The organism is Paenibacillus residui, from assembly GCF_042677205.1.
Lineage (GTDB): Bacteria > Bacillota > Bacilli > Paenibacillales > NBRC-103111 > Paenibacillus_L > Paenibacillus_L residui.
Genome location: NZ_JBHTIU010000085.1, coordinates 1 through 56,686, shown reverse-complemented (window position 1 = coordinate 56,686; position 56,686 = coordinate 1). Strand labels below are relative to the sequence as shown.

Sequence of the window (56,686 nt, the reverse complement as noted above, 5' to 3'; positions counted from 1 at the left end):
GTCCGTATATGCCTATACCGATTTGGATCAGGTCGATGCCGATGACCGATTCAGGCTGATGGGGATTCGCGCCAGAAGCAATAATCGGGATGGCATGGCACTCCGAATCATTGCGGAGCGGTTAGCGGTCGCACCGCAGCAGACCAAGCTGTTGATCAGCATAAGTGACGGGCAGCCCAAGGCGATGGAGGATTATACCGGAAACTATGCGGCATTGGACATGCAGCAGACGATAGCCGAATATGAGCGGAAAGGGATTGCCTTCCTCGCCGCCGCCATCGGCCAGGATAAGGATGTCATAAGCCAAATCTATGGGCAGGAGAGGTTTTTGGATATTACAGATCTACAACAGTTTCCTGCGAAATTGGTTCGGATCATCGCCCGGTATTTGTAATTTTACGGAAGTCTGAAGGGTCAGAGGCCGGTGTACAATCCCTTAATACAGCGGTGTTGGCGGGCGGAATTTGAACGCATTAACAGGAAATAATAGGCATTGACAACGGGACAAGGTGTCCTGGCCAAGGGCACATGCAAGGCGAATGCAGGAGCCTGCTTCGACAAACGTTTTGAGAGGTCATAACTTATGTCTAAAACCATACTGATCGTGGAAGACGAACCTATTCTGCGGGAAATCGTGAAGGATTATTTGCTCGAGGATGGCTATGAAGTGCTGGAAGCGGACGATGGAAAACAGGCGCTGGCGTTATTCCAGGAGCATGAAGTGGACTTAATCATATTGGACATCATGCTGCCGGAATTGGACGGGTGGGCGGTATGCCGGCGCATTCGGAAGTCGTCGGACGTTCCGATTATTATGCTGACGGCCCGCTCGGACGAGGACGATACGCTGCTCGGCTTCGAGTTGGGCGCGGACGATTACGTCACCAAACCGTACAGCCCTCCCATTTTGCTGGCACGGGCCAAACGGCTTCTTGAGAGCCGGCGGTTTGGAGCGCAGGAGAGCGATACTTTATCCGGCGGCGGGATTACGATTCATTTACCATCTCGCACCGTTACATTGGACGGGACGAACTGCAGCTTGACGCATACGGAATTTGAAATCCTGGCCTGCCTTATGAAGAACAAGGGGATGATCATCACCAGGGAGCAGTTAATTACCAAAGTGTGGGGATATGATTTCGTTGGCGACGATCGTACAGTCAACAGTCATATCCGCAATTTGCGCTCCAAGCTGGGGGAGCATGCCCGATGCATCGTCACCGTCGTCCGTTCGGGATATAAATTCGAGGATCAGCCATGAGAAGAGGCATCGTATTCAAGCTTTTTCTATTAACGACCGCATTATGCCTGTTCATTCTCGCGATTCTTTTTGTCGGGCAGACCGTATTCTTCAAGCAATTTTATGTGCATCAGAAGGTAGAGAAGGTGCAGGCGGCCCTTCAAGCTTACAAGCAGGACTACTTCAGTAGTGCAGGGGACCCGCAGGCCGTAGCCAAGCTGGAGCAGGACTTTTATCAAAGACATAACACCTGGGTCACGACATTGGACGCCATGGGCAATCTGAATTATTTCGGCGATTTTTATATGGAGGTTCGGGTGGAGCTTTCTGACGATGGCCTTTCCGGCCAAACGATGACCATCCCGCTTTACAGCGTCATGAATGTGGAGGATTTCAGTCAGGACAATCCGTTTCTCACCACATGGATTCAAGAGGGAGAGCGGATCGCTATAGAAGGCTTGCTGATGAACCATCAGCCGGTTCCGCAGCGCATGGCAAGGGAACCAGGCCGTCTGAGGGAGGAAGGCCGTCTGGAAAATCAGCAGATGGTAAACAAGGAATATGAGGTCGTCACCAGGTTTGAGGATCTGAACCGATATCGTGATCTGTATCCGTCGTTTTTTGTCAAAGGAACGATCATAAAAGTCCGGACTCCGGAAGGGACGGAGGTGTCACGCTATACGAACCATCTATTTCTGGACCGGGTCAAAAGCTTTCAAGCGGATCTTCTGTTTGGAGATTATGATGGCGGTACGAATGAGAGCCAGATCATAGATTTTGAAGAAAACCAGGTGAATTACAAATTGTTCGTGGAGCACATCGATGACCGGAACGGGAATCCCGCCTACCTGTTCGCGATGGTGTCGCTGCAGCCGGTGAGTGAAGCCGCGGATGTGATACAGGATTACTATGTATACATCGTCATCGCCACACTTCTGCTCGTACTGCTCGCCTCCTTCTATTATTCCCGGCGGATTGCCCGTCCGCTGCTGCGTATCAACCGTACGGCGCAGAGAATGGCCGGGCTAGACTTCACCGAGAAAATTCCGGTAACGACCAAGGATGAGATCGGGGACTTGTCCCGCAATATTAACGAGCTGTCCGAACGGCTGCATTCCCATATAACCCGGCTGGAGCAGGACATTGAGAAAGAGAAGCAGCTGGAAAATACGCGAAAAGAGTTTATATCCGGAGTGTCGCATGAATTAAAAACTCCGTTAAGCGTCATTCAAAGCTGCCTGTCCGTTCTTAAGGACGGGGTTGCCAGCCATAAGCGGGATCATTATTTTGCGGCGATGGAAGATGAAGTGAGGAGAATGGATCTGCTCATCGGGGATATGTTGGAGCTGGCGAAATACGAATCGGGCACATACAAGATGAAGATGGATTCGTTCCATATCGATACACTTATAGAGCGGGTTTGTGCGAAATTCTCTTCGGACTTGGAGAGCAAGTCATTGCATCTGTATACCCGTCTCGCCCCGGTCGAGGTTGTAGGCAATCAGCATCGGATCGAGCAGGTGCTGGTCAATTTCCTCACCAATGCTATCCGCTATACGCCGGAACAAGAATCGATCATCCTTTCGGCCGTCGAAGAGCAGGAGACCGTCCGGGTGAGTATTGAAAATAAAGGAACCCATATTCCGGCGGAGCAGCTGGAGAAGATATGGGACCGTTTCTATCGCGGCGATAGTTCCCGCCATCGGAAGGCCGGAGGAACCGGACTCGGATTGGCGATTTCCAGGAAGATTTTGGAGCTGCACGGGGTGCGGTACGGCGTCACCAATACAGCGGAAGGCGTAATGTTTTATTTCGATCTGAATAAAAAAGTGTAGGCGGGCTGTCTCCACTCTCCAAAGTAGCCTGTGGTTGATCCCGTCATGCAACGCCAAACACCGCGCGCTGGGAGTCTCGCACGTGGTGCGTAAAGCTCCAAACGACTGAGTAACGGCCTGCACGAAATGCTCCGTCATGAGCATGGGAGTCAGGGACATCAAGGACGTCAAAGGAGAAGTTCGGCCCCTCTGCTCCTGCAAGTTCGACGCAAGGACGAGCAAAAATACATTATTCCGCCATGAACAAGGGAGTCAGGGACATCAAGGACGTCAAAGGAGAAATTCGGCCCCTCTGCTCCTGCACGTTCGACGCAAAGACAAGCAAAAATACATTAAAATTCGGCCGTTTTTCACAAATAGTGCGAAAGACGATCAAATGTGCAGGTCTTTTTGGCAAAATGGGCCGATTTCGCAAAAATCCCTCGAAAGACCTGCATTATTGCTTTAGAATCGGGCGTGTCGCACCATTTCCCGAAAAAGACCTGCATTATTGCTTTAGAATCGGGCATGCCGGCACCTTTTCCGCGAAAGACCTGCATTATTGCTTTAGAATCGGGCATGTCGCACCATTTCCCGGAAAAGACCTGCATTATTGCTTTAGAATCAGGCATGCCGGCCCCTTTTCCTCGAAAGACCTGCATTATTGCTTTAGAATCAGGCATGCCGGCACCTTTTCCCCAAAAGACCTGCAGTATCGCTTTAGAATCAGGTACGTGGCAGCCCTTTTTCTAAAATAACCATACTATCCTCCACGACCGTCTTTTACACTATCCGGGGGGGAATTGGAGCTGTCCCGAAGAATATCGTATAAAACGAGTACCTCCCGATATGTACGAAAGAACGACCTCGCATTCCACTGCAAAGGTGGATGGTGAGGTCCTTTTTATTGCAAAAAATCGGCGCTGAGCGGGGCTGAAAATAGGCAACGACTATTGGGGGGCGGCTTTTTTAGTATTTCTTACAGCTTGAAATCATTTCATGGCCTCTTCTAAATCTCCCTAGAGTACTCGCTATCCGCCGATGGAGTAATCGCTTCAATCTACCTGCATCAAGAAATAGTATGTCCTTGGACAAGGGCAGCGACAGCCGTTTCTTCTTGAATTCTTTAAATTACTTTTATATCTTCTGCATCTTATCTTTATCTCTCTCTATTATTCTATTTTGCGAGGTGGCACGTGACCGTAAAAGCTGTTTTGAGCGAGACCGCGGTACAGAGGACTTACGGACGCCCAACTATCCGCCTGAATTTCGGGAGCAAGTTCATCGCATGTAAGGTTAACGGAAGGGGGGAAACCGATGAAGCGAAGGAGACCGTACTTAAAATGGCTTGCGGCCGCCATTCTTATTTTTGCCGTGTACAAGCTCCAGGCCGGCTACGCCGGCGAAATCCGCGCGAGCGAGAGCGGGGCTGTGAATATCGACGATGCCCCGGTATATAAAGTGGTCATTGACCCGGGACACGGGGGCAAGGACCGGGGGGCTACCGGCGTCAGCGGCAAGGAAGAGAAGGATTTTACGCTGCAGCTATCCCAAAAGGTGAAGGAACTGGCGCAGCAAGAACCGCGAATCGAGGTCTATATGACCCGAACCGATGACTGATTTCTTTCTTCCATAGATCGGGCAAGGCCCGAATTTGCCAATCAGATGGGTGCGGACTTATTTATATCCATTCATGGCAACACGTATACCGATCCCGATGTTTCGGGTACGGAAACTTATTACTACCGCAAAGAATCGCTTAAGCTGGCTAAAATCATGCACAGGCATGTGGCTGGGGCGACCGGATTTCGCGACCGCGGAGTGAAGAAAGAGGACTTTTTCGTTGTGAAAGATACGAAGATGCCGGCGGTGCTGCTGGAAGTCGGTTATGTCACGAATCCGCAGGACGAGGCCCGGATGTTTACGGACGATTTTCAATACCGGATTGCCGCCTCCATTCTGGACGGGATGAAGGAATATTTAAAAATAAACTAGGAACCGGGAGAGGAACATACATGAACATGACCATGAATATGACCAAAAAAAGAATGATCACCCTGCTGATCGGAATAATTGCAATCTCGTTGGCGGCCTGCGGCCCGGAAGGAGGGCAGAAGCCCGGATCTGTGACTCAACAAAAAGGGGCGGACCCCGCAGCTTCAGAACAAGCTTCATACGCGACCCTGTTTCAAACGAGCGTATTTCTGGGGGATTCGATTACGGAAGGGCTGTCGTTCCACGATGTGCTGGAGGAGGCGAATGTGCTTGCGGGCGCGGGGAAAACCGCCCAATTCGCGCTCGAAGATATCGACGATTTGGTCAAGCGCAAGCCGAAACATATCTTTATTCAATTGGGATCGGACGATATCCTGTGGCCTACGGACAATCCGAAGGAATACTCTCTGACGCACTACGCCCAATTGATCGGAATGATCAAGGAAAAGCTGCCGGACGCCGACATCACGATTATAGCGGTTACTCCGGTGACAGCGGAGGCGGAGAAGGAGGAGCCCCGTTATCGCAATATCGCGGATTACAATCAGGGGTTGAAGGAACTGGCCGCCAAGGAACAAGCCGGATTTGTCGATTTGGCACCCAACATTGCAGACCATCCCAACCTGTACGATGCGGACGGCATTCATTTTAAAGCCGAGTTCTATCCGTTGATGCTGGATTTGCTGAAGGATCAAGTGAAGTAACATGCCGAACGGGACTGTAACCGGAGGTGACGGCAATTGGTCTTTAGCAGCCTGATTTTTCTGTTTCTCTTTCTGCCGGTAACCATTCTTGTTTACTACTTATCGCCAAAGAAGCTGAGAAATGCCGTCTTGCTAGTTGCAAGCCTGATCTTCTATGCATGGGGCGAGCCGCTGTATATCTTGATCATGATTTTCTCGACCCTGTTTGACTATGCGAACGGGCTGCTAATCGAAAGATATAGACATCGTCAGCCGGTGGCTAAGGCGGTTCTCATCGGCTCTATCGCCGGCAGTTTGGGCATTCTCGGTTTTTTCAAATATGCCGGGTTTGTTGTAGACAATCTCAATCAGCTATTCCATCTCCAGCTCCAGGCGGCGGAGCTTCCGCTGCCGATCGGCATATCCTTCTATACGTTCCAAACGATGTCCTATGTGGTGGATGTATACCGGAACAAAGTGCCCGTGCAGAGAAATATGATCTCCTTCGGCGCTTACGTGACGATGTTTCCGCAGCTCGTTGCGGGCCCAATCGTTAAATACGGCGATATCGCGGAGCAGTTGGCTTCTCGGACGATGACGCTGGACCGGTTCGGCGAAGGGGCGGAATGGTTCATCCGGGGACTGGCCAAGAAGGTGCTGTTGGCCAATAATATCGGATTGCTGTGGGCGAGCGTGAAGGCGACGCCGGTGGGTGAGCTGAGCGTTCTTTCCGCCTGGCTCGGCATCATCGCTTTTACCCTGCAGATCTATTTCGATTTTAGCGGGTATTCGGATATGGCACGAGGGCTCGGCAAAATGTTCGGATTCAATTTTATGGAAAACTTCAATTATCCCTATATCTCCAAAAGCATTACGGAGTTTTGGCGCAGGTGGCATATTTCGTTGGGCTCCTGGTTCCGGGAGTACGTCTATATCCCGCTCGGCGGCAATCGATCAGGTCTTCCCAAACAGCTTCGCAATCTGTTGGCGGTATGGTTTTTAACCGGTCTATGGCATGGGGCGAGCTGGAATTTTATTATATGGGGCTTGTACTTCGGTTTCTTCGTGACGGTCGAGAAGCTGTTTCTGCTGAAATGGCTGCAGCGCTGCCCCGGCTTTATGGGACACGTCTACACGCTTCTGATCGTCATCATCGGATGGGTATTCTTCGAATTCGACAATCCGGCATCCGCTTGGCAGTTCATCGGAACGATGCTCGGATACGGGGCGCACGGATTTGCGGATCATCAAGCCCTTTATGATCTGTCGGCAAATATCATCCTGTTGACCGTGCTGGCGTTATGCGCGACGCCGCTTCCCCGGAGAGTGTTATCTTCCCTTAGAGAAAAAGGAAACATGGCGGGTGCGATCGCTGTCCCGGTTATTTATTTCCTATTTATGTTTCTATCTACGGCTTATTTGGTCAATGAAACCTACAATCCATTCTTATACTTTCGATTTTGAAGGAGGCGGCGGCTCTGAACAGGTATGACAAAATGTACAGAAATCTAATGGCCATCCTGCTGCTGCTGTTTATTGGCACGATTGCCGCTCTTCATCTTCTGACGCCCGACAGAGCCTTCTCGGAATCGGAAAATCGGGTGCTGGAGCGGCTTCCGGTTTTTTCATTGCAAGCTATCGTCTCCGGAAGGTTTACTTCCAATTTCGAGAAGTATGTATCCGATCAGTTTGCTTTCAGGGATGTATGGATCGGCGTGAAATCCGATGCGGACCGGTTCATGGGAAAGAAGGAGAGCAACGGAGTTTACTTGGGCGCTGACGGATATCTCATTCAAAAATTCACTGCGCCGACGGCCGGAGATTTGGAAGACAAGATTGAGGCCATTCATTCGTTTGCCAGTGCTACGCCCGGCCTTCAGAAGTATGTGATGCTTGTGCCCACGGCGGTCACCCTGCTTAAGGATAAACTCCCGGCTTATGCTGCGGCCGGCGATGAACCGAAGTATTTGGACCAAGTCCGGCAATCGCTCCATAGCGATATTCGATTTGTTGATGTCTATCCTGCGTTATATGCCGAGCGGGAGCATCCGGTTTTCTACAAAACGGACCATCATTGGACGACCCGGGGCGCCTATTACGCCTATCGGGAGCTTTGCAGGCAGATGGGGATCATTCCGCAGGAGGAGGAAAATTTCCATATCCGGCAGGTTACGAATGAATTCTACGGTTCGCTCTATTCGAAGAGCGGGTTCAGACGTCTGCAGCCGGATAGCATCGAGCTTTATGTGCCGAAGGAGGATCAGAGCTACACTGTCGAGTATGTCGAAGAACAACAAACGTCGGACTCCTTGTACGAGATGGACAATCTCAATAAGAAGGATAAATATAAGGTGTTTCTTAACGGCAATCACGCGCTTATCCATATAACAACGGGTCATCCGGAGGGAAAGAAGCTGCTGGTGGTCAAAGATTCGTACGCCAACAGCCTGATTCCTTTCTTAACGAAGCACTTCAGTGAAATATACGTCGCAGACCTGCGCTATTTCGAGGAAAATTTGGTGAAGCTCGTGCAGGAACAAGGTATCCATGACATGCTGCTGCTCTATAATATCCAAACCTTTTTGGAAGACCCATCTATTAAGAAGCTATCGGAGGGGATTGAATGAGAAGAGATAAGAAAGAGATTAGGAAAATTTTAGCCGCTATCCTGGCGTTCGCTGTGGCTGTCGGCGTTATGGCCGGATGTTCCGGCAAGGAGAATGGCGCCGCCGAAGCTCTATCGGCCGCTGAAGTAGGGGAACGAATCCGGCAGGCGGTGAATTTTGATGATATGAAGCAGGGGGACGACAGCAAGCTGGAAAAGCTGTACCATATCGATGCCGCGGAGGTGGAGGATTATATTCTTTATACGGCCTCATCCAATGTGAAGGCGGACGAACTGGCCGTTATTAAAGTAAAGGATGAGAATCAAGTGGAAAGCGTCAAAGAGAAAATAAGGCAAAGAATCGAAGCGCAAACGGTAAAATTCAAAGACTATCGGCCGGACGAATACTTTCTTATCGAAAAGCATGTTTTGAAAACGAGAGGTCCCTTTATTCTTTTTGCGGTCTCCCACGAGGCTGATCAGATGGAACGTGCCTTTGACGGCGCGTTTTAAATTTGGAAAGGTAAACGACCGGAATCTGTGTTAAAATTGTAAATATATAGTAGACGTTGGCCCGGAGCAGTCCTATTCGTAGTCGTCTTGAACTGCGAACTGCTTGCTTCGGGTTAATCGTTTTGAACGGTGTCTCAGATCGGACGCTTGTTTTTCAGATTCGTATCCTCGGGCAGCAATGTTGAGGGTGAAATTGTTCACCTTAAGGTTATCAACTAAGGAAGGCTTGATAACGATGAACACAAGATCGAATAAATTCATGTTACTTGGATTAGCATTAATGCTAGTTTGTATATACATACAAGGTGAGCCTGGAATTAAACTCTATGGAAACGAGCTTTTCATAGGGTTGTTTGGATTCATTTTAGTAGGGATCGGTTTTTTCATGGAGAACAAGGATTAGTAGAATGGATTAATAAAATGAAGCCGTGATCGAAAATTTTATATAAAAAAGAAGCTAGTCCCTAGCAGATTCAGGCTGTGCGGAGACGTCAGGAAGCAGGAGGATAAGCTATGAAGGCGGTTGCGAATGCAGCGGTAGCTGTGTTCATGTTCATGAGCATACTGGTAGGCTGTTCCAATAGCGTTAAACCCGATGCAAGTATGTTTGAGGTGGGGATTGAGGAACTACAGGGTATCCGAGCGAATGAGCCATTTATAATAACCGGTTATTTGAAAAACAACTGGAAACATTCTTGGGAGATCTTACACGGAGCCGGAATGTTTACCTACGAGATTGTAGATATGGAAGGAAATCCGGTTAAGCGAGAAAGCGGCATGCTCTTTCAAAACGATATAGGCTATCTTGTACAGATCAAACCCAATGAAGTGTACAAAGACAACGGAGAAGAACAAAGAAGCGAAGAGTTCTATACCTTCGTCATCGACAAACCCGGACGGTATAAAGTCAGGACAAATGTAGAGTTCCAGATCGAGCATAACCAGGAAATTTATGAACAAACACTAACCAGCGAGTTCTATAAGTTCACCGTTGAATAGGTACTGGATTATAAAAGCTACTAGAATCACTACAACCACCCCTGGTCAGAAGGAGTGGTTTTTTGTGTTACACAGCAGCATGGCTGAATTTTAAGGAGGGAGGATGCAACCTTTTGTAAAAAAATCCCTGCTGAACTATTGACATGGCGCATCTTTTAGTATACATTTGTATACGAAATGACGGTGTATACGTATGTATACGAAGAGGAGGGTGCAAAATGAGAGGTGGATATCGAGAACGGGTCGAAGGAAGGCATCGTGGCGAAAGCGTGGAAAGTCGCGAACATCGAGGAGACCGTCACGGACGGCATGGCTCTCGCTATGGGATGCATGGCCCGCAAACGTTCAGAAGAGGGCGAATATTGGCTTTCCTGGAGCATTTGCAGTCCAGGCGTGCCACGGTGGCCAAACAGCTTGGCGAGCCTGAATATGAAACGATCAAACCGGTCATATCCGGTGAGCTCAAGGCGCTCGACCACGTTATAGAAGAATATATTCGCTTATTTGATCTACAGGAGGAGGATCCCCAACCGGATAATGGCGATCCCCCAGATGTCAGAGAGGAGAAATAACGGCAATGTGGCAGTTGTTGCGACGATTTTTTTCGTATTACCGGCCTTATAAAGGTTTGTTTATGCTGGATTTTGGATGCGCGGTCATCGCGGGTCTCCTGGAGCTTGCTTTCCCGCTTGCGATTAGCAAATTTATCGACGATCTGCTCCCGGTGGGGAACTGGGGGATGATCGTGCTGGCTTCATTAGGGCTGTTATGCGTCTACGCGCTTAATACCGTCCTGAACTATATCGTCACCTATTGGGGGCATATGCTGGGCATCAATATCGAGACGGACATGCGGCGGAAAATGTTCGAGCACATCCAGAAGCTGTCGTTCCGGTTCTTCGACAATCACAAGACGGGTCATCTGGTAGGCAGGGTGACGAACGACCTGAACGAAATCGGGGAGCTCGCCCATCACGGGCCGGAAGACGTGTTCATTGCCGTCATGACGCTCGCGGGCTCTTTTACACTGATGGCTTACATTAATCTGGAGCTTGCCCTGCTGACGTTCATTATCGTACCGATTATGGCGTGGCTAATTATTTTGTTCGGGGGAAGAATGACCACCACTTACCGCCGGTTGTTCTCCAACGTCGGCAACTTTAACGCCCGGATCGAGGAGAACGTGGGCGGGATTCGCGTCGTGCAATCGTTCGCTAACGAAGAGCATGAGAAGGAGCTGTTCGCGGTCGACAACCGAAACTTCCGCGAGACGAAGCTGATGGCTTACAAGACAATGGCCCGGAGCATCTCCGTCAGCTACATGCTGATGCGGTTGATCACCATTTTTGTGATGGTGTGCGGAGCGTGGTTTTATATCAAGGGCAGAATCGAGCTGGGAGAATTCATGGCTTTCCTTCTGCTGTCGAATATCTTCTTCCGTCCGATTGAGAAGATCAACGCCGTGATCGAGAGTTATCCGAAAGGGATCGCAGGGTTTAAGCGATATGTGGAGATTATCGACACCGAACCGGATATCGCCGATGCGAAGGATGCCGTGGCCGTTGACTCGCTGCGGGGAGATATCCGCTTCGAGAACGTGACGTTCGGCTATGAGCCGGATCGGAGTATTCTGAACGGCATCCACCTGTCGATTCGCGCAGGAGAAACGGTTGCGTTCGTGGGCCCTTCCGGTGCCGGTAAAACGACGATTTGCAGCCTGCTTCCAAGGTTCTATGACGTGACCGGAGGCCGGATTACGATAGACGGTCTGGATATCCGGGACATGACGCTGCAATCATTGCGGAGAAATATCGGCATTGTTCAGCAGGATGTATTCCTCTTCTCGGGAACGATCCGGGAGAACATCGCATACGGAGATCTGAAAGCTACGGAGGAGCAAATCTGGGAGGCGGCCAGGCGGGCGTCGTTGGAAGAGATGATCCGCCAATTGCCGGATGGAATGGATACGGTCATCGGGGAGCGGGGCGTCAAGCTGTCCGGAGGACAGAAGCAGCGGCTGGCGATCGCCAGAATGTTCTTGAAGAATCCTCCGATCCTGATTCTGGATGAAGCGACGTCGGCGCTTGACACCGAGACCGAAGCGGCGATTCAGCAATCGCTGGCCGAGCTGTCCGTCGGAAGAACGACGCTGGTCATCGCGCACCGGCTGGCAACGATCAAGAACGCGGACCGGATCATCGTCATCGACGAGAGCGGCATCGCAGAGCAGGGCCGGCATTCCGAGCTTGTCGCTTCCGGCGGCATATACAGCAGACTTCATCAGGCTCAATATCTGCATGCGTGAATGAGGGCTGTCCCCTAAGCGATTATAATGAAGGACCCCGTTCCCACTCATAGTGGGATTCAGGGTCCTTTTTGCTTCATTATTGAGACAGCTCCTTCGTGCACCGACCTCGAAATATTTGCTATCTATAGCCTGGCAGCTGCTTCGAAGGGGGTATAAACTATCGCCTGGAAGCTCACCAAACGTGGGTATGGTTAACTAACTGGATTTTCTACAGTTATTTTGCCCCCTTAAGGCGAAAAGAGAAATACTAACTGGAAAAACTACAGGTATTTTGGGGAGAAAAGGCGATATCAGCCAAAAACCTCAAATCTAAGTGTAGTTTCTCCAGTTAATTCAGTCACTTTTGAAGCAAGCCCGGAATTTGCCTGTATAAAATACAGTTAGTCATCCATGTCACTAGTGTGTCGCCGTCAGGGGGATAACAATCAGGACAAGGTGAGTGGTTGGCCGTGCAATTTTCAGGACAGTTAGTCATCCATGTCACTGGTGTGTCGCCGTTTAGGCGGATAACAATCAGCTCCCGAAGCCCCCTTGGCGCATCCTGACCGTGCCCGATCCGGTCCTGACCGTCATTACGGGCTGCCGCATAACCGCAGTCACTACGGATATGCGGCCTTTGAAGACAATAAAGCTATATGCTCCCAGCAGTCCGTTACAATAATAGTAACAACTATGAAGGGGGCTGCAGCCATGCTGCTGGATACGAAGAACAAAAAAATCATATTCGCCGTCATCATGATTATTATATGGGGGACTGGAGGCGTCGTTTATGCAGCCAAGGGCAATCCATGGTTGTCTGTCGCAGCGTTTGCGGTTGTGCTAGGAATGGGGGTCAAGCTCTATAGCACAATGAAAAAATCGGAGAAGTAAGGCCGGGTGAATGCATATGATACTGGAAACCCATCGCCTGACCGGCTGGTATACGAAAAATAAGCCGGTTATCAACGAAGTACATCTACAGATTGAGGGAGGGAAGGTTTATGCCTTGCTCGGCGCCAACGGTGCGGGCAAAACGACCCTGCTCCACATCCTTACCTCCATACACGGCCAATACAGCGGGGAAATCCGTTATTGCGGCGAGAAGCTGACGTCCGGCAATGAGATGCGGCTGAAGCGTTATCGATGCTTTATCCCGGATCATCCCGATTTATTCGATGAGATGTCGCCGCTTGGTTTTATCGAATTTGTGCATCGGTTATATGGCACAACTCCGGATTCGGCCCGGCTGGCGGAGCTTTGCGGGACCTTCTCCTTCGACCAGTTTCTTCATCAGAAAATCGGTTCCTTGTCGCTGGGCAACAGACAGAAGACGGCATTGATCAATGCGCTGCTGCTGCGATGCCCGCTGCTCATTCTGGACGAGCCGTTGGTCGGTCTGGACGTGGTAGCCATCGAAAGCTTTTACCGGGAGCTGCGGACCTACGTGACGCAAGGGAATGCCGTCCTGCTGTCTACCCATCTGTTCCCGATCGTGGACCGGATATGCGATGAAGCCTTCATTCTTCATGGGGGAACCATTCAAGAATCGGTAACGGTTAGCAGGAATCACTCAGTGCAAGAAACCTTCTTCCGGGTGATTGGCCATGAGTAGCGCTCCATCTGTGTTCCAAGTCCTCCTGCTAGATGAGACCAAGGGTAAACGATGGATCAGGGAATTAACTGCCATTGCGGTCATAATGGGAATCATCCTGTTCATTATCCCATCTTCCTACACAGCTCTCGGCGTTCAGTCGCTCGGCCATCTGCTTAAGGGGACAATTGCCGCCGGCTTATATTTGTCCGTCCTATCAGCCATCTCCAAGGCAAGGGATCCTAAATACAAGTTGCTGCTGTCTATGCCGATGGACAAAAGAAGGTTCGTATTCCTCTATGCTCTTGTGCTATGGGTAAAAAATTATGGACTCCGGATGATGCCCGTTGTCATGTCCGTGCTTGCCGTGAGCGTTAATGACGGAAAGCTGACGCTCCAGCAGTTAGTTCTGACGGGGGCGGGATGTGCCGTATCCGGATTGGCCGCTTCTTTATGCGGCACGGGCGCCGTCATCTTCGCTTATGAGCGAGGGCTCCTGCGGTTCCGGACAGGACGGTCGACGATGAAGTTCAACTGGATGAAGAGGGAGTTCGTCCGGTTCGCAAGCGATAAGGTGCTCTTCCTGAATCACCTCGGGTATTCGCTGTTTATGATCTTTTTTCTCTTTAACGCCATTGCCGTATCCCATGTGGATAGCCGTTTTGTCCTTTTCCTGCTGACTTTGCTCTCAACAGCCTCGACTCCCGGTGTGTTATTTTCCTACGAGAAGCCCTGCCGTTCACTGCTGCTCTCGCTGCCGGTGTCGGGGAAGACCTTGTTTGTAAATAAATATTTATTCAGTATCGCGATTACATTGCCTCTATATCTGTTGGCCTACGCGATCGTGCATATATACCAACCCGCTATCGGGACGCCGGGGCTGCTCGTACTCATGCTGTGCTCGCTTGGATTGACCGTCTTTATCAAGCTGTATTACGATTTTAAGCGGCCGAACTTCGAATGGAGTCATACCCGCCAAATGTTCGAGCACAAGCGGAAGTATAAGCTGTGGGCCATGTCCATAGCCGTATCCGCGCCGTGGATGTTATACTCATATGTGGCTATACTGGGAATAATCGCTGCGCAATGGGTAGTGACTTGGTGCTTCCTGTACGCCATAAGAAGGGGAGGCGCCGCAGTCAACCGATTTTAAAAATGCGGAAGCCGGTGGTGTAACATGGAGCTAAGCACAGCGTGGATAATCATATTATTTTTCCTGCTCTTATATATGCGGACGAAAGACGCGGTGGCCTCCTTATTATTTGGTCTACTGAACTATGTGAATTTTCTGTTTGCCCTGCAGATCAGCCACATCGTATGGGCGGAAATTCTGAACATCCGGAACCCGGCGGCCGAGCAGGTATTTTTGTTCGTTTTCATCGGGATTGTCGCATACCTGATCGGAAACTTGTTTTCGGGTAGAACGAAAAGGGACGGCCCTGAAGCGAAGCAGGTATTTTCTTTGCGGCAGCGCATTTTCATCTCGTTCGGCAATATGTGCATGATTATGGGGGGGATCTATCTTTCCCTCCTTTTCTACAGGGGGACATCCGGTATGCAGGACAAAATCCTGCACACCCTGCTGCTCGCGGTATATATCGCGGTGATTGTAGTCAGCCACCGGTTATATACATACACCTTCAGGAAGGAGATGGAGAAGCGGCAGTTGGAGCAGGAGCTGGGGCAGTTGGAGAAATACGCGGCTTCCCTGGAACACGTTCTGCAGGATATGAGGACATTCAAGCATGACTATGCCAACATTTTGTCCACTCTTCAAGGGTTCATGGAGGAAGAAAAATTTCCCGAACTGAAGCGTTACTTCTACGATGAAGTTTGTGCATATTCCGAGAAGCTGCTTCAGATGAATACGAGACTGTCCTTGCTTGGACATATTCAGCTTGCACCGCTCAAAGGGATTGTCTCCTCGAAAATGCTGAGGGCTATGGCGGAGCAAATCGACGTCTTTATCGATATTACGGAGGATGTTCATGAAGTGGAGATGACCCCGCTCGACCTGTGCCGAATAATGGGAATCCTTCTGGACAATGCGATCGAGGCTGCGCTGGAGACGCCGCAACCGAAGGTGGAGCTTGGCATCGTCTCGAAGAAGGGGGCCACCCTCTTCATTGTTAAAAATAGCTGCTCCGAACAGACGCCGCCGATATATAAAATGTTCGAGTATGGATTTTCCACCAAAGGAGACAACCGGGGAATCGGCTTGTCCTCGGTAAGGGAGCTGCTCGACCGCAAATATCCCGATGCGATGCTGAATACGGAGCTGGACACTGCCGCAAGGACATTTATGCAGCAGCTTGTGGTCAAGAATGTTCATTCGGGAAATAGGAATTCGTAATGAGAAGGGGATTATCTGATGCTTAATGTTTACATTTGCGAGGATAATAAACAGCAGCGGGAACAGCTCGAACGAATCGTAACGCATTCGATCATCAGACAGAGGCTGGATATGAAGGTGGCGTTGTCCTCCGGCGACTATCTCGATATTTTGGAGCAGCCCCGGTGTGACGGCGGCCTTCCGTCCCTTTTTTTGCTGGATATCGATCTCAAAGCGGACATCAACGGAATCCAGCTTGGCGGGATACTGCGGGACAGGTACCCCGATTGCTTCATTGTGTTCGTAACCACTCATTCGGAGCTGAGCTATCTGACCTTCCAGTACAAGGTTGAAGCCTTCGACTTTATTATCAAGGACAATCCGGAGCAATTTCATATGCGGGTGGAGGAGTGTCTTCGCAAGGCTTATGAACGCCATTTGAAGAAGGGCGGAGATTCCCGCAGAATGACCATCGAAACCGATGAAGCCATTATCAATGTCAAATATGAGGATGTGCTTTTCTTCGAAACGTCGTCCTCACCGCATAAAATCAAGCTGCATGAGCGGAACCGGCAGATCGAGTTCTATGGGACTTTGAAGGAACTCGAGAAGCAGCTCGATGATCGCTTCTATCGCTGCCATAAGGCATATATCGTCAATGTGGACAATATACGGGAGATTGACAAGCTTAAGCGGGTGGTGCATATGATCAACGGAGAGACATGCTATGTCTCCTTCCGGTATTACAGCGGTCTCGTCAAAGCTATGCAGAGCGGAACAGCAGAGGGGAGCTTGGAAGATGATAGCCTTCAAAAACATAGAGCAAGTACATACTGAGGCATTTTGGAAAATAAGACTGGAAGCCTTGAAAATGCATCCCGAAGCATTCGGCAGTTCTTATGAAGACTCGGTGCATACCCCATTGGCCGAAGTGAAGAAAAGAATAAATAATGATAAGGATAACTATATCCTGGGAGCTTTCACGGAAGATGAACAACTGGCAGGCATGGCGGGATTCAGAAGGGAACAAGGAATTAAACTTAACCATAAAGGAATGATTTGGGGAGTTTATGTCTCGCCCGAGTACCGTGGACAAGGGGTTGCTAAAGCCCTTATTCGGGAAATATTGGATAGAGGAAGAGAAATAGAAGGGTTGCAGCAAATCAATTTAAGTGTTGTAACGGCAAACCGGCCGGCTGCTGAACTTTATAAGAAAGTTGGATTTGTAACTTACGGTGTGGAGAAAAATGCATTAATCTATAATCATCAAGGGTATGACGAGGAGTTGATGACGTATTTTTTTAAAAGGTAAACAAATGGTGGAGATATCGCTTGAATGAGGAAGGAGAATTTTGTATATTTTATTTAGTTAGCCTAACTAAAAATGTCAAGGCGAGCAAGCGAAAGGATGGGAACAGTTTGCAAAGGAAAGAACAATGGCCTGCAAGTTATTTTTTTAAACGGATTACTCAGTCTTTAATGAATGCCCTGCAAAAGAAATTGGATCGGTACGGGATTACAAATGCCCAAGTGTTTGTGATGCTCTGTCTTTCCAGCGAAGACGGTCTCTCACAAAACGAGTTGTTGAAGCATCTCCAGATTAAGGCGCCTTCGTTAACGACTTTACTTGACCAGCTTGAGAAAAAAGCTCTTATAGAGCGCCGGCCGGATTCGCAGGATGGACGGACAAAGCGTATTTACCTTAGTCCATCAGGAACTCAATTTCTCGAAGAGGAAATGCGGCCCATCTTTAACGAATTGGAGGAAAAGCTGCTTTCGGGTTTATCGCAGGAAGAACGGGCTCTGCTGTTTCCCTTGCTTATTCGCCTGTATCAAAATACTTACGAATACGAGATAGATAGTAACTAGAGGGGAGGAATAAAGTGAAGCAATTCTTAATGAACTTATTCGGCCAGCCCAATGGTTTGTTAGGAAGCATCGGTGGAAAGATTTTGGCATCAGCCAATAAAGAAATCAACCAATGGACTGTATCCTTGTTGGGAGTACAGCCTGATGATAGAGTCCTGGAAGTTGGATTTGGTCCTGGGGTAGCGGTGGAGATGACAAGCAAGATCATTAAGGATGGAGTGTTGGTGGGAGTCGACATTTCGGAGGTCATGCTAAGCCAAGCCCAAAGAAGAAATGCAGCTGCCATACAGGAAGGACGGGTGAAGCTCATACTTACGGCCGTGGAGAATCTCCCCGTATTTGACCACCCATTTGATAAAATCTATACCATTAATTCAATTATATTCTGGGAACAACCCGTCGAACGGTTAAAAGAGTTACGGAGTTGGTTGAAGCCGAACGGAAGAATAGCCATTACACTCCAACCCCGATCCAAGGGGGCTACAGATGAAATGGCACACATGGAAGGTGAAAAATTAGTGCAGTATCTCCAAGAGGCGGGGTTCAAGCCAATTCGTCTAGAAACTAAAAACATGAAGCCTGTTTCTGCTGTATGCGCTATCGGTATTAATGCCTGAAGGGGGGCGAGCAGCTTAACAAGGACGAGGCAAGGAAATTCCATATCAAATTAGGACTATAGAGGTGTTTTGACAGATTTAGGATGATCACAATTGATAATTAGGACACCCATTCTTTATACTTGTTCTAAGCCATTGGGCCCTTATGCTACGAGTATCTATCAACGGGTAATATGGATCTGTTTAAGTAAAAGTAAATCATAGGAGGCAAGTAAATGAGTGAAGAGGTAACTTCAAGCGGCTGGGATGCCATCGATCGGGAGATGTCGAGAATTTACGGAGATCAGGAGCCGAAGCATTACGGAACGATCATTTCTTATGCGCTAGGCGGCCCGGACCCGTTGGATGGCATAAGCGCCTACAAGGCGGAAACGCCAGAGCCGCATTGGCATTTTGTCACCTATGGTTTCTCGGAATTGTATGATAAGGAATCCGACAATGCGGAGGAGAGTGGTTTCGGGTTTGAATTGACCTTCCGGCTGGCCCGCAAGGAAGAAGAGGAAGAACCGCCGGCGTGGGCATTGAATTTGCTGCAAAACATGGGGAGATACGTTTTTAACAGCGGCAATGTGTTCAGAGCGGGTGATCATTTGGATGCGAACGGTCCCATTTGCCTGGGGTCCGATACTCTATTGACCGCACTGGCTTTCGTCGAAGATCCGGAGCTTCCCGCCATCGATACTCCGAATGGGCGGGTTGAATTTTTGCAGATGGTCGGAATGACGGGGGATGAACTGGAAGCGACGCAGGCATGGAATACGCTGGGAGTGCTCTCCACCGGTTTACCGTATATGCCGTATTACATAACGGACCTGGAACGGGACTCGCTTCTTCGCATTCCTGCCGTATCCGAAGCCGTCCATAGAGGGATGGAACAAGACGGCTCCAGCACCGGTTTTTTATTTGTAAGTCAGTTAGGCTGGGAACAGGGCAAGAATGGCTGGTTAAATAAGACCCCGTCCACACTCCGGCTAGGGGCTAAGCAAGCTGAAGTCATCGCGAAGCTGCTTCGCGGCCGTATTCTCAAAGGCAATAGGCTGCTCCTCGTTGGGCCGGATTTGCGGGTGACTTTGGAGCCGGGGGAGAAGCCGGGATGGTCCTCGGGCGAGGGCGAAGTCCGGATAGTGCTGGATGAGCGGGCGGCCGCCGAGCTCAGCGAGAGGCTGATTCCGAAGGAAAGTAAATTTAAAGTCCCTTCTTTGCAAGGGGTCGCCTTTCAAATTGTAAAAACGAATATTACCGATACCGAAGGAAACGTTGTAAAGGTCATCGGTTGAGAGAAAGGATTTAACGTTATGCCCACTTATTCTTTTCATCCTATGACTGAAGAGTATGCTTCCATGATTTGCAGTTGGAAGTATGATCATCCCTATTCTATTTATAGTATGGATGGCAGTGAGGAATGTATTTCGGAACTCATGAACGAAGAGTACTTTTATGCGTTGGATGACCGGGGAGAGTTAACAGGATATCTCTGCTGCGGGAATGCTGCCCGTGTTCCAGGGGGATATGCCATCAACCTCTATAACAACAACAAGTATCTGGACATTGGTTTAGGCCTCAAGCCTGATTTTACGGGCAAGGGCAATGGGCTTGAATTTTTGACTCAGGGGATCGGCTTTCTTAAGAAAAGCTATAAAGTTCAACATTTTCAACTGGTTGTTGCAGCCTTCAATGAAAGGGCAATGAAAGTATATGAGCGTGCCGGATTTATTAAAGGGCCTTGCTTCATGAGCAAGGTAGGCGATCAAGAGATAGAATTCGTAGCGATGAACTATTCCACGGCCGAAGGTACGTCTACGGAATAGTCTGCAGCTGGATTGCAAGGAGGCCGGATTTAAACAAAGGGGTGCGATGATGGATAACAAAACGAAAATTTATTTAGTCAGACACGGGCAGACCGAATGGAATGTCAAGCATAAGTTCCAAGGCCACCAGGATTCTCCGCTGACAGATATGGGCATTAAGCAAGCCCAGTGGTTAGAGGAAGCTATTCGGAATGAGCAGATAGATATGATTTATTCAAGCTCAAGCTTGAGAGCCCGTCGAACGGCAGAGATCATAAGAGGCACGCGGGAAATCGATATCATCGAAAGTGATGATTTAAGAGAAATCAATCTGGGAATTTGGGAAGGCAGAACCCAGGATGAGGTTAAGGAGCTCTATCTGGAGGCCTTCAATGATTTTTGGGATAACCCGGAGAAATTTAAAGTAGAGAACAGCGAAACCTTCCGGCAGGTTTCCGACCGGGCAATAAACATGATGCGCCAAACGGTCAACGACAACCAAGGCAAGTCTATACTAATTGTGACTCATACGGTCGTGGTCAAATTAATCATGGCCTATTTTGAAGGACGGCCGATGAAAGAGCTTTGGATTCCGCCGTATATTCATCCGGCCTGTTTATGCAAGGTTGAGATAGATGGGGACCAATCGAAAATCATTTTGCATGGAGATATTAGCCATTATAAGGAAGAGCCTTCTCTAGGATAAGCAAAAGCAGGGAAATTCGCACCGCAGGCGGGGACTGTGTCCGGTGTGACTATCTGCCGACTTATGGCGGTGCCAGGCTGTGTGACGATGGGGGGCCGCTTAGCCTTTCGAAGGCTACCATTTATACCGGCCGCAAGGGAAAGATTTCACGATTGTGAGGGCAACCTATGGGGAATTATTTTTTGTACCATTATTATGAAGCTGAGAATGGCCCTTTTAAAAACTTATCGGCATTACCGTATGATGAAGCCCGTAAAGTTATGGAGAAAGTAAAGCAGGAAGGAACTGTATTTGCCAGCAGACGATCTGATGATTATTTAACCGTACGCCGGCAATTGGAAGAACGGGCAAGAACTTTATTTATAGATAAAGGCGGGAAACCGGAAAAATTATATCCCCACTATATGACTTTGGGCCGGTGTGAGTGGCTGAAATCCTGGTATAAAGAAGGCCGGGTATTGCAAATACCTTTGGAAGAGTTTGATCCGGAAACTATAAGCTTTACATACGGGGATTTATTCCCGACTATGAGATATAAAGACGGCAAACCATATAGGGAAAAAATCTATTTACAAGACGAAATCAAGGAATTGATCGAACAATTCGGATGGCCGCAGGAATGGAACAGAGACGGAAATAAAGGACCTGAACGATATATAGAAGTCCAAATATGGGATGATAAAGTAGTTGGAAAATTTTTGTAAATAAGGTAGAGTGGGGGGAGAAGGCTGTCGTATAATAGATTGTGTTGAGCCCCTTGATTTTACCGCTTATTTTGAAAAAGAGGGTTAGTCAGACCATCCTGTCTCCACCGCATCATGCCCGGGACATACAGTTCTGAAGGGGCGTACATTTAAACATGTAACCGGTGTCAAAAATGCAAACCATTTCATTGGAGGAAATGATTATGGCCACGAGACAGAGATTGGAGAAATTTAAATGTGAGATCACGACCAGAGAATACAAGCTGATCGGACAAAGCATCACAGCCAATTTTCCTAGCGGTTTTCCGGACGCGGCAGTGAAGATCCAAAGAGAATTTGCAGGGAGAAGACATGAAGTAGCGAATGTCGTAGATCCTGAAGTCATGATTTCGCCTTATATGTGCAATGAAATTTTCGCTACCTACTTTGCTTGTTTGGAAGTTAGGGAAATGACCCATATCCCCGAGGGGATGATCGGCTTTCAGCTTCCTCTTATGAACTACGCCAAGATTAATTGTACCAATAAAACTATTGGAGAGGCCTATACGAAAATTTTTGAATGGATGGGGGCTAACGGATATAAACAGAAGTTTCTGGATAATTCATGCCCCATCGAAATCTATTATTTCGAGGATAATGTAGAGGAAGAAGATGTGGAAATTCTAATTCCGATTAAAGATTAAAGTTCAATCTTTGCAATTGCGATGTCATAATAGTCTGCTATTTAAACGAAACGTTTCGGCAGCTTAATTTGAGGAGAATGTGAAAATGAAAGTCAAGAGAATTATTGCCAACATTGAGACACAGGATATTGCCAAAGCTAAGTCCTTTTATGGAGAAATACTTGGACTTGATCAATTGATGGATATGGGATTTATTGCGACCTACGGTTCACATGAAAAAATGGACACTCAAATCAGTTTTCTCTCGGAGGGAGGTTCTGGGACGCCTGTGCCTGATTTGTCCATTGAAGTTGATGACCTGGACGATGTTTTAACTCGTATACAAAAGGCAGGGATTCCTATTGAGTATGGACCAGTTGATGAACCGTGGGAGGTACGGCGTTTTTTTGTAAGAGATCCTTTCGGGAAGCTTGTCAATATTCTTGTTCATCTTTAGATGAATGAGTAATAGATGCGTTAAAAGTCTTCACCAACCGGGCTCATTATCCGCAGCCCCCTGACTTAGGATTTTATCCGAAGAATGGATAAGGCATTTTTGCGTTGGCGAACAAATTAGGGCTGGGGGGAGCAAAACGTTGAACATAAGAACGGTTTCTCTATGTATTATAAGAAAAGACAATCTTATTCTGGTTGAGGAGATGCGGGATGATGCCGTGAAGAAGACGTTCTACAGGCTGGTTGGGGGGACGGTGGAATACGGGGAGAACAGCAAACAGACGGTGATCAGGGAAGTTAAGGAAGAAATTCATGCGGACATTACGGAGCCGAAATTGCTTTTTATCATTGAAAATATATTTCCGTATCTGGATCAGGTAGGGCATGAAGTGGATTTTATTTATGGGGCGGAATTGGTAGACAATTCCTTATATTTCAAGGATGAAATAGAGGGAATGGAAGGAAACAATCCATATAAAGCCGTTTGGAAACCGCTCGAAGGATTTCTAAATAACCAAGAAGAAAAGCTGGTGCCCGACGGCTTGTTAGAGCTGCTGCTGGAGCAGGAAAGGGACTTCATCAGTCATGTTAAACATATCAGAACAACCTGACCAATAGGTTTAGTAATAGAACCGGGGCACGAATTTATTACACTATCCATAACCGCATCCGTCATGATAAAAAGGAGCCTCCCGCAGCAGAAGGCTCCTATAATTCTATTTAGGACGCGATTGGATGATGAAGCGATGCTGACTGACATCGAAGTACCCGTTCTCCCGGATGATTTGGTGAATTTCATACAAGGGATCGGCGTATTTTTCCGGATCGAAGTCGGGAATTTGCCAGGGTATCGCTTGTAAATAGTAAATCAAGCTGGCCGTATCATAGAATCGCTGAATAGGGAATTCTTCCTTGCGGGTCGAAATCTCAAAGCCATTCGCTTCAAGCTCCATCACCGCCGTTTCCAGATTCCAATGTGCGAACTCTTCATTTAACGGAACGCCCATCATTTCGTTGATCTCGCGGCAATCGAGTCCGCCGGCTTGTTGGGTAAGGAAAATCCCGTCATCCGCAATAATCCTCCTTACTTCTTCCGGAGAGTAGGATTCGTGCTGATTTAGAATCAAGTCGAATTGACGGTTTTGAAAAGGCAGATTGAAATCATCCTCAATCTGTACGACCTTTACGCCCAGAGGTTCCAGCCTCTTTCTGGCGATTGGAACGTTGGGAAGATACCCTTCCGTGGCGAAGGCCTCTTTGGGAAATGGGGACAGTAAGGACAGGAACTCCCCGCCGCCGGTGCCCATATCCAGCATGGACTTCGCTTTCCGAATAAGGGGGATGGCCATGCTGCCGTAGGACCACGAGAGCAGTTGGCTCCCCATTCGGCCGGTTCTGGTAATGTATGAGAAGTCCCAGCCGGAAAAATCTTGTCGCGTGTCTGATAAAATTTCATGAAATTGCTTATCCATTGTCATCTGTCGACCTCCTGTTATCTGTATGTCTTTCGCAGATTTGTCTGCAGCTTCTGGAGGTCCCCTAATATATAAATGACCAAGTTATATTTCGTGCTCGAAGAAATTCATAGAAAATGTACCTCCTGTTAAGACTATAGGTTTATTGTAACCATAATCTTACAGGAATGTCTATGCGGATGTTATTGAAGCTCGAAATCGAAAACAGCGGACTATGCACAACCCCGGTGTCACGATAATCAACAGGTTCCCGCCTATCATAGAGATTTTTTGCGCATCATGCTGAATGAGAATGAATTTTTGAATGCTCAAGTGGAATGGTTCGCTGAGGGCAGAAAACTGAAATGGACCGTTATGGAGCGAAAACAAACGATTTAAAGGAGGAGATAACTGCCCATTAGCCTGGAAATCGAATCTATATGAAAAAGGATGGTGCGGATGCCGGTCGTCAGAGTATTTGTGTTGGATTCGGAAGAACGTGTGCTGCTTGTGAAAACACGCCACAAAAAAACGGGCGGTTATTACTGGATTGCCCCGGGCGGAATGATTGAGAAAGGCGAATACAGCCGGGAGGCGGCCATCCGCGAAGTGAAAGAAGAAACCGGTTTGGACATCTCCATTAGGAGACTGGTTTGGGTAGAGGAAAGTAAAAATGATAAAGGCGAGGTCGACTATATTCATTATTTTTTAGGAGAAAGGACAGGTGGAGAGAAAGTGACCGGGATCGACCCGGAGTTGGAGGCAAATGAACAAATCATATTACATGTGGAGTATATGAGTAAGGAAGAAATCAAGAAACAACCCGAGGTCTATCCGGAAGTTCTGGCATATGATTATTTCTGGGAAGTGATTCGGGCTTCGGCCCATGATCCATATGTCATCCGCCCCAGTAAAGGATTCGGAGTCAGATGAAGTTTAGCGATACTCCAATATAGTACTGCTCCGTTTCCGATCTCAGTATCCATATGGAGCAGGCCTGCCGCTGGTTTGATGAGGTGCTGGAAGAGGTTAAGGCGGGGATGGATCAGATGGAGTCCTTCGTGTGACCATCCAAATGACCGTCGACGCCATAGCGGTTTTCAGTGATAATAGGAGTACTAATTGCCCTGACGGATTGTAAGGATGGAGGGCGAAACGATGCCGGATAGGAGTGTTGAGGATGACTGAGAGAAGCTATGAATTGGATTGCGTTTTTGTAGATTATGAGGACAAGGTGTGGGAGAGGATAGAGCCGGCTCCTCTTGTCGATGTCGTCGATGGAAGACCGGTTAGGGAGGCCACCGGCATCAAAGCTTGCTGGGACGATGATTTTCTATACGTTCGGTTCGATTGCGAGGACAGCTACACGGTAGCCACCTATACTAAACGGGACGATCCGCTGTATGATCAGGACGTTGTGGAATTGTTTATCGATGAGGAAGGAAATGGAAGCCGTTATATGGAGTTCGAATTCAGTCCGCACGAGGTCATCTTCGATGCGATGATCGATAACCGGGAAGGCCATATTACCATCGATACGGAATGGGACGCGGAAGGATTAGAGGTAGAAGTCCGCACGGAGGAAAATCAGCGCACTTATATTATCCGATTGCCGCTTTCTCATTTCTGGAGCCGGCCCGAGCACGGTACCACCTGGCGGGTCAATTTCTACAGAATTGACGAACAGCGCGACGGAACGCGCGAATATCAGGCTTGGTCGCCGACCGGCGCAATCAATTATCATATCCCGTCCCGTTTCGGCACGCTTCGATTTGTTCGAAGGTAAAGAAAGGAAGCTAAGAACCTAGAGTCATCTCCAGGAAACGAGAGTTGGAACCAGCGTGTTCCGGTTCATTTTGTTCAGTTGCAGAACAAGCAGAGAACCCTAGGAGGAATCGAATGAAGAGAGAATTTGACGGGAAGACTTGCTCAACCGGAGGAAGTGGCCGAAGCCATTATTTGGCTCTGTTCGGATAAGTCATCGTTTGTAACGGGGCAATCTTTGGTCGTTGACGGTGGAAGAATTTCCGGAGAGTAGAATTAATAGAAACTATTATAAAACTATAGGAAGCAAACATCTTCAGCAAGCTAAGAACCTAAGCGCCAATTCATTGAGAAGCATAGCTCTGAACACTCGGTGAGGTAGATGTGTAGAATCATATAGATGGCATATAAAAATCGGAAGGTGTTAGGATGGAGAATCAGTGGAGGATAGCCCCTCATGATCCGGAGTGGAGGGATAGGTTTCTCGATCTGGGAATAAAGTTAAGAGAAGCGTTAGGTGAACTGGCGGTACGGATTGATCATGTAGGATCTACTTCTGTTCCCGGACTAGATGCCAAGCCTATCATTGATATCCAAATTTCGGTGGTGGACCTTGAGAATGTATCCAATTATAAAGGCAAAATTGAAAGTCTTGGATTCCAATGGCGCAGTGACAATTCGGACAAAACGAAAATATATTTTCGTGAAGTGCCCGGAAATAGAAGGACTCATATTCATGTCAGAAGAGCGGGAAGCTTTTCCGAACAAATGACACTGTTGTTTAGAGACTATTTGCGGGAGCATCCGGAAGATTGTTTGAGGTATGCGGAAGAGAAGCATCGATTGATGGCCCTCTATATAAATGATCGTCCGAAATATGTCGAGGGGAAAGGGCCTGTAGTCTGGAGCATCCTGCAGAAGGCCCATATCTGGTCCATGGAAGTAGGCTGGCAACCGGGAAAGACGGATGCATAATTATTGGAAGCCGCTTTGGCTGAACGAGTCTAAGGTGCAACACGTTTGTGAGAAAACAACGGAGAGATTCGTTCCAAAGGAGCCGCTTAACAATTAAATCACTTTAAAAGAGCAGCAGCTCATCGATTTTTCGAAGGAGGTACCTATGAAAATTCGGCAATACAATGATTCCGATCAAGAAGCACTCGAGAAATTCATGGAGGTTATGTATGCTTTCAGAGGATTGACATTTGATCCTGATCATTTACACCTTGATTTAAGAAGAATTCCAAGCACGTATCAAGAACCAGGAGGTCAATTTTGGATCATTGCTGATAACGATGCGGTAATTGGTACGGTAGGTGTCAAAATACTAGATTCCCATGAAAGAATAGGGGAGATCAAGCGATTCTTTGTTTTGAGTGAATATCATGGCAGAGGGTTAGGCAGGGAATTAATGGAGACTGCTATTAACTTTGCCCGGGAGAGAAACCTCAAAAAGATACGTCTTGATACAAGGAGACAAGCGATTAAGGCATTATCTATATTCAGGAATTATGGATTCTATGAAATACAAAGGTATAACGATAATGAACATGCTGAAATTTTTATGGAGCTGGACATAGAGGCGAAGATAGAAGGTTGAGTTTCGGTTTGCATTATAAAGGTCAAATGTGAATTCGTTAATTCATCTCTGCGATCATAATGGAAAGGAGGATGCCCGAAGCACCCTCCTTAAGTGTATGCTTGATTCCTGCGGGACGCATCGAAGTAACGGAGCTTACGGAGAGTCCAAGTTTCTCTTTTCCGCCAGGAGCCTGCGAAATTCCATTTCCAGCTCTTCGGACGGCTCCATACTGAGGCGGCTGAGCACTTCCGTTATTTTCGTTTCCAGGATGAGACGCTGATCTTCTTTCTGATCCCGCTCTTCCTTCGGAACATGCTCGATATATTTATGGTAGGGTCCTTCAAATAGTCGGATTTCCCCATGCTCTATCGATAAAATTCGGGTGGCGATTTTTTCGATAAAGCGCCGGTCATGCGAGACAAAAATAATCGTGCCCTCATACTCTTCCAGAAGCGATTCCAGCGCCTCAACCGCTTGAATATCCAGAAAGTTCGTCGGTTCATCCAGCACTAGCGTATTAATATCACTAACAAACAGTTTGGCCAGGGCAACCTTAACCCGTTCGCCGCCGCTCAACACTTCTATGCGTTTATATACGTCCTCCCGGAAAAAGTGCAGTCTCGCAAGCACGGTGCGAATGAAGGTTTCATTCTGCTTGGAGGTGATGCTGACGTTTTCCAATATCGTCTGTTCGGGATTCAGGATATTTAAATTTTGACTAAAGTAGCCGATCTTCATCGATGGAGAAATGGATATGCCCTTTTCCCGGTTAATTATTTTTTTTACAAGGGTCGTTTTCCCGCTCCCGTTCGGTCCGATGATGGCCAGCTTATCTCCGCCGCGAACATTAAAGCTTGCCGATTTCCACAGAACTCGTTGACCCGCGGTGCCCTGAACATTTTCTGCACGAAGAACGATCCGCCCGATGAACATCTCCTCATTAGGCAAATTCATTTTAAGGGGGGCGTCTTCTCTTGGTTTTTCCACCTTATCCAACTTCTCCAGTCTCGTTTCAATGGCTTTGGCTGTTTTTTGCAGCTTTTTTTGTTTCTTGGCAAAGTAGGGCTTGGCGCCGGTAATCTTGGCTTCCGACAAGCTGGTTTGTTTGGGCTTTTTCGTTGCTCTTGCCGCTTTTTGCTCCTTTAAGATCAAGGCCTCCTCCAGCTGCTTTTTCTTTTTCTCATACGTTTCGTAGGCTGCTTCGTGTTGATGACGTTCCAATTTCTTCTGTTCCGCGTAATCGGAATAGTTCCCTTTATATGCTTTCACATGGCCTTCATGGATTTCCCATATCGTTGTACAGAGGGCATCCAGAAATGCACGGTCATGGGAGACTATGACGAATGCGCCTTGCCAATGAGCCAGCTTCTTTTCCAGCCAATCGAGATGAGCGGCATCGAGGTTCGTTGTCGGTTCGTCTGCAAATAAAATTTCCGGATCTTTCGCGAGTGCTTCATTAATATATTGCTGAGTTACTTCTCCGCCGCTCTTCGTTGTGTCCGTTCTCTTAAGCTGCGGCAAAAGTTCACATTTGACTCGAGTCGTCACTGTACCTTCGTCTGGAGCTTTCTTCCCGGCCAGAACCTGCAGTAAGGTTGTTTTTCCGCTTCCGTTCTTACCTACCAAGCCGATCCTGTCGTGTTTGTGAATTTGCAATTGACGGGCATCAATTAATAAACGGTCCTTTATATAGAGCTTCAAGTGATTGGCTTCCAACAACATACTATCATCCCCATTCCTTTATGATCTGGAGACAAAAAATGCCTCCCGTCTGAATTCAGAATAGGAGGCAATAGGTGAACGCCAAAGAAGAGACCGCTCTTTAGGGCCCAACTAAGAATACCAATCCTATTCTGAAAACTCAATCGAAGGCATTATGAAATAGAGCAGAAGAAATCTGCCTGTACTGCCTTCATATTGATAGCTTTCGAAAAATAGGATTAGTACTTCATTGTCGTTGGCTCACCCTTCCGTATTTAGTTACTACAACAATAAAGGATGCGAGCAGAGAAGTCAACTTTTTAGTCCTGAATGGTTTCAACGATTTTATACGACATTTTGGAAAAATAATTAAGGATAGTTGGAGGAATTTGCCAGTCTATGTCGAATTTATTAGATTGTATATTCGGCATAGGAGTGAAAAAATTGTTACGTTACAAAATTATCGGAGTGGCCGTTAGTTCATGTTTGCTTGTCGGGATGCTGAATGCAGAAATCGTTCATGGTCAGGAGGCATCCGGGGAGTCGTTGTTCAAGCTTCAGGTTCAGAGCAATACTGCTCAAGTCGATGAAGTTCAAATGATTCAAATCACAGCCGGTACGAAAGATAAGAAATATATTAGAAGTACAGTAGACCGGCTGAATGTTCGTACAGGACCCGATTTGAACTCATCCGTCATCCGCAAGATAGACCAAACGAACCGATATGAAGTCTTGGACGAGCAAGAAGAATGGGTGAAAATCCGTTTGCCGGACGAAGGAGAAGGCTGGATATTCAAGGAATTTACCGAATATGAAAATACGGAAGAACCGGCCAATCCCGAAGCCAAGCCGGCAGAAGAGAAACGAACCGATGAGGTCTGGGCCGCAAGTCTGAATGAGCCAACCGTTGTCAAGATTATCGATATTACGAATCTTCGCAGTGGACCGGACCTCGACTATGACATTACTGGCAAAGCGATGCCCGGCGAAACCTACCCGATCGTTGAGACGGATGGGGAATGGTACATGATTTCGCTGCCGGATGAAAGCACCGCTTATGTGGCAAGCTGGGTCGTAGAGACGGATTTCTTGAAGCGCAATGCAAATCTGAATCCGCCGAAGAGCACGAGCAACGTGGAATCGGCACCGATCCTGTATATTTATCATACTCATAATCGGGAATCATGGAAAAATATCGCACGCAATACTAAAGGAAGTTCTGTCGATGACCCGGAAGTTAATATTACGCTGGTTGGCAAACGCTTGGGGCAGCTCCTGCAAGAGAAGAACATTCCGGCATTAACCGGGGAGGAAGATACTGCGGAGAGATTGAAGCAGCAAAAGCTGAGCTATTCCAAATCTTATTCGGTATCGCGCCAAGCGGTAGACAAAGCAGTGGAGACTTATCCTTCCCTCTATTATTTCTTCGATATTCATCGCGATGCGGACGTTCCGCGTGAGAAAACGACGGTTACCATTGACGGAAAAACATATGCGCGTATTCTGTTTGTTATCGGTACGGCGCATTCCGGATACGAGGAAAATCAAGCCTTCGCCGAGGAACTGAATAAGTTATTGAAGAAGAAGTATCCCGGATTATCGCGAGGCGTTCTTACCAAAAGTGCTCATCAGGGAGACGGGGAATACAATCAGTCAGTCTCTCCCGGCAGTTTGTTAATGGAAATCGGAGGCACGAACAATACTCTGCAGGAAAGCTTACATACGGCGGAAGCGCTCGCTGATGTATTCGCGGAATATTATAACTCGGTTAAGTAGTACGTCGAACGCGGGTTGAGGGAAATACAGAAGGTTGGAGCCGTGGCATGATGAACAATCCTGCTGAGGCTTCAACCTCTTTTTTTCGGTTCGTGGAGAGAAAGGTAACGCCTCCCCTTTGGTAGCTTGCTGGGAAAATCCATTAGCATTCTAAATCTTAAATATAAACAATTTAGGAGGGATTATTATGCTTCCGTTATTAGGAAAGCGAGCTCCAACAATACCTGATCTATACCCCTTAAAATAAAGGAGAGAGGAGCCGGGCGAATACTTCTTTAAACCGTTGAAGTGTAGGCCTTTTTGAAAATTCCGATAACAGAACCTCCTTACTTACACTAAGGTCCGTATAGAAATCCTGAACCAGCCGTTCTACAACCTTGTGATCAAAAAAGACCGCATTGAGCTCAAATTGGCCGCAGAAGCTTCGCATATCCATATTTGCACTGCCGGAGCAAGCCAAATTATCGGAAATGAGTACTTTGGCATGGAGGAATCCTTTTTCATAGCAAAAAAACGGACACCCGCAACCAATGAACGGCATGGTCAATAACTCAGAACGGGTTCCAAAAAATGTTTAATCGTGTTTCATGCTTGGCGTCGGACCGGCATATAAATCAGACATGCCTTTCGTTCGGGAGATGGTTCGATTGCTGTCCTTCCAAAAGCTCGCAGCTATTCTAACGGGGAGCTTACTCATCGCGGCAGGAACACACTGTTTTCTTGTTCCTAATCAAATTTTGGACGGCGGAGTATTGGGAATTGCTCTCATCGTAAATTATTTATTCGGGGCCCCAATAGGGCTTGCAATGATTTTGTGCAGCATACCGCTCTTTATTTTAGCTTGGTATTATCAGAGGAGCTATTTTTACAGCAGCCTGCACGGGCTGTTACTTTCATCTTTGATCATGGATTTGGCGACCCCATTACAACACCGTATGGCTAATTATTTGGACATAACTCCTGTAGGCAGCTCTATTCTGGGCGGTTTCGTGGTAGGAACCGGAATCGGAATCATGCTGAAATATGAAACCAGCACGGGAGGGACCGATCTGCTGGCCCAATTCGTTGCCAAAGGATTAATGATTAATGTAGGAGTAATCATATTTGTATTGGATGGGATCGTTATTTCTCTTGGCGGAATTCTTGTTTCGGCGGAAACCTTCTTTCTGTCCATGCTAACCATTGCCACCGGCGGTTTAGCTACCGGCCTCTGTACGATGAAGAACAACGATCGCGAGTGATTGGCTTGCTCAGAAATAAAGAGCCGCTATACATCGGCTCTAACCATTAGAAAGCAACCATACTGACCCGGTATGGTTGCTTTCTTGGTTTCAGCGAGCTGTGCCGCCACGATTTATTGCCCAGCCGAAATGTTTAACAATTCGGGTATGGTCACTAGCTTAACCCCATCCTCCCTTAATTTCGCAATAATTCTGGGCAGGGCGTTAACGGTTCCGGTCAAGTCCTCTCCGGTTCCTCCTGCGGAATGCTGCAAGATGATGGACCCCGGAAACACATGGGCAAGAATATTCGTCTCCACTTGTTCTGCGCTTAATCCTTTCCAATCTAATGAATCGACATTCCAATTGATGATTCTTTTCTGCTGGCTGGCCAGCCATTGAATTTGTCCCTCGTTGATGTTTCCGTACGGGGGCCTGAGCAAGCTCGGCGTATAGCCGGTAAAATTACGGATAAGGCTGTCCGTTCTCGTGATTTGCTCACGGAATTTATCATCGGTCAGCTTTGGAAGGTTCGCGTGATCATACGAATGGTTCCCGATCACATGTCCTTCATCGACCATGCGTTGGACAATATCCGGATGCTTCTCCACCCGATTGCCCACTACAAAAAAGGTTGCCTTAACCCCTTCTTTCTTCAAAACGTCCAGCACTTGCGGAGTAAATCGGTCATCGGGCGCGTCATCAAAGGTTAAAGCCACTTCCCGTTTGGATGAGGGGCCGTTAAGAATGAAGGTGCTTCTGTATTTAGCACGCAGATCGCCAAGGGACAGAGGCCGGGGATCTCGGGTAGCGTTTTCCGGCCCATCCGCCAAATCAGGTGTTTGGGTTAAAGGTTTTACTTGTTGTTCAGGCTGCTGCAGCGGCTCTGCTTGTTGAGTTCTTGTTGTATCCGGTGAAGCGCACCCGTTTGCGAAAAGGGTCAGAATAAGCAAAAATAACCAACGTGTTTTCATACATACCTCCTATAATGATTAATTGCTTTTCCCATAGGATTCGTTATTCGTGGCAAGGTATGCATGCGGAGTTAAAAAACGCAAATCTGAAGTTGGGATAATCATGCAAGACGGGAGTCCGCTGCAAATCTGCATGGCGTCTTGTCCTGAAAAGTTAGAATATATAGATTCTGCCCTATCCCGGAACAGGGGGAATACAGTAAACTGGAAGGAGATGACAATAACGATTTTAAATGAAAGCGCCGGCGGGCACACGCATTATTATCTGAAAAAGGACATTTAACGGGACAAGGAGGCATGATGAAACTAAAATTCGCGGATCGTCCGAACTGGACCCGGATTATCAAGAAAAGATATGTCCAAAAGTATGTACGGGATCATTGCTTTGAAGGATATATTTCGTGGCTGTTTCTGGACGAGGTCAAAGAGCCGTTAACAATGAAATACGGCAGCCAAGAGATCTGTATAGCGGATGATGGGTATTTCTGGCTGATGTTTTTTCCGAACAATAAGCATCATAGCTTGACGGTTATGATAAACGAGCAAAACAAAGTGATGCAGTGGTATTTCGATATCGTGAAATCGATCAAGCTGACGGATGAAGGAATACCGGTCATTGAGGATTTGTACTTGGATTTGGTCGTATTGCCGAATGAACAATATTACATACTGGATGAAGACGAACTGGACGCAGCATTGGAAGAAGGAGCAATGAATAGGAACGATTACAAGTTGGCGGTCGATGAACTCGAGAAGCTTCGAATGAGCGTTGAACGCGGAGAGAACGTATTACTGAATAATACCGACAGATATATGAAGGCTTGGTGAATCAGACGTATGGCCTTCTTATTTCAGAGAGCGGAAATCCGAAAATCCGTATTCGGGGGAGGAATGATCGGACAATGAATAACATGTATGTACGGTGGACGTCGGCGGAGGATTCCGGTGCGCTGGTCCGTTTAAATAACAAGTTTAATGGAGTGGGAGTATCCGCTTCGGAAGTTGAGCAAAGTTTGCAAAATTCAAATGAATTAGTGGCCATTGCCCTGCTCGATGAGATACCGGCAGGATTTGCTTGTGCGCAATTTTTTAAATCGTTTTGTTACTCCGAGCTTGTGGGGGAGATTACTGAATTGTACGTAGAGGAAGAGGCCCGGGGGAAAGGGCTGGCCACTTTATTGATCCGGTTTCTGGAGGAGGAGCTTATCCGTCTTGGAGTGACGAATATCAAGGTTCTGACGGGAAATAACAATCGGGCGGGGATAAGGACCTATGAAAAATCCGGTTACAAGCTTCAGGATGAACTGGTTTTCGAAAAAGAAATATTAGGCTGAGGAAGGAGCACTAAATGAATACACGACTGATGTCCACGGCATTTCTATTTAACGATGGCAGAATCCTGATGCTGAAACGGGCCGCGAATAGAAAAATTGCCCCAGGGTTATGGACAGGAGTAGGCGGTCACCTGGAGCCCGAGGAGATTAATAATCCTGAACAAGCCTGTATCCGAGAGATTTATGAGGAAACCGGAATTGTAAAAGAGGAATTAGCAGACCTCAGATTAAGGTATATTTTAGTACGCCTGAAAGGCACGGAGATAAGAGAGCAGTTTGTTTATTTTGGAAAGACGTATAAAGAAGAAGTGATGAATACTGTCGAAGGTGATTTACACTGGGTCCGGAGAGATGTGATTAATACTCTGGAAATGCCGTGGAGTATTCAAACAATGTTTGAGCATTACTTTGAGATTGGTCGAGAAACGATGAAATCCTATGTTGGAGTAATGACTGTCAATTCAGATGGTAATCCCCATATGAATTGGACTGAACTCATTGATCCGGTGAAGGTATGATCCTAATTACCTCCAAATAAACGGTTTGTATGTCGTATGTGATAATTTGAAAACAATACCCAAGCGGAGATGGAAATAGTGAAACAGAACAAATATGACGAACTTGAATTCTACGAAAAATACAGCCGAATGCCTCGTTCAATTGGCGGGCTTAAGGCTGCGGGAGAATGGCATGCCTTCCGTGCGCTGCTTCCTGAACTGCGCGATAAACGTGTGCTGGATCTGGGCTGCGGCTTCGGCTGGCACTGTAGATATGCACGAGAAGAGCTTGCACGGTCGGTGGTGGGAATAGATCTCTCCGAGAAAATGCTGGCACGCGCCAGAGAAGATACGAATGATTCGGCGATCGAATATCGCCGGCTTGCCATAGAAGACATCGACTTCCCTGCAGAGGAATTCGATGTAGTCATAAGCTCGCTTGCTCTCCATTATGTTGAGCGTTTCGACATCGTCTGCCGAAAGGTCCATCATTGTCTTGTATCAGGGGGAGCTTTCGTTCTATCGGTTGAACATCCGATTTTTACCGCGCTGGCCGCCCAGGATTGGTATTACGGCCCGCAAGGCGAGCGGCTGCATTGGCCGGTGGACGATTATCAGAAGGAAGGATTGCGGCAGACTCATTTTCTAGAACATGACGTGGTTAAATATCACCGGACTGTCGCTACCTATGTGAATGCGTTAACAGAATCGGGATTCAGTATTTCGAAGCTGTCCGAGCCTCAACCGACCGTTGAATTGCAGGCGCAGATTCCCGAAATGCGGGATGAAACCCGCCGGCCTATGTTCCTGCTCATCGCCGCAGTCCGAAACTAGAAATCTGACCGATTAAAATTGAAGGGTATTAGTCCATGAAGCGTAATCAATAGCCGATAGCGGTAAGGTAAAGCCTGCAAAAGTACATCTTTCTTGTTTGTTAAAGCGCCGGTTTGGCTGTTGGGAACGAGAATTCGTGTATTTTCGCAGGCTTTTCTTCCCGACGTCATTCGCTCTAAAAAACTGTATTATCGCAGGAATTTATGCTCGCCCAAGTCAGCATTTAAAGCACCCGGTCGGCGAATGGAATCTTGCGCAGCAGACTTGCAATGGCGAAACAACATGCCGTGGCCGCCAAACCGGCAAGGATAAATTTCAGGATGTTCGGGAAAGCGGCTCCGCGCAACATATAACATATTGCGACGACGATAGGCGGGTGAATGATATAGACGGTATAGGCGGAAGCCGCCAGACGTTGCCACATAAGGCCGGATGTGTTGAAACGGTCCCGGAACCAAACGAGAAGATACATAATAATGCCGAAAGCAACAAACGGCTCCCAGAATGCGTATATGAACGCTAACCAGCTTAGCCCACCGTTGATGGAAGCATCTGGCTGCCCCAACACATCGCCGAATACTGCCGAAATGGGAAGAGCCGGAAGGGTACAGAGGGAAACTATTAGCCAAGTACGGGCGGTTTGGACCGGAAGCAATTGAAACCAATTTCGGTGGAATGCGAGAATGCCTACAATAAACAGAAAGATATACGAAGCGAAATAACCGAGCTGTAAGCCAAGAATTTCCTTACCCGTCGGCATCACCAGCCGAATCAAGAACGATGCGGAGCCGATGAGAAGCCCGGATAGGAATATGGTCCGATGGGAGGGAAATGCCGCTGCTTGCGAAGCGTCGGAGACTTCTATCCTCCTGTTATCCCACTTGCGGAACAAAACATAAGCAATGGCCATATAGAGCAAGGCTTCCACGAACCAGAGCGGCCCCCAATTTATGATGCGGAACGATAAAATTTCGTTTGAATAGAAGCTCCAGAACGGTTCTTTCCCCTCCGGCTTCATTGCATAAATCAAGGAAGGACCGATCAGAAAAACGTAGACAGCAAGAGGAATACCTAGCCGAATGAACCGGTCCTTCAGAAACGGTAAGGCTCCCTTTCGATCATAGGAACGGGGAGTGAAATAGCCCGAAATCAGGAAGAAAAAGCCCATGAAGAAAGCCTGGTTCACTCCGGTGAACAATGACAACAGCCCTTTAGTCGGCGTAAGCTCGGTTTCTGTAGATTCAATGTAATACCATGAGCCTTCTCCTCCATAAGTAATCGCCGTATGATGAAAGATAACTAGAACCGTAAGAAGGACTCTTAGATGATCGACATAAAACAAACGTGAATTTCCCACCATAGCTCCCCCCTGTTACATGTTCATGACCGCTGTTTATCCGATAATTTCTAATTGATGAAATCCCCGCTTCTATAGAAGGAAGCTGAATCTGCGAGCAGAGACTTCTTTCAGCCTTGCTTAGCGAGTTCACTGGCCTCTTTAACGATCTAAGTCGAGTTAAGCATATCACAAATTGGAACTTAATTCCTTAGCTCTTCTATAAGACAAGAGCATAATAAATGTAAGCATTTTAAAATGAACGGCTTTTCGCGAAGGAAAATGGAGTCAGGGTTTATAATAGCGTTCCCGGGTTATCGGCAATCGGACAATGAAGGTGGTTCCTTTTCCAGGAATGCTTTCCACGTCTATAGTCCCTTCGTGTGCAGTCACGAATCCTTTGGCAATGGCAAGCCCGAGTCCCATTCCGCCGCTTATCCGGGCGCGTGCTTCATCCGTCCGGTAAAACCGGTCGAAGAGATGGGGCAGATGCTCCGGTTGGATTCCCGGTCCGGTGTCTGTCACGGTGATGCGAAGATTTCCAGACGTACTGCCTTCGATGGTTTCTTGTCCGATCCCGATCGTGATTGAGCCTCCCTGAGGCGTATAATGGATGGCGTTCACAATCAGATTGAGCAAAACTTGGGTAATCCGGTTAGGATCGACCTCAACAGCAGGGACATCGCTCTCGCCCGACAAACAGATCCGGATCGATTTCTGATCGGCATCGGGAGTCACATGATCGACAATCCGATTCAAGAGGGTGGGCAGACTCGTTACTTTACGCTCCATCGGCAGTTTCCTGGCTTCAGCCAATGAAAGCAAATGCAGGTCATCCACCAATCGAGTGAGGCGAATCAGCTCATCCTGCAGGGACAGCAAGCTTTCCTGATCCATCGGTTGGCCGCTCTGCTGGGCCAGATCGAGTTTGCCGCGAATGATTGTAATCGGTGTTCTCAATTCGTGGGCTACATCGGCCACGAGACTGCGACGGACGTCTTCGGCGTTTTGAATCATCCGGGACATGTCGTTGAAGGCCTGCGCCACTTTCCCGTATTCATCCTTGGTGGTAACAGGTGCTTGTATGCCGAATTCCCCCCTCCCCAGACGGTCAATGGCCGGTATTAATTGATTGAGGGGCGCAGTTAAACGCCTAGAGAGCCAATAAGCTACCGCAAGTGAAATAATGATAAACAGGATGGCGCTAACAGTGAGTAGAAAGAGTACGGAAATCGGAATGCCGATTCGCATTTTGGATAAATAGGCGACCTGCGGGTCGTAATAATATAATACGGCAATCGTTTGTCCGTTCAGACGAACAGGCTTGGTGATCCCCAGTCTCTTGATCAGCGGATCGGTTTCGTCCCCTCCCCGCAGCAGCACATTATTATCGGTAGAGAGCACAAGAAAGCTGGCTTTATGGGCTTGGCTCCACTCGTTGAAATCAAGCTGCCGAACGCCTTCCCAGGAATGACCGTGGTTTTGGTAATAACGGACAAGCGGCTCGGCCAACGATTCTATTTCCTCGCCCCGGGTAGCCGCCACCGCCGCTTCTGTGGATTTCTGAACGACCAGATGCGTCACCAGAACGAAGACGGCACTCATGGCGACGATAAAGGAAGCCATAGCGAGAAATAACTTGCGGCTGACCTTCATGACCGGTCACCGAACCGATACCCGAATCCATATACCGTATGAATGTATACAGGATGTGAAGGGTCATCCTCGATTTTTTTGCGGATACGGCTGATATGAGCATCCACGGTTCGTTCGTCGTTCAGAATATCGTCCTCCAGCGCCGCTTGCAGTAATTGAAGGCGGCTGTATACAATTCCCGGCTTCGCCGCGATCGTCAGCAGAAGCTTGAATTCGGTAGGAGTCAGCGAGATTTCCTTCCCCCGTTTCCATACGCGGCACTGGGCTTCGGAGATCATCAGATCCATATAATCCAGAGTCTGCATCGGAATTTCGGGCCCGCCGATTCTCCGCAGGACGGATCGAATCCGGGCAGCCAGCTCCCGTAAGGAAAATGGCTTTGTCATATAATCATCCGCTCCGACCTCCAGCCCGATGATTTTATCGGTTTCCTCCGTTCTCGCCGTAACCATAATAATTCCCATCGGCCCCATTTTGCGCAGCTCGCGGCAAACCTCGAGACCGCTCATCTCCGGAAGCATCCAGTCCAGCACGACTAAGGAAGGCTGCATTTCCCGGGCTTTATGAATCGCTTCCTTTCCTGTTCTTGCTGTCACGATGGTAAACCCCTCCTCCCGTAAGAAGGGCTCCACAAATTCCAGAACCTTTTCCTCGTCGTCCACCAGCAGCAGCTTGTATGACATTCCGTTCAACTTCCTTTTCCACCATATTTTATTGTCATTATACTAGGTCGTTTATACATTTAGGGGAGATTTGTCAAATTTCATCAAACCCGTAAAGGTTCGTCACAAGTTCACAACATTGTGCTGGTAAGATAAAAACCATATTCAGGAGTGAGAAAGCGGCGGCTACAAACCAAAAGCCTTAAACTTCACCATCAAAGTCGGAGGGCCAGGTTGGAAAGGGGAGGGGTATTTGTGCTGGTGTGGGTATTGAATGTATTTCTTGGCGGCTGTTTCGCACTGCAAATCCAATTGGACCAGAGAGTTCAAGGATATGGTTCCTTGAGAAAGTGGCAGACCAGTATATGCACCAGCTTGTTAATCCTGGCCACCAGTTCCGCTGTGATGGCCTGCGGGCAATTGTTAGTAAAGGAAGAAATTCTGCCTTTGGTCTGGACAGGGTGTACTTATCTCGCGCTGCTGGTTATGCTTCCGGTCATATTCAGGGAACTGTCTGTCATAACGGGAACGCCAAGCGGATTTTGTATCGGGATAAGCGTTAATCTGATGGCTTTGGGAGGGATGCTTCCTGTTTCTTGGTTAACCTTCTGGCCGCCATTGATCGGAACGGTATGCAGGCTACTCAGGACTGCACCGGATACGGTCTCCCATTCGCTCATTGCCGCACACTACAGGAGGAGGATTGTTACTAATGTCTGTTGAAACGAAATCAAATGAACATCGTGGCAAAATATCGAGATTCCTTTTTCTGGGCTTGGCCTGGCTATTGGCTGCCTGTGTCGTGATCCAGATTTTCATCGCCGGGATGGCCGTCTTTACTTCTCCGTCCTACTGGCATAATCATATAGTGTTTGTTCACTTATTTGAGTTTATTCCGCTTTTGATGCTCATTTTCTCTTTTACCGGTCGTCTGCCCCAATCATTGCGCTGGATAAGCGCTGCTCTATTTGTGATGATCTTTGCCCAGTTCTTTACCGCCAATTTTACCGGGGCCGGAGCATTTCATACGGTGATCGCCGCCGTGATGTTTTGGTTAGCCCTTCATGTGGCGATTCAGGCCAAGCGAATCATCTTCGGTCGGGCTAAACGTAAGGAATCACAATGAGTCTGAAAAAGGGAACAACATTAAATTCTTGTTGAAATGTACAAATAAAGCAAGGAGCAGGTGAATTTATGAAAAACTCATACCGCAAGCCATGGCTGCTTATTCTCGCTATGGGGGCTTTGGCACTCATAAGGCCGATCATGAGTATGCTGGGGTTGCTGGAACGAATAGGCCAGCCTACCGCCAGCATTGTAGTGACTATCGTTATTACCCTTATTTGGATTTCGGTAGTTGTCTTTACGCGTGTCAGGCAGCCACTGGTCGTATTGCTGTTAACCGGGATAACCTATGGAGTGTTCGCGATTCTCATTAGCGCCATTCTGTCTCCAGTCCTTACAGGTCAACTGCAAGGCCCCTTAACGAACCCGTTCGCCGTGATCAGCGTTCTGGTCACCAATGCCATCTGGGGACTCCTTGCCGGGCTGTTGGCTTCGGCATTGCAGCGTGCGCGTCAAATGTAAGGCATGTATTGGAGAATGAGGGAATTGGAGTCCCCTTTTTTCAAGCCCGTTGTCAATCTTGAAACCGGGAAGGGGGGAAGAGACTGGATCAAGCTCCTCCCCATTGCTACAGGTAGTTCTAGAATGCCCTGAAGACGTTTGAGCACAGTTAGCGGCGCAATTGAACGAAGATGAGGCTGCTTCATATAAAAACGGAAAGTAGGGTTTCCCGCTTCTTTCCGTTTTTTGGTTTTTAGATTATATCCTAATGTCTAATAATGATCCAAGGGCATCAGAACAATTGATATTAACACTTAAATCGAATGTTTCAATACATACAGAGTCGTTTGGACAGAGAAGTAGATATCGCCGGCATCTGTAATCGTCGCTGCCCGGATTTTGCCCGGCAGTTCGGACAGGACGGATGTTTTCCCGCTTAGCAGATCGATTTCATATAACGTTGTTCCGCAGAAGGCGCCGACCTTCCGATCATCCAATTTTATAATCCACTCGCACTCTTCGGAAACCGGTATGTCTAGAACAAATTTGCGAAGGTCCGTATCGTAAATTCGGATTTGTCCGCCGATACTTGCAGCAACCCTGCCGTTAATCGCGCACAAGCCGGAATTCGGTTCATCGCCTTGAGACAGCTTCTCGATATGAATCAGCCCCGAGCCCGGCTTCCATATCGCAAGATGACAGCATATGTCGCGGCGGGCTTCCAGTCCGTTGGCATGGCCATTTGTCGTAAAATAAATATAATTGCCGTCCGCTGCCAAACCGGAGATCGCCTGCCCGGGAATCGGGTCGTACCAGCTATCGACCTCCATTGTTTCGGGATCTATCCGCGAAAGTCCACCGCCGTATATCCCGTATTTGGCCCACCAGCCCGTCCAAATGCCACCGTCAGGACCTCTGACACTTCGACCGTGCGGCCGTATCAAATCCGGTCCTACCGATTGCAGCGACTTGGGATTGACATTGTTTAATTGGTCCCAGGGCTGGTTCGGATCGTAAACGATATGATCCCCTCCGACGTATGAGGTCATGAATAGACGTTCGCCAACGAACACCATGCCGTACACCTCACCTCCATGGTTGCATACCGAAGAGGAATTCCAGTACTCTCCCGTTGTCGGATTGAAGCGAAAGATGGTCTGGCCGAAGCCGCTGGCTCCCCAAATATGGCCCCCGTTGTCGGGCGCAAGCGCAAACACTTCCGTCTCTGGAGCCTTAACAGGAATAGGCTTTAACTTAATGTCAAGCGGCTTTTCATAATCGGATTTGGAAGGCGGGGCATCGATGATGAAATAATCCTGTCCCCTGAAGCCGGCCAATCTGTTATTGTTCAACGGGATAAAGGGAATCTTCTGCCCGTTCGGCAAAGTGACGGCCTTCGGTTTGAGCTGTTCTGTATAACCATTGTCTTCGATCGGCAACAACGACTTTGGATCATAAAATGCTAAGACTCCATTATCTTCCGTACAAATGAACTTCTCGTTAATTTCCCTAACGGCTGCACCTGGCGTACTAAATGGCAGAAAAGTCCCGCTGTCGATATGATAGGCTTTCAACCCATTCGTATCAAATCCGAAGTTCACGATGATATAGCCCGGTGCTTGACCGTAAACGGGACGAGTATACAAGTTTTTCGCGTTATCGGATACTCTGCCAAGGTTAACCAACGTATGGGCAGCCGGGTCGTACTGCATCAAGGAACATCCGGGATAAGTACCACCGTATACTTTGTCGTCGGAGCCGATTGTCAGCTGCCAGAAATACGATTCTCCGACGGACGGCAGCGGTTCAGCCCAATGCCTTGTTTTTAAATCAAAGACGTGCAAATAAGCTTGGTCCACGCAGGTACCGATCACAAGCTTCTCATCATGCCAATTTACAATGCCCCATGCCCCGTTGCCTTCAGGCAAAACAAACGATTCCCCGTCACCCGTCAAAACATCGATAAAAACAATAGTTCCGGTAGCCCCCAAAGCAAAGTTCGAAAGAACATACTTTTCTCTGCCGTCCCATGGATCGATTATCGAGGTATGCCCCAGAATGTTGAAGTTCCTACAGGGCTGCGCAACATATTCGTACTGCGCTTTCGTTATATCGTTCAATGGTGACACCTCCTTTAGTACTTGTATATGAGTTGTATTTTGGTTTGAGTGTATTACTTGGAAGACAAGCCGTCAATTTAAAGACATATTATCGTTATTTTAAGCTATTAGGTTTGCCGACGATCTAACTGTATTTTTTCGAGGTATATTCGTATGAGAATCATTTTGGAATCAGGAATTATATGGTATATTCACTACTATAGAATCGAAATGAGAATTATTCCCTTTTTCAAATTCAGGAAAAGGATCTGATTAGGATGATCGATTACAACCGTCTGATACATTTTGTCAAACCTTATTATGAGAAGAAAGATATTATGCACGATTTAACCCATATCGACAGAATGATCCGGTCCGCTAACCAATTATTAAAATTTTATCCGGAAATTACTGACCATGATTTAATCAAATACGCCTGCTACTTTCATGGATTTATTTACTTGGATGAGGAACGAATTAGAAGCTTTTGCACAGATCGTTTACGATGAAATGCAGCAGTTTGCGGAACAATTTATTAGGGACTTGCGAGCCGGACTTGAAGAAGTGTAGTCCTTTTTCCTTTTGGAGGCACCTGTTAATTATGTTCCCGAGGTCATTCGAATAGATGCAGACGGAATGAAGTATCAGGTTGGAGGAACTAAAGAAATTTTTTAACCGGACAAGCTGCAGCAGGAGAAAGGGGAAGACAATGAATCATTTTATGATTGGCCAGTATGGAGGATTTGACTACAACAAGTACCTCCGCGATTATAAGGATGGCTTCTACGGGATAGAGGCCTGCCTTTTTAATGGAAAACAAGACAGTCAAAATTCAATTTGAGCATAGATCGGACTTGATCAGTGATGCGGATTTAGAGAGGGGTTACCGTTGGGTGGACGAGGTGTTGAATGGCGGGTCGTCCTCTTAAAGATTTCGTTAAGTAAAAACAAGAAGGGTTGACAGCTTTTGGAATCGCGTGTTACGATGTTTCATGCAAAACTCATCCATTTTGAGAACAAGGAGGTATAGGACCATGATCCAGCAAGAGAAATATGCTCATTTTTTCTGCCAATGGGAGCTTCATGCGCTTTCCTGTACCCCATATTGCGTTATGCGCCGCTTTCCTGTGCCGATACAGCGTCTGCTTGATGCAGACCTGGCTTCTTAAGGAGTTTTTCGGTATTTATACATGGGCTGCGTATTTCGCAGCCTTTTTCTATTTGTTTTTCTCAAATTTTTTTTTCACTAAGTCGTGGGTAGGTCAAGTCATAGATGTTGCTGCTTTTTATGGCGACTGGCAGACGAACGGGTGATTCCCGTCCCTATCCGTCCAACCCTGTCAAGAAATAACTGAATAGTCTGAAAGTAATCGGAAATAACGGCCATTCGGATAGTGTAAAAGAAAGACAGGAATAATATGCTCAGGAGCGGAATGGGGAATGCTCCGCAAACGAACGAAAGGATGGAAGTACATTGTACTGGTGACGACTATGACATTAAACCAACGAATTCCCATGCAAGGTGAACTGAAATTCCAGAATGTGACGGAAAGCAGGCTTTCCATTGATGATGTGCTGCAGCGCATTTTGCGTTTTATGGCTCAAGATCCCGCATCTCTATATCATTTTGTTATCGGTTCTGACAGCCAGGTCTATCGCGGTTATACGAAATTTGTGACCGGCATCGTCATCCATCGTCCAGGCAAGGGCGCTTGGGCCTGCTATCGGCAGGTTATCGTACCCAGAGAAATGACTTCCGTGAAGGAAAAGCTGTCTATGGAGACATCGCTTTCCCAGGAGGTGGCTTCTTATTTCGCCGGAGATGCGGTGCACCAAATGGAAGAAGTGCTTCTCCCTTATGTTTATCAAGGAGCATCACTGCAATCATTCATCGACATTGATGCCGGGACGAGGCCTATTGTCAATAAAACGTCTCTCTACGTCCAAGAGATGGTCGAGCGGGTGGAGGCCATGGGCATTTATCGGGCTCGGGTGAAGCCGGAATCTGTAGTGGCTTCGTCATATGCCAACCGCTACACGAAAAATCCTTCCCGCAAGGTGATGTAGCTGCTTCAGTGGCAGCAGGTAGTAAATGATTATAACTAAACTGTCCGCAGGAGGGCTGTTGACGGAACGGCTGCCTGCGGTTAAGATGAATATACCATTTATTAGAAAGGAGGCCGATGAAGATGACAGGTCAACTCGATCATTTGACAACCGCATATGATACGCTTGTTTCTCTTATCGGCCTCTCCGGTGCATAGAAGCTATACCAGTCCGGGAAGCTCCACCCTGATTTAAAGTATGCTTATACCGGATCATGGACGATAGAGCCATGGTCTTTTTTTATTTCCGGGGCTCCCCGGCGGCCTTAAACGGGCCTGTAATCGAAACAATGTAAGTAGACACTTGGCAAGACCGCAGGCATTGGAGCCCGTGGTCTTTTTTATTCAAACCAATAAAAGTATCGTTGGAAGTCAAATGGGTAATGTCATTCGTGAAATCCGAGCATGACAAAGGGCGCTTAAAGCGCTGGCTGCGAGATTGGAAACAAAGGTGCGTTTCTATGCTTGAGAAATTACTTACATAGAGTCAGAGGGGGAAAAATTGTGTTAAACAAAAAGGAAGAAATCAGTCTCAGCAAATTCATGACGAAAATATTGAGGCATACTCCGCAAGAATACGGAATTGTGTTGGAGTCGCGGGACGGTTCCTGTCCTACAGCAGCTTTGCTGCAGGCGGTCCGCTCCCGGCCGAAATGGAAGGCGGTGACGATGGAAGAAATCGAGCAGGTCGTCCGCAACTCCGACAAACAGCGTTTCGAAATCATCGGCGACCGGATAAGGGCTAGATACGGGCATAGTCACCAGAAACTAAGCTACGAGCCCGGTCAGCCCCCGGATGTGCTGTATCACGGGACGAATATGTTTGTCCTGCAGGAAATACTGGCAGAGGGAATCCGCCCGATGGGCCGTCAGTACGTCCATCTTTCCGAAGGGCTTCATTTTGCTTCGTTGGCGGGCCAGAGGCGCGGGCAGTTGGTCATTCTTGCTGTCGATACCCGCAAGGCGCATGAACAAGGCACACAATTCTACTATGCCGGTAATGAGGTATGGCTGGCCGATGAAGTTCCGGCCGACTGCTGCTCCCCGTTGGAAACGGCTCTTAATCCGTAAATAGAACTCTTGACAAGTTCAAGCGGGTGCGTAAATATTTGGATTAGACTAAACCTCTAAGAGCTCGCTTCAACTATCCGACAGGAGTGATAACAGGTGGGTAAAGAAGGCAATACCATTTACTGGCAGGCGCATCGCGGAGGAGGAGCCTACGAAGCGCCGGATAATACAATGGCAGCCATTCGCTACGCCTGGGAATTGGGCGGCATTCCCGAAGTGGATGTCCGTTCGACCCGGGACGGCGTCATCATATGTTTGCATGATGCGACACTGGAGAGGACTACGAATGCTCCGGATGAGATCAACACGCTCCCCGCTTCGCAGTTGACCTTCGAGGAAATCCGTGCCTGGGATGCGGGAATCAAGTTTGACGAGAAATTTGCCGGAGAGAAAGTGCCGTCGCTGGAAGAAATGTTTCGTGAAATGCAGGGACATCCCGAAAGGATGGCTTACCTCGATCTGAAGGAAGTAGACCTGCAGCAGCTAGGGGCCATGATTGACCAGTATGGTGTAAACAAACAGGTCATATTCACCCATAATGTTCAGGAGAACTGCAAGAAGATGAAGCAAATCACCCAAGGGGTCAAAAGCATGCAGTGGGTCGGAGGAAGCCCGGACAAAATCCGCGCCACCTTCGCCGATGTTCTGGCCTCCGGCTTCGAAGGCCTGGATCAGGTCCAAATTCATTTGCGCAGCCAGGAAGGAGCCTCGGACTGGCCTTATGTTGTGGACCGGGAATTTCTGCAATATGCGCTGGACGAAACAAGGAAGGCCGGAGTAGACCTTGAAGTATTGCCCTTCGAAATAGAAGGGGGAGCTATTCATTCTCTGTTGGATCTGGGCATCCGCTGGTATGCCACTGACGAGCCGGCTAGGTTCCTGCAGTGCATCAATGAGTGGAAGGCTCAGCAGTAAAATCACCCAGCCAGACGCCGCGCGATGACCGAAATAGACATAAACAAACGCATGTATGGAACGGTTCCATACATGCGTTTGTTTTATAAGGCGTTGCTGCCGTTAGATATAATAATGCAAAGGGTATGTCCGATACTTGGCTCTCGGCATGCTGCTGTTCAGGATGACCCGGCAACCGGGTCACCTGTCCGTCTTAAAGCTATGTTTGCAAAACGAGGTCTTCAACTTTGTGATCTTATCGGATTGATCAAAGAATACTATAGAACTAACGTGGATTTTATATATAGCGGTTGAAGTCTCCTATGGTACTCCTCTTCCTAATACAGGAACCTAAACTTGTGCTCCTATAGCCGTGACTCATCCGCAACGATGAGCATCGCGACAAGACGGCTTCGAATAAGCCTGGATGGAGTCCAGGGTTTCTGTGTGACAGCCTGGTGCGCATTTATGCATCGAATCTCTGATTTTCCGGAGAAAATCCACTTTACGGTTGAATGCGGGTACAGGACAGGTATAATGAGGTAGAGTTTATTAGGCAGGTGCATCACCGCCGGACTCTTGCCAAGGATTGGACAGTTGTGGGGGGAGAAATCTTTTGAACAACAGGACGTTATTAGTCGCACTTGGAGGAAATGCCATCCTTCAGCCCAAACAGGAAGCGACCTTCGAGAATCAACTGGCCAATGTAACTGCAAGCTGCAGGATTCTGGCCAAATTAATCCGCATGGGCTACCGATTGATCATTACTCATGGCAACGGGCCGCAGGTGGGGAATATTTTGCGGCAGAACGAGGAAGCCAGACAGGTCGTGCCACAGATGCCGTTGGACGTTTGCAGTGCGGAGAGCCAAGGGCTGATCGGTTATATGATACAGCAGGCGATGCGTAATGAGCTGGAGCTGCTGGGAATTGATAAGTCCGTAGTCAGCATCGTGACTCGTGTAGAAGTTTCATCGGATGATGAAGCTTTTCGAAACCCGACGAAGCCCATCGGGGCCTTCTATTCCGAGGAAGAGGCGCAAGCATTCATGCAGGAGAAGGGCTGGATTATGAAAGAGGATGCCAACCGGGGCTGGCGCCGAGTCGTTCCTTCTCCGCTTCCGCTGCATATCATCGAGGCCGATGTAATAGCGAAGCTGCTGAACGAGGATCAAATTGTGATTGCCTGCGGAGGCGGGGGAATTCCGGTCGTGCGCAAGCCGGACGGGACTTACCGCGGTATCGAAGCGGTCATTGATAAGGATCACAGCGCTTGCAAGCTGGCTCAGGAGATTGGAGCCGATGTACTGCTGATTCTGACGGATGTAGACAATGTCTATATTCATTACGGCCGTCCCGGGCAGAGGGCGTTAACCAGGGTCACTCCCCCGGAACTGGAGAGGTTCAGGCGGGAGGGACATTTCAGCGAAGGGAGTATGCAGCCCAAGATCGATGCGGCCTCCCGGTTTGCAGACTCCGGAGGCACCTCGATCATATGCTCGCTTCATGAAGCGGATCTTGCCCTGGAAGGAGAGAGGGGCACGCTAATTATGAAAGCAGCGGACCACGCTTAACTGGCGGGTCCGTTTTTTGTAGGGCTAGGTGGAAAATTTAGAGGTCAGGGCAAGGTTTATTGTCTGCTGTCCCTCATCGTATTCAATGCCGTCGTTTATTTTGAATTGCTGGATTTCCTCGTTAATGGCAAGCATTTGCTTATCCAATTGATGAACCAGGGCGGCCGATTCCCGAAGTTGATCCGTCAGCTCCTTGGGAATTTCTCTCTGGAACTTATAGAAGATTTTATGCTCCAGACTGGCCCAGAAATCCATCGCGATCGTGCGAATTTGGATCTCTACCTTGACATGCTCTGTCCGGTTAGCGAGGAAGACCGGGATTTCCACGATTAGGTGAAGGCTTCGGTAGCCGTTGGGCTTTGGATTTTTTATGTAATCTTTAACCTCAACCATATAAATATCGCTTTGTTTGCACAGGATGTCCAGAATTTTGTAGATATCGGTCGTAAAGGAGCAAATAATCCGGATTCCGGCAACATCGTGAATGTGCTTGCGGGCACTCTCCAAAGAAACCTCCAGGTTCTTTCTCTTAAGCTTTTGTACAATGCTGGCCGGTGTCTTCAGGCGCGATTTCAAATGCTCAATCGGATTATAATTATGGCTGAATCTGAATTCTTCGTTCAAAATTTTCAGTTTCGTATTCACTTCATCCATCGCAAATTTGTAAACTAATAGGAAATCTTTCCATCCGTTTAAATCCTGGATGTCCACATTCATCACTCCAAAGCTTGTTTGCATTTTTTCCTATATTAAATAGACTCCCGTAATTATACATCAAAACAATTAAAGGAATATGAATAACTAATGAAAAGTGTCTTAAATTCGGAAAAAAAGGAGCCCCTTCAGCAGAAGGGCCTCCATCGGTTATCTATGGTATTCTTTTTTGATTAGATTGGCTATTAATCTAAGTCGTCATCATCATCATCGTGGTCATCATCATAGTCGTTATCATAATCATCATCGTCCCAATCGATAGAAATGACCTTCCCGGTGTTAGCATCGATGGTCACGTCCGCCTCGCTATGGCCTGCAATCACTTCCACTTCATAAACCGGCCGGTTGTCTTCTTCGTCCAACTCGATTTGGGTAACGACAGCCCCGCTGATTTGCGATTTAACGATCTCTGCCGCTTGATCGGCGGAGAGGGAGGGAGTGAATTTTGCCGCATCGTCATCTTTCTTGTAACGATAGTTGTAGTATTGATCGAGATTTTCCTTATATTTTGCAAAATCAATCTTTGGATCACCGTAGCTGACGCCGTCCCAATACTTGACTACTTTCAATATGTTCCCCGTATAAGCGTTCAGATAGATATCGAATCCCAAGCGGTCTCTTTCCAAATGAACTTTGTAATATTGAAAACTATCCTGCTGCTGTAGTTCCACGGAGGTAACCTCAGCGCCCGGAATATGTTTCTTGTTCAGCGCGATTTGCTTCGCCTGCTCCTCGGTGAGCATGCTCCTCTGTTCCTGGGCTTTAACCTGGGGCTCCGCCGCTTGGCTGACGGAGGCATGAGCCGCCATCGCGCCGCCTGTCACAAGTACCGCTGCAAGAATCCCTGCCGCCAATTTCTTGTTCATTATCAATTCCTCCTCGTGTTTTGAATGGGTGCTTCGATTTATACTGTACCGCACGAATATGAGAAGAGAAGGAAAGTTACATTAGAAAATGATGAGAAATAGGAGAGAGCCGTTCTGCAATGCTTTTGCTTTAATCATCCCAGGTAATCGACATCACTTCGCCCGAAACGGCATGAATTTGCACCGTAGCTTCCCGTTCGTCGTCCGTTTCAATTTCGACCAGGTAGTAGGCTGCACTGTCTGTTTCTTTCAGATCCGCATCCTCCACCTTTCCCTGCACATTAGAGAGTGCGATTGCGATCGCTTCCTGCTCGGTCAACGTAGCCGCAGATGAGGTTTCTTTGGACAGCAGTACCTTTCCGGTCAGGGCATCCACCATGATGACGGCCTTGCCGGATTCCCTTTTGACTATGGCTTTGTAGACGGGGTTTCCATTCTGATAAATGCGTTTGAAGAACTGGATGTCCCCCGCAGCCTCGGATTGGATAATGGCTCTAATCTGATCGCTGCTTAGCTCCTCTCCCTCTCCATTCGTCTGTCCCGGCATCGGCTCCGTATTCGTTCCCGCAGCGGTCCCAGGCGAGGGCTCTTGCTCTGTCGGCCAAGGGGAGGCAGCCGGTTCCAAAATCTCCAGCGCAGTTATATTTCCATTGGCGCCATCTACCTCCAGCCGGTAGATCCCGCCTTGATACTCAAGCTCCAAATTGTAGGCTTTGTCCTGCAGCTTTACCTGGCGGATCTCTCCGGGATATTGATTTAATACCGCTTCGCGGATCTCCTGCTCCGCCAACAAATCAGCCGGAGCCGCCCCTATCGGCCATTTCATCCCTAGCGCCAATAAGGCGATGAGGAGGGCGGACAGGCTGACAGCCCCAATCCATCGCCACATGCAATTCACCCCATCTCTTTTTATCATAAAATTATTAAAATGGGACACTTTACGATTTTTCATGAAAAGCTTCCGCTAATACCGTCTTAGTCATCTTCTGTTCCGGGGCTCCCCGCAAAGTACCCGGAATACGCTTCGAAGGCATACGTCACTTTGTGGGGTATTTACAGGGCTCCCCGCAAAGTACCCGGAATACGCTTCGAAGGTATGCGTCACTTTGTGGGGTATTACTTAAAGGTATCATGGAAAAATGAGAATTCGATGAGAATCGTACGGAAGATCGCTCAAGGCCTGATCAGTCCAAGGGCAGCCAAATGGTGGCAGTCGTGCCCAAGCCTTCTACACTTTCGAGTTCGATTCTTGCACCCATCGCCTCGGCCATTTCCTTCGCCAGAGATAAACCGAGGCCCGTCCCGCCCTGCTTCCGGCTTCTTGTCTTATCCACCCTATAGAACCGGTCAAATACCTTCGGAAGCTCTTCCTTCGGGATACCGATGCCGTGATCAAGAATTTTCACGAAGGCATGCCGCTCCCTGGTACCGGTGCTGACGGTTATTGATTCATCGCTGTATTTCCTGGCATTATCCAGAAAGATGAAGATCAATTGCTTCAGCTTCTGAATATCCACATACGCCATGATGGGCCCGGACGACTCGAACAGAACGGTTCGGCCATAAGCATTCTGGAACACTTTCACCGATTGCTGCACCAGCTCCTGCAAATCGGCCGGCTCGGGTTGAAGGTCCCATTGCTCGCTGTTCTTGGCCAGCAGCAGCAATTGTTCGGTCATCTCCCGCATCCGGACCGCTTCGGAATGTATCGCATCCACCGATTCCTCCAACAATTCCGGCCGCTCCTTCCCTCGTCTCTTGAGCAGACTGGAGTAGCTTTCAATGACCGTAAGCGGCGTCTTAAGCTCATGGGAGGCGTTGGATACGAATTGTTCCTGCTTCTCGAAGTTTTCTTCGAGCAAATCGATCATATGATTGAAGGACTTCCCCATCTCATACAGCTCGTCCTGCGACTTCTCCTTCAACGCCAACCGTTTGAATTTCCCGCTTTGCCGGATGTCGCGCATAGTCGAAATCATGGACGTGATCGGCCGCGTGAGCAAATTGCTGAGCCACCGGCTGGAGAGGAGAACCGGAATCATCGCAACGAGAGTAACCGCCATAAGCACGAGCCGCAGGACGGACAAGTTGTGCTCGATCTCGCGCAGGCTTTGCGATAATTGAATATTGACCACGCTGCCGTCCGGCCATATGACCGGAAGCGAGATGAACGTGTAGCTCTGCCCCTCATACTTCATAATTTCGCTGCGCTGGCGGCTCTCATAGTTCACCTCGAGCCTGCTCAATTGCTGCTGATCCGAAGAAGTGACAAGCGCCCTGCTGTCGCCGTCTTCCGCCACGATGCGGATCATTCCGCTGAGCGGGGCATAGGTGCGAAGCAGATCGTTCAGCGGAATCGTATTCGCCGATTGGGCTATGCTGCGGGCGATTTTATCCGCTTGCGCCTTCATGTTTGTTAATTCATTGTTCAAGACCAATGTATTGAACAAATAATAGATCAATCCGTTCATCAGGATGAAAAGGGTGATAAACAGAGCCGAGGAGTACAGAAGTATTTTATTTCGCAATTTCATAGTGTCATTTATCCTTTAACACGTAGCCGACGCCGCGTACCGTATGGATCAGGGCGGGCTCGCGGCCGTGATCGATTTTTTTGCGGATATACCGGATATACACATCCACAATGTTCGTCTCGCCCATATAATCGAAGCCCCACACCGCTTCCAATATTTGCTCCCGCTCAAGCACTTGTCGCGGATGCTTCAGCAGGTAGACCGCCAGGTCGAATTCGCGCGGGGTCAATTCAATCAGTTCTTCTCCGCGAAACACTTCCCTCGTTTGCTCATTCAATTTCAGATCTGCGCATGTCAGCCAATGGCCATGGTCCGGTTCCGTTACGGCCGGTTCGCGCTTACGCATCCGCAGCGCCGCCCGTACGCGGGCAAGCAATTCCTCGATTTGGAACGGCTTGGTCACGTAATCGTTCGCTCCCAGGTCGAGCCCCGACACTTTATCTTCCACGGAGCTTTTGGCCGTCAGCAGAATAACGGGAGTCGAGCCGTCCATGGAACGGATGCGGCGCAGCAGCTCGATTCCGCTTATTCCCGGCAGCATGACATCTAACAGAATTAAATCCCAACTCTTTGTCCGGTAGGCTTCCAGAGCATCCAGGCCGTTCCCGGTTTTCACGACCGAATAACCTTCGCTCTCCAGTTCAAGCTCCAGCAGCCTGGCGATTTTCTCTTCATCCTCAACAACCAGAATGGTTGCTTCCTGCCTTTCGTCCAAACGAACCAACCTCCTCTAGTGCGTCTACAAAACCCGGGAGGGCGGCCCCTTCGAGTCTTAATTGAGTGTACATCCATTTTAACACCGGATGTCTATGGATTAAAACCATTAAACCTTGATGGCCCGTCAGGGAAAGGAATAATTCTCATGAACGTCGAAGTATACATGACAGTAGCAGTAGGATGAAATTGGAGCTTAAAATATATATTCTCCCTAAATATAATCAGGCTGCCGATCGCAACTTTCCATAGGTTATTGTTTGTTGAGCCGAGGCATGCCGACCTAGCGAACCGCGCGATTACTTAAAGGCATTACACCCGTACAGCCCCAATGCAGTGAGGTATTAGTGACATTAAGGGAATTAAGGCACAAGGGGGCAAAAGGACATGCAAAACTGCAGGTCTTTTTGCAAAAATCCGCCAGATCCCGGAGAAGACGAGCAAAACTGCAGGTCTTTCACCACACAAACTCCAAAAACAAGCCAAATGACTAAATTTACCTGCACTTTCGCCTGTCATTTGCCGATTTCAGCCAAACTCCTTGAAAAGACCTGCACTTTTGCCGGTTCTTGACGCTCTCGACCGAACCACTAAGGCCGCACTTCACCGTACCCTAGGAACGCTCTTCACCGTACCACTAAGAGACTCTTCAACGGCCACTAAGGAAACCCGTTACGGAACCGCGTTCACACCGCATTTAAATGAAATTCATTCCTTATTAAGGAGGTCACACCCATGAACCTGTCCAAGGATGAGCAGAGGGAAAAATTGTACCGGCTGCTGGGCGATCTGCCTGACCGGGAGCTTCCCGTTAAGGTGCAAATGCTCGCGGAAGAGAAGAGAGAAGGGTATTACTTGGAGAAGCTGCTGCTGCATCTCAATGGAATCGAGCCGGTTCCGGCTTATTTTATCCGGCCCAAGGACGTTTCCGTCAAGCTGCCTGCCGTTCTGTTCAACCATTCCCATGGAGGAAACTACGCACTCGGGAAAGACGAATTGCTGCGGGGAAACAGCTACCTGCAAGACCCTCCCTATGCCGAACAGCTTACTCGGATGGGGTACGCCGTTCTCAGTATAGATGCCTGGGGATTTGGCGAAAGGAGAGGCCGGTCGGAGAGCGAGCTGTTTAAGGAGATGCTCTGGAACGGACAGGTGCTGTGGGGCATGATGGTCTATGACAGCCTGCGGGCTATTGATTATCTCACGACCCGCGATGATGTGGACGAGACAAGGCTCGCAACCCTCGGGATGTCCATGGGCAGCACAATGTCCTGGTGGACGGCCGCCTTGGACAGGCGGATCCGGGTATGCGTAGACATCTGCGGCCTGACCGACTATCAGGAGCTAATCCATACCCGGGGGCTGGACGGTCACGGGATCTATTATTATGTCCCCGGATTGTTAAAAGCTTTTACTTCCTCCGACATCAATGCGTTAATCGCTCCACGCGCCCATCTGGGACTGGCTGGGAACTATGACAAGCTGACTCCGCCGGCCGGACTGGACCGGATCGACGCCCATCTGCGCAAGATCTATCAGGAAGAAGGGCGGCCCGAGGCCTGGAAGCTCGTTCGCTGCCCGTGCGGGCACCTCGAAACAGCGGAGATGCGTGCGGAAGTCATTGCCTTTCTAAAGCAGTGGCTATAGGAGCGGCACTTACCTAAGAAAATGAGCTGTTGCGTCATGCCATAAGCGGACCATCTCGCTTCTGCAGATGGTCCGTGCTGAATTTCGAAGATACGAGACTGTTGGATTGTACTAAAGGTAACGTCCAAGTGTCGTACAGCGCAAGTGAAACGGTACGGACCTGAGAGACCCTATTTCGTCAAATTAGGCGGTTTTTTTAGACTAACGGACGCAGATTCGCTTATTTCATAGAATTCTCCTATTTTCGCCTGCATTTCTTGGAATAAGGTCTTCTGAGTCTGTTAAATTTGCCGGAAGGCCCCTCTAGACCGATTAAGGTCAGTGGTGTCCGTTATAGCCAAAAGCATGCAGGTTTTTCGCATGATCTTAGTTATTCATAGTTAATATAGATAGCCTCGATTTGCTAATGACTCCTTATTAAGCTTTCTAATTCATGTTTGGTCCGAAGTTTGGCAAGATCTTTGGACAGATGATCAGAGGAATGAATGATACCGTCTTTTCCATCCAGCTTGAACTTCCCTTGGAATACACCAAGAATAACATACGCATCTTCATTGGTTACAGGGCCCGTGTATTTTTTCAAAAAAAGGACAGCCCTATCCTTGTCCCGCAATATTTTATTCCCTTCAAAAGTATATTCAATATTATGGATGATTCCTCCCGTCTCCAGAATGACAATCCTCTCACCGGCCGGCTTACTTCCTTTATAGGATTGCTGAATTTTTGCCTGGGAGAGGGTAAAAGGAACATCTTCATACTTGAAGGATTTACCTCCGGTTTTTTCTACTTGGACAATGATATCCGCTCTTTGGCTTAATTCATCTATAGAAGAATAGTACTCGGAGAGTTCACCGGTAGAGTTGATAGCAAGCAGCGGGATGTTAGAAAAATAAACAGCGCCTGCCAATAAAACAACTGCGCTTAAAATCCACAATGTCTTATATTTTTTTAGAATTTTCATAGGTTAAATCACCCTTTCGAACTAATATAGATTATTTACCCCGTTGACATCATCCTGTTGGGAGCAGAGTGTTCTTTCAGGATTTCCAGCATTACCAAAGTCACTTCCTCCAATAAAAATATCACCACCACCGCCAAAGTTGTAGCTGAGATTGAGTTTGGAACCAGCATATTTCCAATCGTCTATAGCGTCAAGAAATAATATACCTACTTCCCCCATCCGAACAATATAATGGACTAAGAAAATTAGACAGCAAAAAAGGAGTTTCTTAGTTGTATGGCAACGATGAGGA

The 56,686-nt window shown here is 48.0% G+C and carries 61 protein-coding genes and 2 pseudogenes (1 of these 63 cut by a window edge); 47 read left to right on the top strand and 16 right to left on the bottom strand.

All coding sequences use genetic code 11. The features are described from left to right. From ACFQ03_RS21085 to ACFQ03_RS21075, 3 genes are all read left to right on the top strand, one after another. Positions 1-394: the final stretch of a vWA domain-containing protein gene (locus tag ACFQ03_RS21085; RefSeq protein WP_379290799.1), read on the top strand. It extends 755 nt beyond the left edge of the window; the window shows 394 of its 1,149 coding nt (coding positions 756-1,149); its start codon lies off the left edge, out of view; its stop codon occupies positions 392-394. Between the two features lie 189 nt (positions 395-583). After that, positions 584-1,261, top strand: coding sequence for a response regulator transcription factor (locus ACFQ03_RS21080; RefSeq protein ID WP_379290797.1), 678 nt, complete (start codon positions 584-586; stop codon positions 1,259-1,261). Beyond that, entirely contained in the window at positions 1,258-3,075 is a 1,818-nt protein-coding gene (locus ACFQ03_RS21075; RefSeq protein WP_379290795.1) for a sensor histidine kinase, read from the top strand. The genes ACFQ03_RS21080 and ACFQ03_RS21075 overlap by 4 nt, the downstream gene beginning before the upstream one ends. 350 nt (positions 3,076-3,425) lie before the next feature. Here the strand turns inward: ACFQ03_RS21075 and ACFQ03_RS21070 are convergent, their stop codons facing one another. Then, a complete protein-coding gene (locus ACFQ03_RS21070; protein WP_379290793.1) occupies positions 3,426-3,737 on the bottom strand; it encodes a hypothetical protein in 312 nt (103 codons plus the stop codon). Positions 3,738-4,371: 634 nt separating this feature from the next. Here ACFQ03_RS21070 and ACFQ03_RS21065 point away from each other — a divergent pair. The 23 genes and pseudogenes from ACFQ03_RS21065 to ACFQ03_RS20955 all read left to right on the top strand — a co-directional run bounded on the left by ACFQ03_RS21065 (position 4,372) and on the right by ACFQ03_RS20955 (position 23,471). Then, a pseudogene (locus ACFQ03_RS21065) lies at positions 4,372-5,049 on the top strand (N-acetylmuramoyl-L-alanine amidase family protein). Positions 5,050-5,081: 32 nt separating this feature from the next. Next, a complete protein-coding gene (locus ACFQ03_RS21060; protein ID WP_379290804.1) occupies positions 5,082-5,753 on the top strand; it encodes a GDSL-type esterase/lipase family protein in 672 nt (223 codons plus the stop codon). A 36-nt stretch (positions 5,754-5,789) separates the two neighbouring features. Then, complete coding sequence (locus ACFQ03_RS21055) at positions 5,790-7,196, top strand: MBOAT family O-acyltransferase (RefSeq protein ID WP_379290791.1); 1,407 nt, start codon at positions 5,790-5,792, stop codon at positions 7,194-7,196. A 32-nt stretch (positions 7,197-7,228) separates the two neighbouring features. Further along, positions 7,229-8,359 (top strand): DHHW family protein, encoded by a 1,131-nt coding sequence (locus tag ACFQ03_RS21050; protein ID WP_379290789.1) that lies wholly within the window; start codon positions 7,229-7,231, stop codon positions 8,357-8,359. Next, a complete protein-coding gene (locus ACFQ03_RS21045) occupies positions 8,356-8,850 on the top strand; it encodes a DUF4358 domain-containing protein (RefSeq protein WP_379290787.1) in 495 nt (164 codons plus the stop codon). Before ACFQ03_RS21050 ends, ACFQ03_RS21045 begins: the two co-directional genes overlap by 4 nt. Positions 8,851-9,363: 513 nt before the next feature. Further along, positions 9,364-9,849, top strand: a complete 486-nt coding sequence (locus ACFQ03_RS21040) for a hypothetical protein (protein WP_379290785.1) — start codon at positions 9,364-9,366, stop codon at positions 9,847-9,849. 218 nt (positions 9,850-10,067) lie between these two features. Then, positions 10,068-10,421, top strand: coding sequence for a hypothetical protein (locus tag ACFQ03_RS21035; RefSeq protein WP_379290783.1), 354 nt, complete (start codon positions 10,068-10,070; stop codon positions 10,419-10,421). Positions 10,422-10,435: 14 nt separating this feature from the next. Next, entirely contained in the window at positions 10,436-12,154 is a 1,719-nt protein-coding gene (locus ACFQ03_RS21030) for an ABC transporter ATP-binding protein (protein ID WP_144935171.1), read from the top strand. Between the two features lie 693 nt (positions 12,155-12,847). Further along, positions 12,848-13,027: a hypothetical protein gene (locus ACFQ03_RS21025; RefSeq protein WP_144935059.1), complete on the top strand. Its 180-nt coding sequence runs from the start codon at positions 12,848-12,850 to the stop codon at positions 13,025-13,027. A gap of 16 nt (positions 13,028-13,043) precedes the next feature. Further along, the gene (locus ACFQ03_RS21020; protein ID WP_379290781.1) at positions 13,044-13,748 is read left to right on the top strand and encodes an ATP-binding cassette domain-containing protein; all 705 of its coding nucleotides are present in this window, start codon (positions 13,044-13,046) and stop codon (positions 13,746-13,748) included. Further along, positions 13,741-14,880: a hypothetical protein gene (locus ACFQ03_RS21015; protein WP_379290779.1), complete on the top strand. Its 1,140-nt coding sequence runs from the start codon at positions 13,741-13,743 to the stop codon at positions 14,878-14,880. The genes ACFQ03_RS21020 and ACFQ03_RS21015 overlap by 8 nt, the downstream gene beginning before the upstream one ends. Positions 14,881-14,904: 24 nt before the next feature. Further along, the gene (locus ACFQ03_RS21010; RefSeq protein ID WP_379290777.1) at positions 14,905-16,080 is read left to right on the top strand and encodes a sensor histidine kinase; all 1,176 of its coding nucleotides are present in this window, start codon (positions 14,905-14,907) and stop codon (positions 16,078-16,080) included. An 18-nt stretch (positions 16,081-16,098) separates the two neighbouring features. After that, complete coding sequence (locus ACFQ03_RS21005) at positions 16,099-16,896, top strand: LytR/AlgR family response regulator transcription factor (RefSeq protein WP_379290775.1); 798 nt, start codon at positions 16,099-16,101, stop codon at positions 16,894-16,896. Then, positions 16,859-17,371 carry a GNAT family N-acetyltransferase gene (locus ACFQ03_RS21000; RefSeq protein WP_379290773.1) on the top strand — a complete coding sequence of 171 codons (513 nt, stop codon included), beginning with the start codon at positions 16,859-16,861 and terminating at the stop codon, positions 17,369-17,371. Before ACFQ03_RS21005 ends, ACFQ03_RS21000 begins: the two co-directional genes overlap by 38 nt. A gap of 20 nt (positions 17,372-17,391) precedes the next feature. Beyond that, on the top strand, positions 17,392-17,928 hold the full coding sequence (locus tag ACFQ03_RS20995) for a MarR family winged helix-turn-helix transcriptional regulator (protein ID WP_379290771.1): 537 nt from the start codon (positions 17,392-17,394) through the stop codon (positions 17,926-17,928). A 14-nt stretch (positions 17,929-17,942) separates the two neighbouring features. Further along, positions 17,943-18,545 carry a class I SAM-dependent methyltransferase gene (locus ACFQ03_RS20990; protein WP_379290769.1) on the top strand — a complete coding sequence of 201 codons (603 nt, stop codon included), beginning with the start codon at positions 17,943-17,945 and terminating at the stop codon, positions 18,543-18,545. A gap of 215 nt (positions 18,546-18,760) precedes the next feature. Further along, the gene (locus tag ACFQ03_RS20985; RefSeq protein ID WP_379290767.1) at positions 18,761-19,822 is read left to right on the top strand and encodes a suppressor of fused domain protein; all 1,062 of its coding nucleotides are present in this window, start codon (positions 18,761-18,763) and stop codon (positions 19,820-19,822) included. Positions 19,823-19,840: 18 nt separating this feature from the next. After that, positions 19,841-20,353 (top strand): GNAT family N-acetyltransferase, encoded by a 513-nt coding sequence (locus ACFQ03_RS20980; RefSeq protein WP_144935037.1) that lies wholly within the window; start codon positions 19,841-19,843, stop codon positions 20,351-20,353. A 49-nt stretch (positions 20,354-20,402) separates the two neighbouring features. After that, the gene (locus ACFQ03_RS20975) at positions 20,403-21,038 is read left to right on the top strand and encodes a histidine phosphatase family protein (RefSeq protein WP_379290764.1); all 636 of its coding nucleotides are present in this window, start codon (positions 20,403-20,405) and stop codon (positions 21,036-21,038) included. 167 nt (positions 21,039-21,205) lie between these two features. Continuing rightward, the gene (locus ACFQ03_RS20970; protein ID WP_379290762.1) at positions 21,206-21,742 is read left to right on the top strand and encodes a hypothetical protein; all 537 of its coding nucleotides are present in this window, start codon (positions 21,206-21,208) and stop codon (positions 21,740-21,742) included. A 203-nt stretch (positions 21,743-21,945) separates the two neighbouring features. Further along, on the top strand, positions 21,946-22,425 hold the full coding sequence (locus ACFQ03_RS20965) for a GyrI-like domain-containing protein (RefSeq protein WP_144935031.1): 480 nt from the start codon (positions 21,946-21,948) through the stop codon (positions 22,423-22,425). 85 nt (positions 22,426-22,510) lie between these two features. After that, positions 22,511-22,861 carry a VOC family protein gene (locus ACFQ03_RS20960; RefSeq protein WP_379290760.1) on the top strand — a complete coding sequence of 117 codons (351 nt, stop codon included), beginning with the start codon at positions 22,511-22,513 and terminating at the stop codon, positions 22,859-22,861. A gap of 139 nt (positions 22,862-23,000) precedes the next feature. Next, complete coding sequence (locus ACFQ03_RS20955) at positions 23,001-23,471, top strand: NUDIX hydrolase (protein WP_379290758.1); 471 nt, start codon at positions 23,001-23,003, stop codon at positions 23,469-23,471. A gap of 105 nt (positions 23,472-23,576) precedes the next feature. Here the strand turns inward: ACFQ03_RS20955 and ACFQ03_RS20950 are convergent, their stop codons facing one another. Continuing rightward, the gene (locus ACFQ03_RS20950; RefSeq protein ID WP_144935022.1) at positions 23,577-24,338 is read right to left on the bottom strand and encodes a class I SAM-dependent methyltransferase; all 762 of its coding nucleotides are present in this window, start codon (positions 24,336-24,338) and stop codon (positions 23,577-23,579) included. Positions 24,339-24,773: 435 nt separating this feature from the next. On the opposite strand from ACFQ03_RS20950, the gene ACFQ03_RS20945 reads away from it, so the two are divergent. The 5 genes from ACFQ03_RS20945 (at position 24,774) to ACFQ03_RS20925 (ending at position 27,678) form a co-directional block, all read left to right on the top strand. After that, complete coding sequence (locus tag ACFQ03_RS20945; protein WP_186328297.1) at positions 24,774-25,247, top strand: NUDIX domain-containing protein; 474 nt, start codon at positions 24,774-24,776, stop codon at positions 25,245-25,247. 247 nt (positions 25,248-25,494) lie between these two features. Beyond that, positions 25,495-26,100 (top strand): carbohydrate-binding family 9-like protein, encoded by a 606-nt coding sequence (locus ACFQ03_RS20940; protein ID WP_379290755.1) that lies wholly within the window; start codon positions 25,495-25,497, stop codon positions 26,098-26,100. Positions 26,101-26,226: 126 nt separating this feature from the next. Beyond that, complete coding sequence (locus ACFQ03_RS20935; protein WP_150960109.1) at positions 26,227-26,352, top strand: SDR family oxidoreductase; 126 nt, start codon at positions 26,227-26,229, stop codon at positions 26,350-26,352. A 155-nt stretch (positions 26,353-26,507) separates the two neighbouring features. Beyond that, the gene (locus ACFQ03_RS20930) at positions 26,508-27,053 is read left to right on the top strand and encodes a GrpB family protein (RefSeq protein WP_379290752.1); all 546 of its coding nucleotides are present in this window, start codon (positions 26,508-26,510) and stop codon (positions 27,051-27,053) included. 145 nt (positions 27,054-27,198) lie between these two features. Then, positions 27,199-27,678 carry a GNAT family N-acetyltransferase gene (locus tag ACFQ03_RS20925; protein WP_379290750.1) on the top strand — a complete coding sequence of 160 codons (480 nt, stop codon included), beginning with the start codon at positions 27,199-27,201 and terminating at the stop codon, positions 27,676-27,678. A gap of 135 nt (positions 27,679-27,813) precedes the next feature. On the opposite strand, the gene ACFQ03_RS20920 is transcribed toward ACFQ03_RS20925, so the two are convergent. Next, positions 27,814-29,382 (bottom strand): Vga family ABC-F type ribosomal protection protein, encoded by a 1,569-nt coding sequence (locus tag ACFQ03_RS20920; RefSeq protein WP_379290748.1) that lies wholly within the window; start codon positions 29,380-29,382, stop codon positions 27,814-27,816. 423 nt (positions 29,383-29,805) lie between these two features. On the opposite strand from ACFQ03_RS20920, the gene spoIIP reads away from it, so the two are divergent. Further along, on the top strand, positions 29,806-31,137 hold the full coding sequence (gene spoIIP / locus ACFQ03_RS20915; RefSeq protein ID WP_379290746.1) for a stage II sporulation protein P: 1,332 nt from the start codon (positions 29,806-29,808) through the stop codon (positions 31,135-31,137). Between the two features lie 238 nt (positions 31,138-31,375). Here the strand turns inward: spoIIP and ACFQ03_RS20910 are convergent, their stop codons facing one another. Then, positions 31,376-31,678: a phospholipase D-like domain-containing protein gene (locus ACFQ03_RS20910; protein ID WP_144935001.1), complete on the bottom strand. Its 303-nt coding sequence runs from the start codon at positions 31,676-31,678 to the stop codon at positions 31,376-31,378. A gap of 106 nt (positions 31,679-31,784) precedes the next feature. On the opposite strand from ACFQ03_RS20910, the gene ACFQ03_RS20905 reads away from it, so the two are divergent. Beyond that, the gene (locus ACFQ03_RS20905; protein WP_379290743.1) at positions 31,785-32,378 is read left to right on the top strand and encodes a YitT family protein; all 594 of its coding nucleotides are present in this window, start codon (positions 31,785-31,787) and stop codon (positions 32,376-32,378) included. Between the two features lie 113 nt (positions 32,379-32,491). On the opposite strand, the gene ACFQ03_RS20900 is transcribed toward ACFQ03_RS20905, so the two are convergent. Further along, a complete protein-coding gene (locus ACFQ03_RS20900) occupies positions 32,492-33,331 on the bottom strand; it encodes a polysaccharide deacetylase family protein (protein ID WP_150960104.1) in 840 nt (279 codons plus the stop codon). Between the two features lie 300 nt (positions 33,332-33,631). Here ACFQ03_RS20900 and ACFQ03_RS20895 point away from each other — a divergent pair, with 300 nt between their 5' ends. The 4 genes from ACFQ03_RS20895 to ACFQ03_RS20880 all read left to right on the top strand — a co-directional run bounded on the left by ACFQ03_RS20895 (position 33,632) and on the right by ACFQ03_RS20880 (position 35,996). Beyond that, on the top strand, positions 33,632-34,159 hold the full coding sequence (locus tag ACFQ03_RS20895) for a DUF402 domain-containing protein (protein WP_379290741.1): 528 nt from the start codon (positions 33,632-33,634) through the stop codon (positions 34,157-34,159). A 74-nt stretch (positions 34,160-34,233) separates the two neighbouring features. Continuing rightward, positions 34,234-34,665 carry a GNAT family N-acetyltransferase gene (locus tag ACFQ03_RS20890; RefSeq protein WP_379290739.1) on the top strand — a complete coding sequence of 144 codons (432 nt, stop codon included), beginning with the start codon at positions 34,234-34,236 and terminating at the stop codon, positions 34,663-34,665. A 14-nt stretch (positions 34,666-34,679) separates the two neighbouring features. After that, on the top strand, positions 34,680-35,183 hold the full coding sequence (locus tag ACFQ03_RS20885) for an NUDIX domain-containing protein (protein ID WP_379290737.1): 504 nt from the start codon (positions 34,680-34,682) through the stop codon (positions 35,181-35,183). A 78-nt stretch (positions 35,184-35,261) separates the two neighbouring features. Beyond that, positions 35,262-35,996 carry a class I SAM-dependent methyltransferase gene (locus ACFQ03_RS20880; RefSeq protein WP_379290735.1) on the top strand — a complete coding sequence of 245 codons (735 nt, stop codon included), beginning with the start codon at positions 35,262-35,264 and terminating at the stop codon, positions 35,994-35,996. A 223-nt stretch (positions 35,997-36,219) separates the two neighbouring features. Here ACFQ03_RS20880 and ACFQ03_RS20875 read toward each other — a convergent pair whose 3' ends face one another. The 3 genes from ACFQ03_RS20875 to ACFQ03_RS20865 all read right to left on the bottom strand — a co-directional run bounded on the left by ACFQ03_RS20875 (position 36,220) and on the right by ACFQ03_RS20865 (position 39,671). Beyond that, the gene (locus ACFQ03_RS20875; protein ID WP_379290733.1) at positions 36,220-37,356 is read right to left on the bottom strand and encodes an acyltransferase family protein; all 1,137 of its coding nucleotides are present in this window, start codon (positions 37,354-37,356) and stop codon (positions 36,220-36,222) included. 264 nt (positions 37,357-37,620) lie between these two features. Then, positions 37,621-38,988, bottom strand: a complete 1,368-nt coding sequence (locus ACFQ03_RS20870; protein ID WP_150960098.1) for a sensor histidine kinase — start codon at positions 38,986-38,988, stop codon at positions 37,621-37,623. After that, a complete protein-coding gene (locus tag ACFQ03_RS20865) occupies positions 38,985-39,671 on the bottom strand; it encodes a response regulator (RefSeq protein WP_379290730.1) in 687 nt (228 codons plus the stop codon). Before ACFQ03_RS20865 ends, ACFQ03_RS20870 begins: the two co-directional genes overlap by 4 nt. 234 nt (positions 39,672-39,905) lie before the next feature. Here ACFQ03_RS20865 and ACFQ03_RS20860 point away from each other — a divergent pair, with 234 nt between their 5' ends. The 3 genes from ACFQ03_RS20860 (at position 39,906) to ACFQ03_RS20850 (ending at position 41,237) form a co-directional block, all read left to right on the top strand. Beyond that, a complete protein-coding gene (locus tag ACFQ03_RS20860) occupies positions 39,906-40,373 on the top strand; it encodes a hypothetical protein (protein ID WP_379290728.1) in 468 nt (155 codons plus the stop codon). Beyond that, positions 40,363-40,776 carry a DUF6220 domain-containing protein gene (locus tag ACFQ03_RS20855; protein ID WP_379290726.1) on the top strand — a complete coding sequence of 138 codons (414 nt, stop codon included), beginning with the start codon at positions 40,363-40,365 and terminating at the stop codon, positions 40,774-40,776. The genes ACFQ03_RS20860 and ACFQ03_RS20855 overlap by 11 nt, the downstream gene beginning before the upstream one ends. Positions 40,777-40,844: 68 nt before the next feature. Continuing rightward, positions 40,845-41,237: a hypothetical protein gene (locus ACFQ03_RS20850; RefSeq protein ID WP_379290724.1), complete on the top strand. Its 393-nt coding sequence runs from the start codon at positions 40,845-40,847 to the stop codon at positions 41,235-41,237. Between the two features lie 293 nt (positions 41,238-41,530). Here ACFQ03_RS20850 and ACFQ03_RS20845 read toward each other — a convergent pair whose 3' ends face one another. After that, positions 41,531-43,336 carry a hypothetical protein gene (locus ACFQ03_RS20845; protein WP_379290722.1) on the bottom strand — a complete coding sequence of 602 codons (1,806 nt, stop codon included), beginning with the start codon at positions 43,334-43,336 and terminating at the stop codon, positions 41,531-41,533. 688 nt (positions 43,337-44,024) lie between these two features. Between ACFQ03_RS20845 and ACFQ03_RS20840 the strand changes: the two are divergent. The 6 genes and pseudogenes from ACFQ03_RS20840 to arcC all read left to right on the top strand — a co-directional run. Next, positions 44,025-44,144, top strand: a pseudogene (locus ACFQ03_RS20840) (sugar phosphate isomerase/epimerase); the annotation flags it as partial. A gap of 205 nt (positions 44,145-44,349) precedes the next feature. After that, positions 44,350-44,484 (top strand): hypothetical protein, encoded by a 135-nt coding sequence (locus ACFQ03_RS20835; protein WP_379290720.1) that lies wholly within the window; start codon positions 44,350-44,352, stop codon positions 44,482-44,484. Positions 44,485-44,806: 322 nt separating this feature from the next. Then, positions 44,807-45,382, top strand: a complete 576-nt coding sequence (locus tag ACFQ03_RS20830) for a ribonuclease H-like YkuK family protein (RefSeq protein WP_379290802.1) — start codon at positions 44,807-44,809, stop codon at positions 45,380-45,382. A gap of 542 nt (positions 45,383-45,924) precedes the next feature. Continuing rightward, complete coding sequence (locus tag ACFQ03_RS20825) at positions 45,925-46,491, top strand: RNA 2'-phosphotransferase (RefSeq protein ID WP_379290718.1); 567 nt, start codon at positions 45,925-45,927, stop codon at positions 46,489-46,491. Between the two features lie 96 nt (positions 46,492-46,587). Further along, positions 46,588-47,406, top strand: coding sequence for a glycerophosphodiester phosphodiesterase (locus ACFQ03_RS20820; protein WP_379290716.1), 819 nt, complete (start codon positions 46,588-46,590; stop codon positions 47,404-47,406). 595 nt (positions 47,407-48,001) lie between these two features. Continuing rightward, positions 48,002-48,958 carry a carbamate kinase gene (gene arcC / locus ACFQ03_RS20815; protein ID WP_150960093.1) on the top strand — a complete coding sequence of 319 codons (957 nt, stop codon included), beginning with the start codon at positions 48,002-48,004 and terminating at the stop codon, positions 48,956-48,958. Positions 48,959-48,982: 24 nt separating this feature from the next. On the opposite strand, the gene ACFQ03_RS20810 is transcribed toward arcC, so the two are convergent. The 5 genes from ACFQ03_RS20810 to ACFQ03_RS20790 form a co-directional block, all read right to left on the bottom strand. Further along, entirely contained in the window at positions 48,983-49,678 is a 696-nt protein-coding gene (locus tag ACFQ03_RS20810; protein ID WP_370451778.1) for a GTP pyrophosphokinase, read from the bottom strand. 179 nt (positions 49,679-49,857) lie between these two features. Then, positions 49,858-50,538 carry a PepSY domain-containing protein gene (locus ACFQ03_RS20805; RefSeq protein WP_379290713.1) on the bottom strand — a complete coding sequence of 227 codons (681 nt, stop codon included), beginning with the start codon at positions 50,536-50,538 and terminating at the stop codon, positions 49,858-49,860. 130 nt (positions 50,539-50,668) lie between these two features. Further along, positions 50,669-51,427: a PepSY domain-containing protein gene (locus ACFQ03_RS20800; protein WP_379290711.1), complete on the bottom strand. Its 759-nt coding sequence runs from the start codon at positions 51,425-51,427 to the stop codon at positions 50,669-50,671. Between the two features lie 295 nt (positions 51,428-51,722). After that, the gene (locus tag ACFQ03_RS20795; protein ID WP_379290709.1) at positions 51,723-53,072 is read right to left on the bottom strand and encodes a sensor histidine kinase; all 1,350 of its coding nucleotides are present in this window, start codon (positions 53,070-53,072) and stop codon (positions 51,723-51,725) included. A 4-nt stretch (positions 53,073-53,076) separates the two neighbouring features. Next, positions 53,077-53,787, bottom strand: coding sequence for a response regulator transcription factor (locus ACFQ03_RS20790; protein ID WP_379290707.1), 711 nt, complete (start codon positions 53,785-53,787; stop codon positions 53,077-53,079). Positions 53,788-54,521: 734 nt separating this feature from the next. Here ACFQ03_RS20790 and ACFQ03_RS20785 point away from each other — a divergent pair. After that, positions 54,522-55,433, top strand: coding sequence for a dienelactone hydrolase family protein (locus tag ACFQ03_RS20785; RefSeq protein ID WP_222126659.1), 912 nt, complete (start codon positions 54,522-54,524; stop codon positions 55,431-55,433). A 403-nt stretch (positions 55,434-55,836) separates the two neighbouring features. Here ACFQ03_RS20785 and ACFQ03_RS20780 read toward each other — a convergent pair whose 3' ends face one another. Beyond that, a complete protein-coding gene (locus ACFQ03_RS20780; protein ID WP_379290705.1) occupies positions 55,837-56,394 on the bottom strand; it encodes a hypothetical protein in 558 nt (185 codons plus the stop codon). 21 nt (positions 56,395-56,415) lie between these two features. Next, positions 56,416-56,686: hypothetical protein (locus ACFQ03_RS20775; protein WP_379290703.1), on the bottom strand; the 271-nt coding region annotated here is incomplete at its 5' end.

Excerpts from the sequence above, each read along its gene's own strand:
- ACFQ03_RS21040 (WP_379290785.1), top strand. The coding sequence starts at position 9,364 with ATGAAGGCGGTTGCGAATGCAGCGGTAGCTGTGTTCATGTTCATGAGC.
- ACFQ03_RS20900 (WP_150960104.1), bottom strand. The coding sequence starts at position 33,331 with ATGAAAACACGTTGGTTATTTTTGCTTATTCTGACCCTTTTCGCAAAC.
- ACFQ03_RS20875 (WP_379290733.1), bottom strand. The coding sequence starts at position 37,356 with ATGGTGGGAAATTCACGTTTGTTTTATGTCGATCATCTAAGAGTCCTT.
- ACFQ03_RS20930 (WP_379290752.1), top strand. The coding sequence starts at position 26,508 with ATGGAGAATCAGTGGAGGATAGCCCCTCATGATCCGGAGTGGAGGGAT.
- ACFQ03_RS21000 (WP_379290773.1), top strand. The coding sequence starts at position 16,859 with ATGATAGCCTTCAAAAACATAGAGCAAGTACATACTGAGGCATTTTGG.
- ACFQ03_RS20795 (WP_379290709.1), bottom strand. The coding sequence starts at position 53,072 with ATGAAATTGCGAAATAAAATACTTCTGTACTCCTCGGCTCTGTTTATC.
- ACFQ03_RS20855 (WP_379290726.1), top strand. The coding sequence starts at position 40,363 with ATGTCTGTTGAAACGAAATCAAATGAACATCGTGGCAAAATATCGAGA.
- ACFQ03_RS20780 (WP_379290705.1), bottom strand. The coding sequence starts at position 56,394 with ATGAAAATTCTAAAAAAATATAAGACATTGTGGATTTTAAGCGCAGTT.
- ACFQ03_RS20830 (WP_379290802.1), top strand. The coding sequence starts at position 44,807 with ATGACATTAAACCAACGAATTCCCATGCAAGGTGAACTGAAATTCCAG.
- ACFQ03_RS20910 (WP_144935001.1), bottom strand. The coding sequence starts at position 31,678 with ATGCCGTTCATTGGTTGCGGGTGTCCGTTTTTTTGCTATGAAAAAGGA.
- ACFQ03_RS20950 (WP_144935022.1), bottom strand. The coding sequence starts at position 24,338 with ATGACAATGGATAAGCAATTTCATGAAATTTTATCAGACACGCGACAA.
- ACFQ03_RS21025 (WP_144935059.1), top strand. The coding sequence starts at position 12,848 with ATGCTGCTGGATACGAAGAACAAAAAAATCATATTCGCCGTCATCATG.
- ACFQ03_RS21070 (WP_379290793.1), bottom strand. The coding sequence starts at position 3,737 with ATGCCTGATTCTAAAGCAATAATGCAGGTCTTTCGAGGAAAAGGGGCC.
- ACFQ03_RS20800 (WP_379290711.1), bottom strand. The coding sequence starts at position 51,427 with ATGTGGCGATGGATTGGGGCTGTCAGCCTGTCCGCCCTCCTCATCGCC.
- ACFQ03_RS20895 (WP_379290741.1), top strand. The coding sequence starts at position 33,632 with ATGAAACTAAAATTCGCGGATCGTCCGAACTGGACCCGGATTATCAAG.
- ACFQ03_RS20865 (WP_379290730.1), bottom strand. The coding sequence starts at position 39,671 with ATGTCATACAAGCTGCTGCTGGTGGACGACGAGGAAAAGGTTCTGGAA.
- ACFQ03_RS21015 (WP_379290779.1), top strand. The coding sequence starts at position 13,741 with ATGAGTAGCGCTCCATCTGTGTTCCAAGTCCTCCTGCTAGATGAGACC.
- ACFQ03_RS20985 (WP_379290767.1), top strand. The coding sequence starts at position 18,761 with ATGAGTGAAGAGGTAACTTCAAGCGGCTGGGATGCCATCGATCGGGAG.
- ACFQ03_RS21080 (WP_379290797.1), top strand. The coding sequence starts at position 584 with ATGTCTAAAACCATACTGATCGTGGAAGACGAACCTATTCTGCGGGAA.
- ACFQ03_RS21075 (WP_379290795.1), top strand. The coding sequence starts at position 1,258 with ATGAGAAGAGGCATCGTATTCAAGCTTTTTCTATTAACGACCGCATTA.
- ACFQ03_RS20835 (WP_379290720.1), top strand. The coding sequence starts at position 44,350 with ATGATCCAGCAAGAGAAATATGCTCATTTTTTCTGCCAATGGGAGCTT.
- ACFQ03_RS20890 (WP_379290739.1), top strand. The coding sequence starts at position 34,234 with ATGAATAACATGTATGTACGGTGGACGTCGGCGGAGGATTCCGGTGCG.
- ACFQ03_RS21005 (WP_379290775.1), top strand. The coding sequence starts at position 16,099 with ATGCTTAATGTTTACATTTGCGAGGATAATAAACAGCAGCGGGAACAG.
- ACFQ03_RS20920 (WP_379290748.1), bottom strand. The coding sequence starts at position 29,382 with ATGTTGTTGGAAGCCAATCACTTGAAGCTCTATATAAAGGACCGTTTA.
- ACFQ03_RS21060 (WP_379290804.1), top strand. The coding sequence starts at position 5,082 with ATGAATATGACCAAAAAAAGAATGATCACCCTGCTGATCGGAATAATT.
- ACFQ03_RS20850 (WP_379290724.1), top strand. The coding sequence starts at position 40,845 with ATGAAAAACTCATACCGCAAGCCATGGCTGCTTATTCTCGCTATGGGG.
- ACFQ03_RS21045 (WP_379290787.1), top strand. The coding sequence starts at position 8,356 with ATGAGAAGAGATAAGAAAGAGATTAGGAAAATTTTAGCCGCTATCCTG.
- ACFQ03_RS20965 (WP_144935031.1), top strand. The coding sequence starts at position 21,946 with ATGGCCACGAGACAGAGATTGGAGAAATTTAAATGTGAGATCACGACC.
- ACFQ03_RS20925 (WP_379290750.1), top strand. The coding sequence starts at position 27,199 with ATGAAAATTCGGCAATACAATGATTCCGATCAAGAAGCACTCGAGAAA.
- ACFQ03_RS20970 (WP_379290762.1), top strand. The coding sequence starts at position 21,206 with ATGGGGAATTATTTTTTGTACCATTATTATGAAGCTGAGAATGGCCCT.
- ACFQ03_RS20885 (WP_379290737.1), top strand. The coding sequence starts at position 34,680 with ATGAATACACGACTGATGTCCACGGCATTTCTATTTAACGATGGCAGA.
- ACFQ03_RS20785 (WP_222126659.1), top strand. The coding sequence starts at position 54,522 with ATGAACCTGTCCAAGGATGAGCAGAGGGAAAAATTGTACCGGCTGCTG.
- ACFQ03_RS20870 (WP_150960098.1), bottom strand. The coding sequence starts at position 38,988 with ATGAAGGTCAGCCGCAAGTTATTTCTCGCTATGGCTTCCTTTATCGTC.
- ACFQ03_RS20805 (WP_379290713.1), bottom strand. The coding sequence starts at position 50,538 with ATGAACAAGAAATTGGCGGCAGGGATTCTTGCAGCGGTACTTGTGACA.
- ACFQ03_RS21050 (WP_379290789.1), top strand. The coding sequence starts at position 7,229 with ATGTACAGAAATCTAATGGCCATCCTGCTGCTGCTGTTTATTGGCACG.
- ACFQ03_RS21035 (WP_379290783.1), top strand. The coding sequence starts at position 10,068 with ATGAGAGGTGGATATCGAGAACGGGTCGAAGGAAGGCATCGTGGCGAA.
- ACFQ03_RS21020 (WP_379290781.1), top strand. The coding sequence starts at position 13,044 with ATGATACTGGAAACCCATCGCCTGACCGGCTGGTATACGAAAAATAAG.
- ACFQ03_RS20945 (WP_186328297.1), top strand. The coding sequence starts at position 24,774 with ATGCCGGTCGTCAGAGTATTTGTGTTGGATTCGGAAGAACGTGTGCTG.
- ACFQ03_RS21010 (WP_379290777.1), top strand. The coding sequence starts at position 14,905 with ATGGAGCTAAGCACAGCGTGGATAATCATATTATTTTTCCTGCTCTTA.
- ACFQ03_RS20960 (WP_379290760.1), top strand. The coding sequence starts at position 22,511 with ATGAAAGTCAAGAGAATTATTGCCAACATTGAGACACAGGATATTGCC.
- ACFQ03_RS20980 (WP_144935037.1), top strand. The coding sequence starts at position 19,841 with ATGCCCACTTATTCTTTTCATCCTATGACTGAAGAGTATGCTTCCATG.
- ACFQ03_RS20975 (WP_379290764.1), top strand. The coding sequence starts at position 20,403 with ATGGATAACAAAACGAAAATTTATTTAGTCAGACACGGGCAGACCGAA.
- ACFQ03_RS20940 (WP_379290755.1), top strand. The coding sequence starts at position 25,495 with ATGACTGAGAGAAGCTATGAATTGGATTGCGTTTTTGTAGATTATGAG.